56 protein-coding genes (2 of these 56 cut by a window edge) are annotated in these 54,860 nt (G+C 67.0%); 29 read left to right on the top strand and 27 right to left on the bottom strand.

Annotated elements, in window-relative coordinates; translation table 11 throughout:
• The 3 genes from dapA to ACSFB7_RS35110 all read left to right on the top strand — a co-directional run.
• A protein-coding gene (gene dapA / locus ACSFB7_RS35120) for a 4-hydroxy-tetrahydrodipicolinate synthase (RefSeq protein WP_435476950.1) crosses the window boundary here: on the top strand, nt 1–393 show its final stretch. It extends 498 nt beyond the left edge of the window; 393 of the gene's 891 nt are visible here — the last part of the coding sequence; the start codon falls outside the window, past its left edge; the stop codon is at nt 391–393.
• Nucleotides 394–535: 142 nt separating this feature from the next.
• Nucleotides 536–1,627 carry an outer membrane protein assembly factor BamC gene (gene bamC, locus ACSFB7_RS35115; protein WP_435476949.1) on the top strand — a complete coding sequence of 364 codons (1,092 nt, stop codon included), beginning with the start codon at nt 536–538 and terminating at the stop codon, nt 1,625–1,627.
• Nucleotides 1,628–1,632: 5 nt separating this feature from the next.
• A complete protein-coding gene (locus ACSFB7_RS35110; RefSeq protein WP_435476948.1) occupies nt 1,633–2,409 on the top strand; it encodes an MBL fold metallo-hydrolase in 777 nt (258 codons plus the stop codon).
• A 75-nt stretch (nt 2,410–2,484) separates the two neighbouring features.
• Here the strand turns inward: ACSFB7_RS35110 and ACSFB7_RS35105 are convergent, their stop codons facing one another.
• The 3 genes from ACSFB7_RS35105 to ACSFB7_RS35095 all read right to left on the bottom strand — a co-directional run bounded on the left by ACSFB7_RS35105 (nt 2,485) and on the right by ACSFB7_RS35095 (nt 4,469).
• On the bottom strand, nt 2,485–2,739 hold the full coding sequence (locus tag ACSFB7_RS35105; protein WP_435476947.1) for a hypothetical protein: 255 nt from the start codon (nt 2,737–2,739) through the stop codon (nt 2,485–2,487).
• A 94-nt stretch (nt 2,740–2,833) separates the two neighbouring features.
• On the bottom strand, nt 2,834–3,337 hold the full coding sequence (locus ACSFB7_RS35100; protein WP_435476946.1) for a hypothetical protein: 504 nt from the start codon (nt 3,335–3,337) through the stop codon (nt 2,834–2,836).
• Nucleotides 3,327–4,469, bottom strand: a complete 1,143-nt coding sequence (locus tag ACSFB7_RS35095) for a JmjC domain-containing protein (RefSeq protein ID WP_435476945.1) — start codon at nt 4,467–4,469, stop codon at nt 3,327–3,329. Before ACSFB7_RS35095 ends, ACSFB7_RS35100 begins: the two co-directional genes overlap by 11 nt.
• Before the next feature lie 14 nt (nt 4,470–4,483).
• Here ACSFB7_RS35095 and ACSFB7_RS35090 point away from each other — a divergent pair, with 14 nt between their 5' ends.
• Nucleotides 4,484–5,008, top strand: coding sequence for an FKBP-type peptidyl-prolyl cis-trans isomerase (locus ACSFB7_RS35090; protein WP_435476944.1), 525 nt, complete (start codon nt 4,484–4,486; stop codon nt 5,006–5,008).
• A 75-nt stretch (nt 5,009–5,083) separates the two neighbouring features.
• Here the strand turns inward: ACSFB7_RS35090 and ACSFB7_RS35085 are convergent, their stop codons facing one another.
• From ACSFB7_RS35085 to coaBC, 4 genes are all read right to left on the bottom strand, one after another.
• Nucleotides 5,084–5,584 carry an outer membrane lipoprotein gene (locus tag ACSFB7_RS35085; RefSeq protein WP_435476943.1) on the bottom strand — a complete coding sequence of 167 codons (501 nt, stop codon included), beginning with the start codon at nt 5,582–5,584 and terminating at the stop codon, nt 5,084–5,086.
• Between the two features lie 174 nt (nt 5,585–5,758).
• Complete coding sequence (dut, locus tag ACSFB7_RS35080) at nt 5,759–6,205, bottom strand: dUTP diphosphatase (protein ID WP_187109024.1); 447 nt, start codon at nt 6,203–6,205, stop codon at nt 5,759–5,761.
• Nucleotides 6,206–6,664, bottom strand: coding sequence for a hypothetical protein (locus ACSFB7_RS35075; RefSeq protein WP_435476942.1), 459 nt, complete (start codon nt 6,662–6,664; stop codon nt 6,206–6,208). It abuts the gene before it with no gap.
• The gene (gene coaBC / locus ACSFB7_RS35070) at nt 6,664–7,887 is read right to left on the bottom strand and encodes a bifunctional phosphopantothenoylcysteine decarboxylase/phosphopantothenate--cysteine ligase CoaBC (RefSeq protein ID WP_435476941.1); all 1,224 of its coding nucleotides are present in this window, start codon (nt 7,885–7,887) and stop codon (nt 6,664–6,666) included. Before coaBC ends, ACSFB7_RS35075 begins: the two co-directional genes overlap by 1 nt.
• A 123-nt stretch (nt 7,888–8,010) precedes the next feature.
• On the opposite strand from coaBC, the gene ACSFB7_RS35065 reads away from it, so the two are divergent.
• From ACSFB7_RS35065 to ACSFB7_RS35030, 8 genes are read left to right on the top strand one after another with little or no spacing between them, the layout of a single operon-like run.
• Nucleotides 8,011–9,690: a CTP synthase gene (locus ACSFB7_RS35065; RefSeq protein ID WP_435476940.1), complete on the top strand. Its 1,680-nt coding sequence runs from the start codon at nt 8,011–8,013 to the stop codon at nt 9,688–9,690.
• A complete protein-coding gene (kdsA, locus tag ACSFB7_RS35060; protein ID WP_435476939.1) occupies nt 9,687–10,544 on the top strand; it encodes a 3-deoxy-8-phosphooctulonate synthase in 858 nt (285 codons plus the stop codon). The genes ACSFB7_RS35065 and kdsA overlap by 4 nt, the downstream gene beginning before the upstream one ends.
• Nucleotides 10,541–10,831 (top strand): DUF1330 domain-containing protein, encoded by a 291-nt coding sequence (locus ACSFB7_RS35055; protein WP_093237059.1) that lies wholly within the window; start codon nt 10,541–10,543, stop codon nt 10,829–10,831. The genes kdsA and ACSFB7_RS35055 overlap by 4 nt, the downstream gene beginning before the upstream one ends.
• A gap of 52 nt (nt 10,832–10,883) precedes the next feature.
• Nucleotides 10,884–12,167 (top strand): phosphopyruvate hydratase, encoded by a 1,284-nt coding sequence (eno, locus tag ACSFB7_RS35050; protein WP_187109018.1) that lies wholly within the window; start codon nt 10,884–10,886, stop codon nt 12,165–12,167.
• Between the two features lie 15 nt (nt 12,168–12,182).
• A complete protein-coding gene (ftsB, locus tag ACSFB7_RS35045; protein WP_435476938.1) occupies nt 12,183–12,461 on the top strand; it encodes a cell division protein FtsB in 279 nt (92 codons plus the stop codon).
• Between the two features lie 22 nt (nt 12,462–12,483).
• Nucleotides 12,484–13,113 carry a nicotinamide riboside transporter PnuC gene (pnuC, locus tag ACSFB7_RS35040; RefSeq protein WP_435476937.1) on the top strand — a complete coding sequence of 210 codons (630 nt, stop codon included), beginning with the start codon at nt 12,484–12,486 and terminating at the stop codon, nt 13,111–13,113.
• Nucleotides 13,110–13,781, top strand: a complete 672-nt coding sequence (locus ACSFB7_RS35035; protein ID WP_435476936.1) for an AAA family ATPase — start codon at nt 13,110–13,112, stop codon at nt 13,779–13,781. Before pnuC ends, ACSFB7_RS35035 begins: the two co-directional genes overlap by 4 nt.
• A gap of 40 nt (nt 13,782–13,821) precedes the next feature.
• The gene (locus ACSFB7_RS35030; RefSeq protein WP_435476934.1) at nt 13,822–14,799 is read left to right on the top strand and encodes a hypothetical protein; all 978 of its coding nucleotides are present in this window, start codon (nt 13,822–13,824) and stop codon (nt 14,797–14,799) included.
• 33 nt (nt 14,800–14,832) lie between these two features.
• On the opposite strand, the gene hslO is transcribed toward ACSFB7_RS35030, so the two are convergent.
• The gene (gene hslO, locus ACSFB7_RS35025; protein ID WP_435476933.1) at nt 14,833–15,831 is read right to left on the bottom strand and encodes an Hsp33 family molecular chaperone HslO; all 999 of its coding nucleotides are present in this window, start codon (nt 15,829–15,831) and stop codon (nt 14,833–14,835) included.
• A gap of 37 nt (nt 15,832–15,868) precedes the next feature.
• On the bottom strand, nt 15,869–16,393 hold the full coding sequence (locus ACSFB7_RS35020) for a gamma carbonic anhydrase family protein (protein WP_187109013.1): 525 nt from the start codon (nt 16,391–16,393) through the stop codon (nt 15,869–15,871).
• A gap of 37 nt (nt 16,394–16,430) precedes the next feature.
• Here ACSFB7_RS35020 and ACSFB7_RS35015 point away from each other — a divergent pair, with 37 nt between their 5' ends.
• The gene (locus ACSFB7_RS35015) at nt 16,431–17,243 is read left to right on the top strand and encodes a ferritin-like domain-containing protein (RefSeq protein WP_435476932.1); all 813 of its coding nucleotides are present in this window, start codon (nt 16,431–16,433) and stop codon (nt 17,241–17,243) included.
• Entirely contained in the window at nt 17,240–17,926 is a 687-nt protein-coding gene (locus ACSFB7_RS35010; RefSeq protein WP_435476931.1) for a pentapeptide repeat-containing protein, read from the top strand. The genes ACSFB7_RS35015 and ACSFB7_RS35010 overlap by 4 nt, the downstream gene beginning before the upstream one ends.
• Before the next feature lie 2 nt (nt 17,927–17,928).
• On the opposite strand, the gene ACSFB7_RS35005 is transcribed toward ACSFB7_RS35010, so the two are convergent.
• From ACSFB7_RS35005 to ACSFB7_RS34975, 7 genes are all read right to left on the bottom strand, one after another.
• Nucleotides 17,929–18,414 carry a MaoC family dehydratase gene (locus tag ACSFB7_RS35005; RefSeq protein WP_435476930.1) on the bottom strand — a complete coding sequence of 162 codons (486 nt, stop codon included), beginning with the start codon at nt 18,412–18,414 and terminating at the stop codon, nt 17,929–17,931.
• A gap of 46 nt (nt 18,415–18,460) precedes the next feature.
• On the bottom strand, nt 18,461–19,594 hold the full coding sequence (locus ACSFB7_RS35000) for a thiolase family protein (protein ID WP_435476929.1): 1,134 nt from the start codon (nt 19,592–19,594) through the stop codon (nt 18,461–18,463).
• A 96-nt stretch (nt 19,595–19,690) separates the two neighbouring features.
• Complete coding sequence (locus ACSFB7_RS34995; RefSeq protein WP_435476928.1) at nt 19,691–20,269, bottom strand: TetR/AcrR family transcriptional regulator; 579 nt, start codon at nt 20,267–20,269, stop codon at nt 19,691–19,693.
• 55 nt (nt 20,270–20,324) lie between these two features.
• Nucleotides 20,325–21,323 (bottom strand): Bug family tripartite tricarboxylate transporter substrate binding protein, encoded by a 999-nt coding sequence (locus ACSFB7_RS34990; protein ID WP_435476927.1) that lies wholly within the window; start codon nt 21,321–21,323, stop codon nt 20,325–20,327.
• Nucleotides 21,324–21,346: 23 nt separating this feature from the next.
• Entirely contained in the window at nt 21,347–22,312 is a 966-nt protein-coding gene (locus ACSFB7_RS34985) for a Bug family tripartite tricarboxylate transporter substrate binding protein (RefSeq protein ID WP_435476926.1), read from the bottom strand.
• A gap of 57 nt (nt 22,313–22,369) precedes the next feature.
• Nucleotides 22,370–23,290 (bottom strand): site-specific tyrosine recombinase XerD, encoded by a 921-nt coding sequence (xerD, locus tag ACSFB7_RS34980; protein ID WP_435476974.1) that lies wholly within the window; start codon nt 23,288–23,290, stop codon nt 22,370–22,372.
• Nucleotides 23,291–23,357: 67 nt separating this feature from the next.
• Nucleotides 23,358–24,332 (bottom strand): tripartite tricarboxylate transporter substrate binding protein BugE, encoded by a 975-nt coding sequence (locus ACSFB7_RS34975; RefSeq protein WP_435476925.1) that lies wholly within the window; start codon nt 24,330–24,332, stop codon nt 23,358–23,360.
• 103 nt (nt 24,333–24,435) lie between these two features.
• Here ACSFB7_RS34975 and ACSFB7_RS34970 point away from each other — a divergent pair, with 103 nt between their 5' ends.
• Nucleotides 24,436–25,353: an AEC family transporter gene (locus ACSFB7_RS34970; RefSeq protein WP_435476973.1), complete on the top strand. Its 918-nt coding sequence runs from the start codon at nt 24,436–24,438 to the stop codon at nt 25,351–25,353.
• A gap of 6 nt (nt 25,354–25,359) precedes the next feature.
• Here ACSFB7_RS34970 and ACSFB7_RS34965 read toward each other — a convergent pair whose 3' ends face one another.
• The 3 genes from ACSFB7_RS34965 to ACSFB7_RS34955 all read right to left on the bottom strand — a co-directional run bounded on the left by ACSFB7_RS34965 (nt 25,360) and on the right by ACSFB7_RS34955 (nt 33,430).
• The gene (locus tag ACSFB7_RS34965; protein WP_435476924.1) at nt 25,360–31,284 is read right to left on the bottom strand and encodes a DUF3320 domain-containing protein; all 5,925 of its coding nucleotides are present in this window, start codon (nt 31,282–31,284) and stop codon (nt 25,360–25,362) included.
• Between the two features lie 102 nt (nt 31,285–31,386).
• Nucleotides 31,387–32,139 (bottom strand): sulfite exporter TauE/SafE family protein, encoded by a 753-nt coding sequence (locus ACSFB7_RS34960; protein ID WP_435476923.1) that lies wholly within the window; start codon nt 32,137–32,139, stop codon nt 31,387–31,389.
• 40 nt (nt 32,140–32,179) lie between these two features.
• Nucleotides 32,180–33,430, bottom strand: coding sequence for an MFS transporter (locus ACSFB7_RS34955; protein ID WP_435476922.1), 1,251 nt, complete (start codon nt 33,428–33,430; stop codon nt 32,180–32,182).
• 89 nt (nt 33,431–33,519) lie between these two features.
• Here ACSFB7_RS34955 and ACSFB7_RS34950 point away from each other — a divergent pair, with 89 nt between their 5' ends.
• From ACSFB7_RS34950 to ACSFB7_RS34935, 4 genes are all read left to right on the top strand, one after another.
• Nucleotides 33,520–34,410 carry an AraC family transcriptional regulator gene (locus ACSFB7_RS34950; RefSeq protein ID WP_435476921.1) on the top strand — a complete coding sequence of 297 codons (891 nt, stop codon included), beginning with the start codon at nt 33,520–33,522 and terminating at the stop codon, nt 34,408–34,410.
• Between the two features lie 79 nt (nt 34,411–34,489).
• Nucleotides 34,490–35,176, top strand: a complete 687-nt coding sequence (locus ACSFB7_RS34945) for a phosphatase PAP2 family protein (protein WP_435476920.1) — start codon at nt 34,490–34,492, stop codon at nt 35,174–35,176.
• A gap of 115 nt (nt 35,177–35,291) precedes the next feature.
• Nucleotides 35,292–35,546: an acyl carrier protein gene (locus tag ACSFB7_RS34940; protein WP_435476919.1), complete on the top strand. Its 255-nt coding sequence runs from the start codon at nt 35,292–35,294 to the stop codon at nt 35,544–35,546.
• Nucleotides 35,543–36,751: a beta-ketoacyl-[acyl-carrier-protein] synthase family protein gene (locus ACSFB7_RS34935; RefSeq protein WP_435476918.1), complete on the top strand. Its 1,209-nt coding sequence runs from the start codon at nt 35,543–35,545 to the stop codon at nt 36,749–36,751. Before ACSFB7_RS34940 ends, ACSFB7_RS34935 begins: the two co-directional genes overlap by 4 nt.
• 12 nt (nt 36,752–36,763) lie before the next feature.
• Here the strand turns inward: ACSFB7_RS34935 and ACSFB7_RS34930 are convergent, their stop codons facing one another.
• Nucleotides 36,764–37,666, bottom strand: a complete 903-nt coding sequence (locus ACSFB7_RS34930; RefSeq protein WP_435476972.1) for a LysR substrate-binding domain-containing protein — start codon at nt 37,664–37,666, stop codon at nt 36,764–36,766.
• A 155-nt stretch (nt 37,667–37,821) separates the two neighbouring features.
• Here ACSFB7_RS34930 and ACSFB7_RS34925 point away from each other — a divergent pair, with 155 nt between their 5' ends.
• From ACSFB7_RS34925 to ACSFB7_RS34910, 4 genes are all read left to right on the top strand, one after another.
• The gene (locus tag ACSFB7_RS34925) at nt 37,822–39,177 is read left to right on the top strand and encodes a M20/M25/M40 family metallo-hydrolase (protein ID WP_435476917.1); all 1,356 of its coding nucleotides are present in this window, start codon (nt 37,822–37,824) and stop codon (nt 39,175–39,177) included.
• 84 nt (nt 39,178–39,261) lie between these two features.
• Nucleotides 39,262–39,720 carry a DUF2501 domain-containing protein gene (locus ACSFB7_RS34920; RefSeq protein ID WP_435476916.1) on the top strand — a complete coding sequence of 153 codons (459 nt, stop codon included), beginning with the start codon at nt 39,262–39,264 and terminating at the stop codon, nt 39,718–39,720.
• 114 nt (nt 39,721–39,834) lie between these two features.
• Nucleotides 39,835–41,562 carry a SulP family inorganic anion transporter gene (locus tag ACSFB7_RS34915; RefSeq protein ID WP_435476915.1) on the top strand — a complete coding sequence of 576 codons (1,728 nt, stop codon included), beginning with the start codon at nt 39,835–39,837 and terminating at the stop codon, nt 41,560–41,562.
• Nucleotides 41,563–41,573: 11 nt separating this feature from the next.
• The gene (locus ACSFB7_RS34910; RefSeq protein WP_435476914.1) at nt 41,574–42,458 is read left to right on the top strand and encodes a LysR substrate-binding domain-containing protein; all 885 of its coding nucleotides are present in this window, start codon (nt 41,574–41,576) and stop codon (nt 42,456–42,458) included.
• A 32-nt stretch (nt 42,459–42,490) separates the two neighbouring features.
• On the opposite strand, the gene ACSFB7_RS34905 is transcribed toward ACSFB7_RS34910, so the two are convergent.
• The 5 genes from ACSFB7_RS34905 to ACSFB7_RS34885 are packed head-to-tail and all read right to left on the bottom strand — an operon-like array spanning nt 42,491 to nt 46,224.
• Nucleotides 42,491–43,066, bottom strand: coding sequence for a DUF3299 domain-containing protein (locus ACSFB7_RS34905; protein ID WP_435476913.1), 576 nt, complete (start codon nt 43,064–43,066; stop codon nt 42,491–42,493).
• A gap of 24 nt (nt 43,067–43,090) precedes the next feature.
• Nucleotides 43,091–43,498 carry an alternative ribosome rescue aminoacyl-tRNA hydrolase ArfB gene (gene arfB, locus ACSFB7_RS34900; protein WP_124462077.1) on the bottom strand — a complete coding sequence of 136 codons (408 nt, stop codon included), beginning with the start codon at nt 43,496–43,498 and terminating at the stop codon, nt 43,091–43,093.
• Between the two features lie 16 nt (nt 43,499–43,514).
• On the bottom strand, nt 43,515–44,699 hold the full coding sequence (locus tag ACSFB7_RS34895; protein WP_435476912.1) for an acetyl-CoA C-acyltransferase family protein: 1,185 nt from the start codon (nt 44,697–44,699) through the stop codon (nt 43,515–43,517).
• A gap of 32 nt (nt 44,700–44,731) precedes the next feature.
• Entirely contained in the window at nt 44,732–45,517 is a 786-nt protein-coding gene (locus tag ACSFB7_RS34890) for an enoyl-CoA hydratase/isomerase family protein (RefSeq protein WP_435476911.1), read from the bottom strand.
• Nucleotides 45,514–46,224 (bottom strand): TetR/AcrR family transcriptional regulator, encoded by a 711-nt coding sequence (locus tag ACSFB7_RS34885; RefSeq protein WP_435476910.1) that lies wholly within the window; start codon nt 46,222–46,224, stop codon nt 45,514–45,516. Before ACSFB7_RS34885 ends, ACSFB7_RS34890 begins: the two co-directional genes overlap by 4 nt.
• Nucleotides 46,225–46,364: 140 nt before the next feature.
• Between ACSFB7_RS34885 and ACSFB7_RS34880 the strand changes: the two genes are divergently transcribed.
• The 6 genes from ACSFB7_RS34880 (at nt 46,365) to ACSFB7_RS34855 (ending at nt 53,383) form a co-directional block, all read left to right on the top strand.
• Nucleotides 46,365–47,246 (top strand): ABC transporter ATP-binding protein, encoded by an 882-nt coding sequence (locus ACSFB7_RS34880; RefSeq protein ID WP_435476909.1) that lies wholly within the window; start codon nt 46,365–46,367, stop codon nt 47,244–47,246.
• Nucleotides 47,246–48,124 (top strand): branched-chain amino acid ABC transporter permease, encoded by an 879-nt coding sequence (locus ACSFB7_RS34875; RefSeq protein ID WP_435476908.1) that lies wholly within the window; start codon nt 47,246–47,248, stop codon nt 48,122–48,124. Before ACSFB7_RS34880 ends, ACSFB7_RS34875 begins: the two co-directional genes overlap by 1 nt.
• A gap of 339 nt (nt 48,125–48,463) precedes the next feature.
• A complete protein-coding gene (locus tag ACSFB7_RS34870; protein WP_435476907.1) occupies nt 48,464–49,501 on the top strand; it encodes a branched-chain amino acid ABC transporter permease in 1,038 nt (345 codons plus the stop codon).
• Between the two features lie 25 nt (nt 49,502–49,526).
• Nucleotides 49,527–50,711, top strand: coding sequence for an ABC transporter substrate-binding protein (locus tag ACSFB7_RS34865; protein WP_435476906.1), 1,185 nt, complete (start codon nt 49,527–49,529; stop codon nt 50,709–50,711).
• A gap of 3 nt (nt 50,712–50,714) precedes the next feature.
• On the top strand, nt 50,715–51,560 hold the full coding sequence (locus ACSFB7_RS34860) for an ABC transporter ATP-binding protein (protein ID WP_435476905.1): 846 nt from the start codon (nt 50,715–50,717) through the stop codon (nt 51,558–51,560).
• A complete protein-coding gene (locus ACSFB7_RS34855) occupies nt 51,557–53,383 on the top strand; it encodes an AMP-dependent synthetase/ligase (protein WP_435476904.1) in 1,827 nt (608 codons plus the stop codon). Before ACSFB7_RS34860 ends, ACSFB7_RS34855 begins: the two co-directional genes overlap by 4 nt.
• Nucleotides 53,384–53,403: 20 nt before the next feature.
• On the opposite strand, the gene ACSFB7_RS34850 is transcribed toward ACSFB7_RS34855, so the two are convergent.
• Complete coding sequence (locus ACSFB7_RS34850) at nt 53,404–53,733, bottom strand: hypothetical protein (protein ID WP_435476903.1); 330 nt, start codon at nt 53,731–53,733, stop codon at nt 53,404–53,406.
• Between the two features lie 6 nt (nt 53,734–53,739).
• A protein-coding gene (clpB, locus tag ACSFB7_RS34845) for an ATP-dependent chaperone ClpB (protein ID WP_435476902.1) crosses the window boundary here: on the bottom strand, nt 53,740–54,860 show its end. Its footprint extends 1,501 nt past the window's final position; only the last 1,121 of its 2,622 coding nucleotides appear in the window; its start codon lies off the right edge, out of view; its stop codon occupies nt 53,740–53,742.

The following is a 54,860-nucleotide window of genomic DNA, read 5'->3' as shown; positions in this document are numbered from 1 at the left end:
ACCGGCAACATCGAACGCGCCCAGTGGCTCATTCGCGACCTGCCCAAGCACTTTGCCGTCTATTCCGGCGACGACCCGACGGCGGTCGCGCTCATGCTCTGCGGCGGCCAGGGCAACATCAGCGTCACGGCCAACATCGCGCCGCGCAAGATGCACGAGCTGTGCGTCGCAGCGCTGGCGGGCGACGTCAAGCGCGCCATGCAGATCCAGTTCGAGCTGATGCCGCTGCACCGCAACCTGTTCGTCGAGCCCAACCCGATCCCGCTCAAGTGGGCCATGGCCAGGCTCGGTCTGTGCGGCGGCGCCCTGCGGCTGCCGCTCACCGAACTCGGCGAAGCGAGCCGTCCGGCGGTCGAAGGCGCCCTGCGCGCCACCGGCCTGCTCAAGAACTGAGCCCATCTACTCAATTCATCCCCAATCTGCCTTTACCCTGGCCGCAACAAGGTTAAGCAACCTTTTGCCGGAACCGTGCTCTGAGATGGCGGGCACTGCGGCCCCTAGATTGACCGAACCCATTCCAACAAGGAAGACGACGTTGAAGAACCTTTCGCAACTTTCGCGATATGCACTGCTGGCCACCCTCGTTGCCAGCCTCGCCGCCTGCTCCGTCCTAGAGAGCGACAAGATCGACTACAAGAGCGCGGGCAAGGCCCCCACCCTTGAAGTTCCGCCCGACCTTTCGCAACTCTCGCGCGACAACCGCTACGCAGTGCCCGGCGGTGCCGTGACCGCCAACGCCTACCAGGCCGGCATCGCCAACGCCCCTGGCCTTCCCACCGCGGTGAGCAACATCGGCGATGTGCGCATGGAGCGCGCCGGCACGCAGCGCTGGATCGTCGTCAACCGCACGCCCGACCAGCTCTGGGACCCGGTGAAAGACTTCTGGCAGGAAAGCGGCTTTCTGCTGACCACCGACCAGCGCAACCTCGGCATCATGGAAACCGACTGGGCCGAGAACCGCGCCAAGCTGCCGCAGGACATCATCCGCGGCACGCTGGGCAAGCTGGTCGACTCGGTCTACTCGACCGGCGAACTCGACCGCTTCCGCACCCGCCTGGAACGCACGCCCACCGGCACCGAGATCTTCATCAGCCATCGCGGCATGCAAGAGGTCTACAACAACTCGCGCCAGGACCAGACCGTCTGGCAGCCGCGTCCCAGCGACCCTGAACTCGAAACCGAATTCCTGCGCCGCCTGATGGTCAAGCTCGGCGTCTCGCAAGAGCAGTCGAAGATCCTGGCCGCAACCACGGCACCGACCAAGACCGCCACCATCGCCAATGTGGGCGGCCAGCCGGTCGTGCAGATCAGCGAAGGCTTCGACCGCGCATGGCGCCGTGTCGGCCTGGCGCTCGACCGCACCGGCTTCACCGTGGAAGACCGCGACCGCAGCGCCGGCGTGTACTACGTTCGCTACGTGACGCCGAACCCCGAGAAGAAGGAACCCGGCTTCTTCGGCAAGTTCTTCAGCAGCTCGAGCAAGGACGAAGCGCCGATCAAGTTCCGCATCTCGGTCAAGAGCCAGGGCGAAGCCAGCACGGTTGCAGTGCTGAGCGAAGCCGGCGTGCCCGAGACCTCGGCCAACGCACAGCGCATCGTCAAGGTCATTGCCGACGACCTGAAGTAACCCGCATGCTGCGCTTCCGAAGCCTCGGTAGCGGCAGCACGGGCAATGCCGCGCTGGTCGAAGCGACCAGCGGCGGCCGCACCTCCCGGATGTTGATCGACTGCGGCTTCGGCCTCAAGCAGCTCGATCTGCGGCTGGCCCAGGCGGGCCTTGCCGCTTCCGACATCGATGCGGTCTTCGTCACCCACGAGCACGGCGACCACATCGGTTGTGCCCACTCGCTGTCGCGGCGCAACCGCATTCCGGTCTGGATGAGCGAAGGCACGTGGCTCGCCACCGGCGGGCGTGATTTCGAGGGCCTGCTGAACCTGGCGCGCGACGACGCCGAGTTTTCTGTCGGCGACATCAGCGTGCAGCCCTTCACCGTTCCCCACGACGCGCGCGAGCCGCTGCAACTTCGCTGCACGGACGGCAATCGCAGCCTGGGCGTGCTGACCGACCTGGGACATGCCACGGCCCACGTGCTGGCCCGCCTGAGCGGCGTGCACGCGCTGCTGCTGGAGTTCAACCACGACAGCGACCTGCTGGCCAATTCGGCCTACCCGGCTTTCCTCAAGCTGCGGGTCGGCGGCAACTACGGGCATCTGTCGAACGCCGCCGCAGCGGAGATCGCGCGAACGGTCCTTCATGACGGACTGCGCCACGTGGTCGCGGCGCACCTGAGCGAGCAGAACAACCGGCCCGACATCGTGCGGCGCCTGATGGCCCAGGCCCTGGGCGGGCAGGAGGCGGAGATGCTCACCGCCACCGCCGCCGAAGGCTCGCCATGGCTGGACGTCTGACCGCAACCTGACTTCACAGCCCCAATGAAAAAGCCGCCTGATGGCGGCTTTTTGCATGGCGGACCGAAGCGCCGCTCAGGGCTTGGGCGCCTCGTTCTTCTTGGCGGCTTCCGTGGCTGCATTCGCTGCATCCAGTGCCGACGAAGCACCAGGCGCCGGGGTGGCAGCCGGATCGGCGGCAGGTGCGGGAGCTGCGGCCGGCGCTGGTTCGCTCACGGGTGCAGGAGGCGGTGTCACGACCGCTGGCGCGGCGTCCTCTTTCTTTCCGCAGGCAACGAGCGCGGCAGCGGCAATCAGCGAGGCAATCAGGACGGACGAGGACTTCTTCATGAGGACTCCTTTGGCAATGAAGGTCTGGAATCAAAAAATTCTAGACCTGCCTACTCGCCTGAATGTGTCTCGCGGCCGCATTCGCGGCATTGGCTTACAAGCCGAGTGTCGATGCAGGAAATGCAGGCCGCCCACGGCGCCAGCACTCGTCGATCGCTTCGCGCAACGCGCGGCGGGCAGCAGGGTCGCTGCCGCTCACGCCCCGGCTGCGCTCGGGGTCGATGCGATGCACGAACCACGAAGGCGTCCAGATCGCGCTGGGCACCTCGGCGCCCGCGGCCTTGCCGGTCGCGCGGCATTCGATGATGTGGTCCCACATGCGGCGCCAGGGCACGAAGCGCGCGTGGCCGCGCTCGAGGATGTCGAAGCGCTGCGCCAGCAGCATGAAGCGGCGGCCGCTGGCCGACCAGGCCTGCAGCGCCTCGATGCTGGCGCGTTCACCCAGCGGCCAGTCGGCGAAGTCGGGGTCGCTGAAGACGATCTCTTTCCAGCCTTGCTGCGCGGCAGCCGAGAGCGCACGCCGCAGGATTGCATCGAAGGCCTCCCGGCCATCGAAGCGGCCTTCGATCAGCGGCTGGATTGCGTCGTCATCCGGCATGCAGCCAACCTGCCCCGCACCATTCACCCAGCAGCGCCAGCGCGCCTTCGCTCGCACGGGCCAACTCGCGCGGGCCGAGTTCGCGCTTGTCGGCCAGGCGGCGCATCAGCGTCGCATCGGCGCCGCCCGCGCGAAAGCTCTCACCGTTGATGTAGACATGCCGGGTGTCGTAGAGCATGCGCGTGCGGCGGTCGAGCGCCACGTGTTGCATCGCGTCGGGCACCTCGCCGCCTTCATCGAACCAGATGTTGGCCTTGGGCTCGGTCAGCGATTCGCCCAGCGCGCGGTCGATGGCATCGGCGTCGCGCAGCGCGGCTTCGATGGCCTTGCGCGCAAAGCCCTGCAGCGCGGCCGGCATGGCGGCCGGTGCATCGACGGCGGGCTGCGCCGGGTCGCGGTAGCGCGCCAGCTCGGCGGGGCCGGCGTCTTCCAGGTCTTCCGAATAGGCCTGCGCCATGCGCGCCAGCAAGTCAGCACCGAGTTCGCCCAGGGCAGACGAACGCAGGCCGATGGAACAGGTCATGCAGTCGTCGCCCACGGCCACGCCGTCGTGGGCGTATTTCGGCGGCAGGTAGAGCATGTCGCCCGGCTCCAGCACGAAGGTCTGCTCGGGCTCGAAGTTCTCGAGGATCTTGAGCGGAACGCCGGGCTGCAGGCTCAGGTCGCTTTGCTTGCCGATCGACCAGCGGCGGCGGCCCTGCGCCTGCAGCAGGAACACGTCGTAGCTGTCGAAATGCGCGCCGACACCGCCGGTGTCGCTCGCGTAGCTGATCATCAGGTCGTCGAGCCGGGCATCGGGCAGAAAGCGGAACTGGCGCAGCAGCTCGTGCACGCCCTCGTGATGCAGGTCGACCCCCTGCACCAGCAAGGTCCAGGCCGGCTGCTTCAGCGGCGGCAAGGCGCGCCGGGGCAGCGGCCCGTGCTTCAGTGACCAACCGGTCTTGCCCTGGCGGATCAGGCGCGACTCGACCCCTTCACGTTCGGCCAGCGCAAACAACGCATTGCGATCGATCGGTGGCACCATGGCGGGAATGGCCTGGCGAACCAGCAAGGGCTTCTTCTGCCAGTACTGCCGCATGAACTGCGCGGCACTCAGGCCGCCGAGCAACGGCAGCGGTTGTGTAATCTCCATGGGAGAATTCTGCAATGGAAATCTCTGAACAATGCGTGGTCGGCTTGACCTGGACCATGAAAGACACGCTCGGCGACGTGCTGGACGTGCTCGATGAGCCGGTGGAATTCATGGTAGGCGGCGACGATCTCTTCGACGTGATCGAGGCCGTCCTGCAAGGCCATGAGCCCGGCGCCCGCGTGCAATTGCAGGTCGAACCCGAACAGGGCTTCGGCGACTTCAACGACCAGCTGCTCTTTCTGGAGCCGCGCTCGCTGTTTCCCGAAGGCACCGAAGAGGGCATGACCTTCGACGGCTCCGCCCTGCCCAAGGGCGTGAGCGACGCCATCCCCAAGGACGCGATCTACACCGTGGCCGAGGTCTACCCCGACCACCTGGTGCTCGACGGCAACCATCCGCTGGCGGGCATTGCGATCCGGCTCGACATCACGGTGCGCTCGGTGCGCGAGGCGACCGAAGAAGAAGTCGGCCGGGGCACGGCGGGCACGGCCTTCTTCAAGGTGCCGCCGATGGCGCCTGGCAACCAGATGCTGCACTGACGACGGCACACACCATTCACCAAAAAGAAAAAGCCGGGCACTGCCCGGCTTTTTCATGTCCCGCGTACGGGCGCTTTACATGCGCGAGAGCTGGCCGTTGTCGATACGCACGCGGTCGCCGATGCGCAGGTCGCCCGGGCTCTGGACGTCGAAGGCGCGGTAGCCGCCACGGTCGGTCTGCACCGACACGCGATAGCTTTCATAGGCACGCGGCCCGTTCTGCTGCGCCTCGATGTTGTTGCCCAGCAGGGCACCGCCCACGATGCCCAACGCGGTGGCCGCCGCACGGCCGCTTCCGCGCCCGAACTGGTTGCCCACCACGCCGCCGATGACGCCACCTGCGACAGCACCGCCGCCCGAGGTGCCGGTGCCGGCCGTTTCGCTGCGCATCACTTCGATGTTGGCCACCCGGCCGTACTCGACGTACTGCGCTTCGCGGTACTGGATGGCCTGTGGCGGCGCCTGGTAGGGATAGCGCGAGGTCTGGTAGACCGGTGCCGGTGCAACGCACGCCGTGAGCGTGACCAGGGCCAGCACGGAAGCGGTGATGGATACGAAGCGGATCGAGATCTTCATGTTGGGAGGCTCCTCAAATAGAACTGCGCACGGGAAATGCGCCTGCCTGTGCCTAACGCCGCAGCTTTCGCTGAGATGACGCAAAACACATGCTGAAACTTTCGAGCGCAGGGGCGCTTCGGCGGTTCCGTTCTTTACCCCTTGGTTACTCAGGCTCTCTTCAGCTTTCCCTGCTCAGTGCTTGCCTGTGGAGCCGTAGCCGCCCTCGCCGCGTTGCGAAGCTGCAAATTCGGTGACCACACGAAACTGCGCCTGTACCACCGGCACGATCACCAGTTGCGCGAGCCGCTCCATGGGCTCGAGCACGAAGGGCGTGTCGCTGCGGTTCCAGGCGCTGATCTTCAGCTCGCCCTGGTAGTCGCTGTCGATCAGGCCCACGAGGTTGCCCAGCACGATGCCGTGCTTGTGGCCCAGGCCCGAGCGCGGAAGGATCAGCGCCGCGAAGGCCGGGTCGGCCAAGTGGATCGAGATGCCGGTGCCCACCAGTTGCCAGCCATTGGGCGCCAGCGTGATCGGTGCATCGAGGCAGGCCCGCAGGTCGAGCCCCGCGCTTCCGGGGGTGGCATATGCGGGCAATTGATCCACCATGCGCGGATCGAGGATACGGACGTCGACTTTCACTTACTTGCTGCCTTGCTTGTGTTGCTGTTCTCTTTGCTTGCGGGCGGCCTCTTCGAGGACCTGCTGCCACTTGGCGACGCCAGGGGTGAGCTTGACGCCCTTCAATTTCTTGCCGAACCACAGGGCCACGCCCAGTAGCAGGACCAGTGCACTGATCGGCACGCCTGCCGCCCACAGCACCAGGAACACCACCGCGCCGACAACGCCGAGGACCTTGAGCAGCAGTGGGTCGAACGAGGCGCTCTGCGGCGGGGCCTCACCGTTCGATGCTGTTTCGCGCTGCCGCATGGCGGCCGATACCGGGCCCGAGCCCTGCTGGCCGGGCGCAGGCGCCATGCCGACGTCGAGCCCCGGCTCGCCAGGCTGTGTCGCGCGCTTGGGCAGCGCGGCACGGGCCGCGAGCTGCTCCACGTAGCGGGCAAAGTCGCCATTGGGCGGTGTGTTCGATTCGGTGTTCATCAGACCCTCCAGTCGGGAAGCCGTGCGGCGATCTCGGTCATCAACTCGCGCGCCAGCGTGAGCTTGGGCGCACGCGGCAATTCGCGCACGCCGTTGGCGTCCACCAGCAGCAAGGCGTTGTCGTCCTGCCCGAAGGTCAGCGGGCCGATGTTGCCGACCAGCAGCGGAATGCCCTTGCGCTCGCGCTTGGCCTTGGCGTGCGCGGCGAGGTTCTCGCTCTCGGCCGCGAAGCCGACGCAGAACAGTTTTTTGGCCTGGGCGCGTTCGCTCTTGGCGACCGTGAGGAGGATGTCTGCGTTCTCGACGAAGTGAAGCACCGGCGTCTTGCCGCTGCCGTCCTTCTTGATCTTCTGCTCGCTGTGCGTGGCCGGGCGCCAGTCGGCAACAGCGGCCGTCGCTACAAAAATGCTAGCACTCTGCGCAGCACGGACAGTCGCTTCGAGCATGTCTTGCGCCGAAAGCACGTCGACGCGCGTCACGCCACGCGGCGTGGTCAGGTGCACCGGGCCGGCCACCAGCGTGACCTCGGCACCCGCCTCGCGGGCCGCGCGGGCGATGGCAAAACCCATCTTGCCGGACGAATGGTTGGTGATGCCGCGGATCGGGTCGAGCGACTCGAAGGTCGGGCCCGCGGTGACCAGCACCTTCTGCCCCGCCAGCAGCTTGGGCTGGAAAAAGGCTGTGACGTCTTCGAGCAGTTGCGCCGGTTCGAGCATGCGCCCGTCGCCGGTTTCGCCGCAGGCCTGCCAGCCGCTGCCCACGCCCAGCACGGTCGCGCCATCGGCCGACACCTGCATCAGGTTGCGCTGGGTGGCGGGATGGGCCCACATCTCGCGGTTCATGGCCGGTGCGATCAGCAGCGGCACGCGGTCGGTCGGGCGGGCCAGGCACATCAGGCTCAACAGGTCGTCGGAGCGGCCCTGCACCAGCCGCGCGATGAAGTCGGCGCTGCAGGGCGCCAGCACGATCGCATCGGCCTCGCGGCTCAGGTTGATGTGCGGCATGTTGTTGGGCTCGCGGGTGTCCCACTGCGAGGTGTAGACGGTACGGCCCGAAAGCGCCTGCATGGTCACCGGTGTGATGAACTGCTCCGCCGCTTCCGTCATGACGACCTGGACCGTGGCACCGGCCTTCACGAACAGACGGCATAGCTCGGCCGACTTGTAGCAGGCAATGCCGCCTGTGAGACCGAGGACGATGTGTTTGCCGGCGAGATCTTGCATGGCCCGTATTGTTGCTCACATGCCATTCGGCGCATGGCAACAAGCCCTTAGCCAAAGGTGTCGCGAAGGGCACACCTATAATCGCAATTTCCCACTGCCCGGATTCACGTGTCCGGAACTGGCATGACCAAATTTGTCTTCGTCACCGGTGGTGTCGTATCTTCCCTTGGCAAGGGAATCGCCTCCGCCTCGCTCGCCGCGATCCTCGAATCGCGCGGCCTTCAAGTCACCCTCATCAAGCTCGATCCGTACATCAATGTCGACCCCGGCACGATGTCACCGTTCCAGCATGGCGAAGTGTTCGTCACCGATGACGGCGCCGAGACCGACCTCGACCTCGGCCACTACGAGCGCTTCATCAACACGCGGATGCGCAAGGCCAACAACTTCACGACCGGCCAGATCTACAAGACCGTGCTCGAAAAAGAGCGCCGCGGCGACTACCTCGGCAAGACGGTGCAGGTGATCCCGCACATCACCAACGAAATCCAGGAATACATCAAGCGCGGCGCCGGCATCGGCACCTCGCACGAAGTCGACGTGGCCATCGTCGAAATCGGCGGCACCGTGGGCGACATCGAGTCGCTGCCCTTCCTCGAAGCCGTGCGCCAGATGAGCCTGCGCAACGGCCCGAACAACTCGGCCTTCGTGCACCTGTCGTACGTGCCCTGGATCGCCGCCGCCGGCGAACTCAAGACCAAGCCGACCCAGCACACGGCCAAGGAACTGCGCGCCATCGGCATCCAGGCCGACGTGCTGCTGTGCCGCGCCGACCGCCCGATTCCCGACGACGAGCGCGCCAAGATCTCGCTGTTCTCGAACGTGCCCGAATGGGGCGTCATCTCGATGTGGGACGTGGACACCATCTACAAGGTGCCCCGCATGCTGCACGAACAGGGCCTGGACGGCCTGATCTGCGACAAGCTGCGCATCAACACCCCGCCCGCCAAGCTGCAGCGCTGGGACGACCTGGTCTACGAAGTCGAGCATCCGCAGCAGGAAGTGTCGATTGCCATGGTCGGCAAGTACGTCGACCTGTCGGACAGCTACAAGTCGCTGAACGAAGCCCTGCGCCACGCCGGCATGAAGAACCATGCCCGCGTGAAGATCGACTACATCGACTCCGAAACGATCACGGCGCAAGACGTGTCGCGCCTGGCCAAGTACGACGCGATCCTGGTGCCCGGCGGCTTCGGCCAGCGCGGTGTCGAAGGCAAGATCGCGGCCGCCCGCTTCGCCCGCGAAGGCAAGGTGCCCTACCTCGGCATCTGCCTGGGCATGCAGGTCGCCACCATCGAATACGCCCGCCACGTGGCCGGTCTGAAGAACGCCAACAGCACCGAATTCGACCCGGAAACCCCCACCCCCGTGATCGCGCTGATCACCGAGTGGAAGGACGCCGACGGCACCGTCAAGACGCGCGACGAGAAGTCCGACCTCGGCGGCACCATGCGCCTGGGCGCGCAAAGCTCCGACGTGGCAGCCGGCACGCTGGCCCACAGCATCTACGGCGACGTGGTCACCGAGCGCCACCGCCACCGCTACGAAGCCAACGTCAACTACCTGGACGAGCTGCGTGCAGCCGGCCTCGTGATCTCGGCGCTCACGCAGCGCGAGCACCTGACCGAAATCGTCGAGCTGCCGCAAAGCGTGCACCCCTGGTTCATGGGCGTGCAGTTCCACCCCGAGTTCAAGTCGACCCCGTGGGGCGGCCATCCGCTGTTCAACGCCTTCATCAAGGCCGCGCTCGAACACAAGGACAAGGGCGCGGGCAGCACCAAGACGCTGAAGGCCGTCGCATGAAGCTTTGCGGATTCGACATCGGGCTCGACCAGCCTTTTTTCCTGATCGCCGGCCCCTGCGTGATCGAATCCGAGCAGTTGCAGATGGACACCGCCGGCACGCTGAAGGAAATCACTTCGGCGCTCGGCATTCCGTTCATCTTCAAGAGCAGCTTCGACAAGGCCAACCGCTCGTCGGGCACCAGCTTTCGCGGCCCCGGCCGCGACAAGGGCCTTGAAATCCTCGCGAAGGTCAAGCGCGAACTCGGCCTGCCCGTGCTGACCGACGTGCACACCCTCGAGGACATCACCGAGGCCGCCAAGGTGGTCGACGTGCTGCAGACGCCCGCCTTCCTGTGCCGCCAGACCGACTTCATCCACGCCGCGGCGCAGTCGGGCAAGCCGGTCAACATCAAGAAGGGCCAGTTCCTCGCACCGCACGACATGAAGAACGTGATCGACAAGGCGCGCGCTGCCGCCAAGGAAGCGGGCCTGGACGAAGACAGCTTCATGGCCTGCGAACGCGGCGCCAGCTTCGGCTACAACAACCTCGTGTCGGACATGCGCTCGCTCGCGATCATGCGCGAGACCAAGGCGCCGGTGGTGTTCGATGCAACCCACTCGGTGCAGCTGCCGGGCGGCCAGGGCACGACCTCGGGCGGCCAGCGCGAAATGGTGCCGGTGCTCTCGCGCGCGGCCGTGGCGGTCGGCGTGGCGGGCCTGTTCATGGAAACCCACCCGGACCCCGCACACGCCATGAGCGACGGCCCCAACGCCGTGCCGCTCAAGCACATGAAGGCCCTGCTCGAAACGCTGCTGGCGCTCGACCGGGTCACCAAGAAAAATGCTTTTCTAGAGGACAGTTTTCAAGCATGAGCAGCGGATACGTCATTGCCCACGTCGAGGTCACGAACCCGACGCAGTACGAGGAATACAAGAAGTGGTCCAGCGTCGCGATGCAGGCGCATGGCGCCGAAGTCTGCGTGCGCGGCGGCCAGATCCAGCCGCTCGAAGGCGACTGGAAGCCGACCCGCGTGGTCGTGCTCAAATTCCCCAGCTTCGAGAAGGCCAAGGCCTTCTACGACACGCCCGAATACCTCAAGGCCCGCGAAGCGCGTGCCGGCGCCGCCATCATGAACATGATCGCGGTCGAAGGTCTTTGACCCCTTTTTTGCAAGCGAACTCCCCAAAGAGACCCAGAGAGAAAGACAAAAGATGAGTGCAATCGTTGACATCGTCGGCCGCGAAATTCTCGACAGCCGAGGCAACCCCACCGTCGAGTGCGACGTGCTGCTCGAATCGGGCACCATGGGCCGCGCGGCCGTGCCTTCGGGCGCATCGACCGGATCGCGCGAAGCCATCGAGCTGCGCGACGGCGACAAGAGCCGCTACCTCGGCAAGGGCGTGCTCAAGGCGGTGGAGAACATCAACACCGAGATCTCGGAAGCCGTGCTCGGCCTGGACGCCAGCGAACAGGCTTTTCTCGATCGCACCATGATCGACCTGGACGGCACCGACAACAAGGCCCGCCTGGGTGCCAACGCCACCCTCGCCGTGTCGATGGCCGTGGCACGCGCCGCGGCCGAAGAATCGGGCCTGCCGCTGTACCGCTACTTCGGCGGCATGGGCGGCATGCAATTGCCGGTGCCGATGATGAACGTCATCAACGGCGGCGCACACGCCAACAACAGCCTCGACCTGCAGGAGTTCATGATCATCCCCGTGGGCGCCAAGAGCTTCCGCGAGGCCGTGCGCTATGGCGCCGAAGTGTTCCATGCCCTGAAGAAGATCCTGGGCGACCGCGGCATCAGCACGGCGGTCGGCGACGAAGGCGGCTTCGCCCCCAGCGTCGAAAGCCATGAAGCGGCGATCCAGCTGATCCTCGAAGCCATCGACAAGGCCGGCTACGTGGCAGGCGAACAGATCGCGCTGGGCCTAGACTGCGCAGCCAGCGAGTTCTACAAGGACGGCAACTACGTGCTGTCCGGCGAGAACCTCACGCTGTCGGCCGGCAACTGGGTCGACATGCTGTCGACCTGGGTCGACAAGTACCCGATCATCAGCATCGAAGACGGCATGCACGAAGGCGACTGGGACGGCTGGAAGCTGCTCACCGACCGCCTGGGCAAGCGCGTGCAACTGGTGGGCGACGACCTGTTCGTCACCAACACCAAGATCCTGCAAGAGGGCATCGACAAGGGCATCGCCAACTCGATCCTGATCAAGATCAACCAGATCGGCACGCTGACCGAAACCTTCGCCGCCATCGAGATGGCCAAGCGCGCGGGCTACACGGCCGTCATTTCGCACCGTTCGGGCGAAACCGAGGACAGCACCATCGCCGACATCGCCGTGGGCACCAACGCCGGCCAGATCAAGACCGGCTCGCTGTCGCGCTCGGACCGCATCGCCAAGTACAACCAGCTGCTGCGCATCGAAGAAGACCTCGGCGACATCGCCAGCTACCCTGGCCGCGGCGCGTTCTACAACCTGAAGTAAGGCCCTGCCTGCGGCATGCGCGCGCGCTTCGTTCCACCGATCATCCTGCTGCTCCTGCTGGCCGTCCTGCAGTGGCAGCTGTGGAACGGGCGCGGCAGCCTGCGCGACGTGCAGCAGATGCAGACCCGGCTGACCGACCAGAAGGAAGCCAACGCCAAGGCTGCACTGAACAACGAGCGGCTCACGTCCGAGGTCAACGACCTCAAGGACGGGCTCGAAATGGTCGAGGAACGTGCGCGGGCGGAACTCGGCATGGTCAAACCGAACGAAGTGTTCGTACAGATCGCACACTGACCCTTCACCACCCCGTCCGCTGATGCCCGAGCTTCTCTCGGCCCCCGCCTTTGCGCTGTGGGGCTCCCCTGTCAGCTGGCTTGAACTCGTCGCTGCCGTCCTGGCGCTTGCCATGGTCGGCTGCAACATGCGCGAGATCCACTGGGGCTGGCCGCTGGCCATCATCAGCTCGCTGCTCTACGTGATGGTTTTCGCCAGGGCGCGCATCTATGGCGATGCGTCACTGCAGGTCTTCTTTGCCTTCGTGGCGCTGTGGGGCTGGTTGCAGTGGCTGCTCGGCCACCGGCTCGATGGCAGTGCGCTGCGGGTCAGCCGGCTCTCGCCGCGCGGCATCGCTTTCACGCTGGTCGCCTGTGCGCTGGCATGGCCGGCCGTCGCCCTCTTCCTTCGCCGCTTCACCGACACCGACGTGCCCTGGTGGGACGGCTTCGCCACCGGCCTGAGCCTTGTCGGGCAGTTCCTGCTGGGACGCAAGTTCATCGAGAACTGGCTGGTCTGGCTGGCCGTGAACGTGGTGAGCGTGGGCCTGTTCATCCACAAGGGCCTGTGGCTCACCGTCGGCCTCTATGCGGTGTTCGCCGTGCTCAGCGTGGCCGGCTACCTGGCATGGCGGCAACGCCTGCCTGCTGCTGTTTCGGCGGTGCGCGCATGACACCCACGCTGCCGACCGGCTGCATCATCGCGGTGCTCGGCGCCGAGAGCACGGGCAAGACCGCGCTGGCGACGGCGCTGGTGCAGCGCCTGCGGGACCGTGGCACCCCGGCGACGATGGTCGGCGAGTACCTGCGCGAATGGTGCGAGCGCGAAGGCCGCACGCCGCGCCCCGACGAGCAACAAGCCATCGCCGACGAGCAGACCCGCCGCATCGATGCCGCAGCCGTCACCGGCGTTGTGGTGGCCGACACCACCGCCGTCATGACCGCCGTCTACAGCGAGTTGCTGTTCGACGACCGCTCGCTCCATGCCGATGCGCTCGCAGCCCAGCGGCGCTGCGCCATCACCCTGCTCACCGCACTCGACATCCCCTGGGTGGCCGACGACATGCGCGACGGCCCGCACGCCCGCCAGCCGACCGACACGCTGGTGCGCGCCGCGCTCACGGGCGCCGGGCTGTCGTTCGCCGTGGTGCATGGCACCGGCGGTGAACGGCTGGCCAGCGCATGGAACGCCATCAACGCCATCGCCGGCAGCGAAGGCCGGGCGCGAGCACGTGGCCGGGCCGACGCGAAGCCCGCCTCGTGGTCATGGCCTTGCGAGAAATGCTCAGACCCGGAATGCGAACATCGGCTTTTCACCGACCTGATCGGGCGGCGCGAGTAAACATCGACGACGGCCGGCCGACACCTCTTCCGGAGACTTGATGCCCTTGCGCCCTGCGACGTTCTTCTTTCTGCCCGCCTTCATCGCCACGCTGCTGGCAACCCACGCGGCCATCGCGGCGCCCGTTGCAGCCACCGTCGAGAACGGCACCACTCCCACGGCCTGCGCCGAAGAAGACAACGTGTCGATGGTGCTGCGCGGCGACGGCATCCGCCGCATGCGCATCGAAGCGCTGCAGCCCGACTACCTCGACAAGATCGGCAACGACGTTACTGCGCCTGATTTCTCGGGCTGCAACTTCGACGGCGGCGCGCATCCCACCGACCCGGCCCATCGCTTCAAGAAGCGCACCGTGGTGCTGCTCGACAACGCCGAATTGCGCATCGTCGGCATGACGCTGCCGACCTTCTGGCGGCCGCAACGCGTGCCGGTGCAGGTCGGTGCGCGCAGCGATCGCGGCTTCCATCTGCTGCAGGTGTTCAAGAAGGAAAACGGCAAGGCGCTCGAAGCCATCGTGCTCTATCCGTCGGACGGCTATTGGCGGCTCAAGCCGCTGCCGGAAGCGCGCTTCGGTGACGGCGCTTATGGCTCGTCGTTCCTGCTCGGCCCGGTCGAGCAGGCGGGCCGGCCGGTGGTCAACATCGCGTCGATCCGCATCGTGCCGAAGCCGTTGGCGATCCACCTGCGCTTCACCAACGGCGGAACTGCGGTGGCGCGGGTCGATGAGATCAGCCGTGCCCGCACCGCGCTCGACGTAACGCTCTCCGCACCGACCGCGAGCGCACAGCCCTTCGCCGTGTTGCGCTCGATGTACGTCGCGGCGGACAACGCCGACATGAGCGAAGTGCGCTGGCAGGAATCGCCAAATGCAGCATCGCAAGCCAGACCGCTGCCGGAAGTGAAGGCGCTGCAGGCAACGCAGGTGCGCTTCGGACGGAGCCTGCCCTCGAAGCACAACACGAGCGCACCCGACATCGAGTTCAGCAGCTTCGACAACGAGGCGGGCCCGCGCAAGTGAAGCAGCAGGCCGGCTCGAACGCCGGCCGATACATTACTGAACGATCGGGCTGCCCGGAATCTGCTCGGTCGGCGGCCTGAAGATCTGCGCCGCGTCGATCGCGTCGAAGCGGTACTGCTTGCCGCAGAAGTCGCAGCCCACCTCGATGTCGCCGCGCTCGGCCAGGATCTCCTCGGCCTCTTCGGCGCCCAGCCCGCGGATCATCTGCGCCACGCGTTCGCGTCCGCAGGTGCAGGCAAAGTGCGGGCCGAGCGCGCCGGCCTGCGGCTCGAAGCGCAGCAGCTTTTCTTCCCAGAACAGGCGGTGAAGAATGGTCTCGATGTCGAGCGTGAGCAGTTCGTCGCGCGTCAGGCTCGACGCGAGGATCGAGATGCGGTTGTAGTCCTCGTTCAGGCCGATCTGGTCTTCGTTGCCCTGGTCGCGGTCCTTGTCGGACGTGCCTTCGAGATTGCCCTCGCCCTTCACAGGCAGGCGCTGGATCAGCAGGCCGGCCGCCACCTTGTCGTCGGCCGCCAGCACCAGCGTGGTGTCGAGCTGTTCGCTTTGCAGCATGTAGTGCTGCAGCACGTCGCTGAGCTTGCCGAGCTTGTCGCCGTTGTCGTCGAACAGCGGCACCACGCCCTGGTATGGAGTGGCGCCCGGCAGCTTGTCCTTGGGGTCGAGCGTGATCGCGCAACGGCCCTTGTTGTTCACGTTGACCATGTCGGGCAGGTGCGCATCGGCCGGCAGGTCACCGATGACCTTGGCGGTGGCGCGAATGCTCAGGTCGGGCTTGGCCTCGGCCACGGCCACCTTGACCGGACCGTCGCCGAAGATCTGCAGGATCAGCGCGCCGTTGAACTTGATGTTCGACTGCATCAGCGTGGCCGCGGCAGTCATCTCGCCGAGCAGTTCGGCCACCGGCGGCGGGTACGGGCCGGTGGAAGTGTTGGAGGCGCGCCGCGCAAGAATCTCCTGCCACGCATCTGTCAGGCGCACGATCATGCCGCGCACCGGCAGGCCATCGAACAGGAATTTGTGCAGCTCGCTCAAAACGTTTTCTTTCTCTGTGTGCCCAAGACCGAACCGGTCAGGCGATCTTCTTGAGGCCCTTCGCGAAGCGATGGGCGTTTTCTACATAGTGCTCTGCGCTCTGGCGCAGCCGGGCGGCCGCGGCGTCATCGAGGGTGCGCACCACCTTGGCGGGCGAGCCGATGATGAGGGAGTTGTCCGGAAATTCCTTGCCCTCGGTCACGACGCTGCCGGCGCCAACGATCGAGTTGCGGCCGATCTTCGCGTTATTCAAGATCACCGCCTGGATGCCGATCAGCGAGTTGTCGCCGACGGTGCAGCCATGCAGCATCACCTGGTGGCCCACGGTGACGTTGTCGCCAATGGTCAGCGGGCAGCCGATGTCGGCGTGCAGCACCGACAGGTCCTGGATGTTGCTGTTGCGCCCGATGGTCAGCGTCTCGGTGTCGCCCCGCAGCACGGCGCCGAACCACACGCTCGCGTTCTCGGCCAGCTTGACGTTGCCCATGACCTGCGCGCTGTCGGCCACCCATGCGCCGTTGCCGAGCGTCGGCGCAACGCCGTCCAATTCATAAATCGCCATCGTGGTTGTCTCCGGGGGCAAAACTAGAATTGTAGGGATGCACCCTCGATTGAGCGCGCTGGCCGCGCTGCGACTGACTGACCCTGAACAAAAGGTGGCTGCAACGCGCGCCGCTGCTGCGCTTGGCGCTACCGATTCAATAGCAACCGCCCCTGTTCGCACGGCGGGCGACGACATCGGCGTGCCGGGCCGCCCCGAGCGCCCGCTGCGCGTGTCCGCCACCGCCGTGCAGAAGCGCTCGCCCTTCACGCCCGACGGCCGCGCCGCGCTGATCCATTCGATCTGCCACATCGAGTTCAACGCGATCAACCTCGCGCTCGACGCCGTGTGGCGCTACGACGGCATGCCCGAGACCTACTACCGCGACTGGCTGCGCGTGGCCGACGAAGAGGCGCAGCACTTCTCGATGCTGCATGCACACCTGCAGGACATGGGCCACCGCTATGGCGACTTTCCGGGCCACGACGGCCTCTGGAACATGTGCGAGAAAACCAAGGACAACGTGCTCGCCCGCATGGCGCTGGTGCCGCGCACGCTGGAGGCGCGCGGGCTTGACGCCACGCCGCTGATCCAGGCCAAGCTCAAGCGCGTGAACACGCCCGATGCGCTGCGCGCTGTCGAGATCCTCGACATCATCCTGCGCGACGAAGTGGGCCATGTGGCCATCGGCAACCACTGGTACCGCTGGCTGTGCGAGCGCGCGGGCATCGACCCCGAAGCCTCTTACCCCGCATTGGTCGCGCGCTACGACGCGCCGCGCCACAAGCCGCCCTTCAACCTCGAAGCACGCAGCCGGGCGGGCTTCAGCCCCGAGGAACTGCGTGCGCTGACCGACTCCCGACCCGAATGAGCCCTGTGATTTCAGACCAGACCTGGTCGCGCCCCGACCTGCTGGTCTGCCTGCAAGACCGCAAGGGCGCCGAGCCCCTGCATTTCGAACGCTGCGATTTCGACGAGGCCGACCTGTCGCGGCTCGACCTGCGCGGCGCGCAGTTCACGCTGTGCAACTTCGCCGAGACCTCGTTCGACCGCACCCTGCTGTCGGACACCCGCTGGGCCGGATGCAAGGCGCGCCAGGCCGACTTCGGCCTGGCGGACCTGACGAACGCGCGCTTTCAGGACTGCGACCTGAACAACACGCAGTGGTCGCGCGCCAAGATGGCCTCGGCCTTCTTCACCGGCGTGAAGCTCACGGGCGCGCACTTCGGCGAAGTGTCTGCACTGGGCATCGGCTTCAAGGATTCGCTGCTGGTCGATGCGCATCTGCGCGGCATGTCGTTCCGCAAGCAGAAGCTCGAACAGCTCGACTTCTCCGAAGCCGACCTGTCGGGCTGCGATTTCCGCGAGGCGGTGTTCGAGGGCGGCAGCCTGCGCAACGCGCACCTGAAGCTCGCTCGCTTCGAAGGCGCCGACTTGCGCGAGGTCGATCTGGGCGGGCTGCGGCTCGCGAATGCGGCCCAGTTCAAGGGCGCCACCATCTCGCACCGGCAGGCCGCCTCGCTGGTCGAGGAGTTGGGCCTGCGCGTGGTCTGAACTCAGGCCGAGGCTGGTGCCGGCCTGCTGTGCACCACCAGCTTCGGCGTGAAGTACTGAAGCACTTCGCCGCGCTGGTTGCGCGTCTGGCAACGCATCGTGACCATTGCGCGGCCGGGCTTGGAGCGCGAAGGCGTGATGTCCACCACCTCGCTCACCACGTGCAGCACGTCGCCGGGGCGCGTGGGCTTGGGCCATTGCAGTTCGCCGCCCGAACCGATGATGCCGTCGGCCAGCGGAATGCCGCTGTCCACCAGCAGCTTCATCGTGAGGGCGGCCGTGTGCCAGCCGCTCGCCGCGAGGCCGCCGAAGAAGGTGTTCTTCGCGGCCTCTTCGTCGGTGTGAAAGGGCTGCGGATCGAACTGCAGCGCAAAGGCCTTGATCTGCGCCACGTCGAGCAGATGCTCACCGCTTTGGAAGCGGTCGCCGACCGACAGGTCTTCGAGGTACAGCGATCGCTTTGCGCCCGCTTCAGGGAGTGCAGCCATGGAGGTTCCTTGTTGTTCCTGCCGGCATTCTCGACCGAAGCAGGCCTCAGACGCGTTCGAGGATGGTCGCGATGCCCTGCCCGCCGCCGATGCATTGCGTGGCCAGCGCGTAGCGGCCCTTCTCGCGCGCCAGCAGCGACGCCGCCTTGCCCGTGATGCGCGCGCCGGTCGCGCCCAGCGGATGGCCGATGGACAGGCCGCCGCCGTCGAGGTTGATCTTCGACGGATCGAGGCCCAGGTCCCGGATGCAGGCCAGCGCCTGCGACGAGAAGGCTTCGTTGATCTCGATCACGTCAAGGTCCGATGCGCTCAGGCCCGCGCGTGCCAGCGCCTTGCGGGTCGCGGGAATCGGGCCGATGCCCATGATGGCCGGATCGACGCCCACGGTCGCGAACGAGCGGATGCGCGCCAGCGCCTGCAGGCCGTGCTTCGCGGCGAAGGCATCGCTGGTGACGAGCACCATGGCCGCGCCATCGGTCAGCGGCGACGAGGTGCCGGCCGTGACCACGCCGTCCGGTCGGAAGGCGGGCTTGAGGTTTGCCAATGCTTCGGCCGAGGTCGTGGGTCGGATGCAGCCGTCCGCATCGATCACGTCGCCCGACGCCAGGCGCACCGGCACGATCTCGCCAGCGAGACGGCCTTCGGCGCGTGCGGCGGCGGCCTTGCGGTGCGATTCCACCGCGAAGGCTTCCTGATCGGCACGGCTCACGTTCCAGCGCTGCGCGACGTTCTCGGCGGTCTCACCCATCGAGATGTAGGCGTCGGTGTTCGCCAGCAGCTCGGGGCTGGGCGAGAAGTTGAAGCCGCCCTGCGGCACCATCGTCATCGACTCCACGCCCACGCACAGAAAAGCGTCGCCCATGCCCGCCTCGATCTGCGCGGCGGCGATGTGCACGGCCTGCATCGACGAGCCGCAGAAGCGATTGACCGTCATGCCGCCCACTTCATGCGGCAGGCCGGCGAGCAGCCCGACGATGCGCGCGAGGTTGTTGCCCTGCGAGGCTTCGGGGTAGGCGCAACCCAGGATGATGTCTTCGAGCAGCGCGGGGTCGAGGTCGGTGCGCTTGAGCAGGCCACTGACCACGCCGGCGGCGAGCGTGTCGGGCCGGACTTCGGCGAGCGCGCCCTTCTTCGAGAAATGGAAGGGCGAGCGGGCATAGGCGGAAATGACGGCTTTCATGAGAACTCTCCTTGGTGCAAATACCTACCATCCAATCGGTAGGCTTCGAGGTCAAAAAATAGGCACGCCCCGCGTGCCTGCGATGCAGCCCGACCGTCAGCCGGGCAATGAACCCTTCAGTTGCGCGATGGCTTCGTCGAAGTCTTCGACACGGCCGGTCATGCGCGATGTGATCAGTGCGCCCTGGCAGACGGAAAACACATAGGCGGCCAGCGACGCCACGGGGAGGCTGCCCTTCCCGCGCGCCGGCGCCAGCGCGCCGAGCACGCCGGTGAGCCACATCACTTGCGTGTTGCGCAGCTCCTGCACCGCCTGGCGCAGGTCTTCGTTGATGCAATCCCAGCCCGGCGCCAGCGCCCCGGCTGGGCACACGCCAGAGCCGGCCCGCAGCGTGTTGCGGTACATGCGGAAATAGGATTCGAGCGCGTCTTTGGGCTCGCGCGCCCGTGCTGCGTCCCAGTCCTTGAAGAACTGGGTGGCCTGGCGGATCACGGCCACGCCCAGCGCTTCCTTGGTCGGGAAGTGGTGGTACAGGCTGGCCTTGCGGACACCGACCGCATCGGCCACGTCCTGGAAGCTGAAGCCCAGGTACGAACGTGTTTCGATGAGCTTGCGCGCCACACCGAGGATCTGGTCCCGGGTGCTGCCGCTGGCGAGGGCTGTGGCGCTGGTCATCTACCTACTATAAGGTAGGGAACATCCCACCACAAGCCAAGGTGTCATCCAGGCGTCAGTCGGCCTTGATGCTCGCGGCCTTCACGATGCGGCCATTGCTCTCGAACTCGCTGGCGATTTCCTTGGCAAAGGCCGCAGGGCTGCCGCCGGTAGGCACGTTGTCGGTGGCCGTGAGCTTGGCGCGCAGCTCGGGGCTGGCCAGCGCCTTGTTGATCTCGGCGTTGTACCGGGCGATCAGCGCGGGCGGCGTGGCTGCGGGCGCGAACACGCCGAACACCGAATTGATGTTCGCCGCCTTGTAGCCCAGCTCGCCCAGCGTGGGCACCTGCGGCAGGCTTTCGAGCCGCGCCGGCGCACCCACGGCCAGCGGGCGCAGCTTGCCCGACTGGATGTGCGAGGAAAGCGTCGGGCTCGCATTGGTCGACAAAATCTCGAACTGCCCGCCGATCGCATCGTTGAGCTGCTGACCGCCGCCCTTGTAGGGCACGTGCGTGATGTCCACGCCCGCCGCCGCATGCAACTGCTCCAGCACGATGTGCCCCAGCGACGCCGAGCCCGAGGTGGCCCAGCGCACCGCGCCCGGATGCGCCTTGGCATCGTCGATCAGCGCGCGGAAGTCCTTCGCCTTGCTGGCCGGCGTGGCGATCAGCAGCACCGGCGAATACATCACGCTCGCCACCGGTGCCACGTCCTTCAGCGGATCGAAGGGCAGCTTGCCCAGGTGCGGGCTCAGCACCAGCGGGCTGATGGCCGAAAAGCCCAGCGTCGCGCCATCGGGCGCGGCCTTGGCTACCGCGTCCATGCCGATGGCGCCGCTGGCACCCGCGCGGTTGTCGACGATCACCGTGGTGCCCATCTGCGCGGCGAGCCGGTCGCCCAATGCACGCGCGACCACGTCGCTGACACCGCCTGCCGGGTACGCGACGATGAGGCGCAAGGTCTTGGGAACGGCCGCCTGCTGCGCGTGCGCGCCGGAGGCCGCGCACAGCGCAGCAACGGCCAGGAGCCGCGTCGCCGTGCGGCGCGAATGCTTCGAGGAAGCGAGAAAGTTCATGGTGATGCCTGCGTGAGATGCCTTCAGTCCAGCTGCAGCTTGCGCTCCTTGATCAGCCTGGACCACTTCTCATTGTCCGCCTTGACGAAGGCCGCGAACTCGACCGGGCCAAGCGAATGCACCTCGGCACCGGCCGCAGTGAACTTCGCGCGGATGGCCGGTTGCGCCAGCGCCTTGGCCAGCTCGCCCGACAACCGATCGACCACCTCCTTCGGCATGCCGGCCGGCCCTACGAGCCCCTGGAAGCCGACCGCCTCCATGCCCGCCAGGCCGAGTTCTTTCACCGTCGGCACATCGGGCAGTTGCGGGTCGCGCGCGGGCCCGGTCACCGCCAGCGCCTTGAGCTTGCCGCCCTTGACCTGCGGCAGCAGCACGCTGCCCGCGTCGATGAGGATCTGCGTCTGCCCGCCGAGCAGGTCCTGCACCGCAGGCGCGCTGCCCTTGTAAGGCACGTGCGTCATGTCGAGCCCCGTCACCTGGTTCATCAGCTCGCCGTTCAGGTGCGTCGATGTGCCATTGCCGCCCGAGGCAAAGTTGACCTTGCCCGGCTGCCCCTTGGCCCACGCGACGAACTCCTTGAGGTTCTTCGCCGGATGGTCCGGCCGCGTCACCGCGATGTAGCTGCCCTGGCTGATCTGGCCGATGTAGGTGAACTGCTTGATCGGGTCGTACGGCGGCTTGCTCTGCAGATACGGCGCAATCGCGAACGGGCCCGTGTTGGCCAGCAGCAGCGTGTAGCCGTCGGCCGGCTGGCGCGTGAGTTCGGTGGCCGCGATCATGCCGCTCGCGCCGGGCCTGTAGTCGACCACCAGTTGCTGCTTGAGCGCCTCCTGCAGCGGCACCTGCACCGTGCGCGCCGCGAAGTCGATGCCGCCGCCCGGCGGGTAGCCGACGATCAGGCGGATGGGCTTGGCGGTGGGAAAGCCTTGCGCCATTGCGCCGGCACTGGCGGCCAGCAATGCCGCCGCGATCCAGATGTTCTTCCTCATGAACGGAGTCTCCTTATTGTTTATTTGAACGAACGAACGAAAGAAAACCGCGCGCCCTCATCCGCGCGGGTGGTGCTGCGCATGCAGCTGCTTGAGGCGCTCGCGCGCCACATGGGTGTAGATGGTGGTGGTCGAAATGTCCGCGTGGCCGAGCAGCAACTGCACCGCGCGCAGGTCCACGCCGTGGTTCAGCAGGTGCGTGGCGAAGGCGTGCCGCAGCGTGTGCGGCGACAGCGGCACATGAATGCCCGCAGCGGCCGCCTGCTTCTTCACGATGACCCAGAACATCACCCGCGTCATGCCCGAGCCGCGCGCGGTCACGAACAGGTCGGGCGTCTGCTGGCCGTCGAGGATGACGGGGCGCGACTCTTCGAGATAGCGTTCGATCCAGCGACGCGCCTCGCCGCCGAAGGGCACGAGGCGCTCCTTGTTGCCCTTGCCGAGCACGCGCAGCACGCCATCGTTCAGGCTCATGTCGATGGCCTTGAGCGCCACCAGCTCGCTCACGCGCAGGCCGCTCGCGTACATCAGCTCCAGCATCGCGCGGTCGCGCAGGCCGAGCGGCGATTCGACATCAGGCGCGGCCAGCAGGTCATCGACCTGCTTTTCCGACAGCGTCTTGATGGCGCGCGGCATCTGCCGCGCGGGCGCGAGCCGGATGCTCGGGTCGGCCGTGATGCGCCGCTCGCGCAGCGCCCAGCGAAAGTAGCGCTTGAACACGGTGAGCCGGCGGTTGGCCGACGTGGCCTTGCCCTTGGTGGACAGGCGCGCGCCCATGTAGGCCTGCAGATCGATCTCTTGCGCGGCGTTGAGTGCGGCGCCGCTGCGCTGCGCATGCAGCCATTGCGCGAACAGCGCCAGGTCGCGCCGGTAGGCGGCCAGCGTGTTCTTCGACAGGCCGTCCTCCAGCCAGAGGGCGTCGATGAAATCGTCGATGTCGGGCGTGGATGGAGCGGTGGGAGCAGCGGCCTCGGTCATGCGTTGCAAGATAACAAAAAGAAAAAGCCGCCCGTGGTGCGGGCGGCTTTCGTCAAAAGAAAACCAATCAGTCGAGCTTCAGGTTCTGCTTTTTCACGACCTGCTTGTAGACCTCGAACTCGGCCTTGATCTGCGCGGCGAACTGCTCGGGCGTGTTGGCCACGATCAGCGAGCCGGTGTCCTCGATGCGCTTGCGCACTGCAGGTTCTTCAACCGCCTTCTTCACGCCGGCGCTGATCTTGTCGACCACTTCCTTCGGCAGGCCCTTGGGGCCGAGGATGCCGTAGTAAGCCATGCGATTGACCGGCTCCAGGCCGACTTCCTTGAAGGTCGGCACATTGGGCAGCGCGGCCAGGCGCTGCGGCGCCGACACCACGATCGGGATCAGCCGGCCGCTGGTGATGAAGGGCATGGCCGAAGGGATGTTGTCGAACATGATCGGCACTTGCCCGGCCACCACGTCGTTCAGCGCCGGGCCCGCGCCGCGGTACGGGATGTGCGTGACGAAGGTGCCGGTGAGGTTCTTGTACAGCTCCATCAGCAGATGGCCGATGCCGCCCGTGCCCGACGAGGCGTACGAGTACTTGCCGGGGTTCTTCTTCAGCTCGGCCACGAACTCGGCGTAGTTCTTCGCCGGGAAGCTCGGGTTGACCGCAATGATGTTCGGCGTGGCCGCGATGTTGGTGATCGGCGTGAAGTCGTTGATCGGGTCGTACGGCGTCTTCGGGTTGATTGCCGGGTTGGCTGCCGTGCTCGATACGGTGGCCACGCCCAGCTTGTAGCCGTCGGGCGTGGCGCGCGCGGTTTCGGCTGCGCCGACGATGCCGCCGCCACCGGCGCGGTTGATCACCACCACCGGCTGGCCCAGGATCTTGCCCAGCGGATCGGAGATGACACGCGCCACGATGTCCGTCGTGCCACCGGGAGCGAACGGCACGCTCAGTTCGACCGGCTTGGTGGGATAGCCCTGCGCAAAACTCTGGCCTGCAACCGCGACCAGCGCGGCGGCCCCCACCAGGGTGCTCCATTGACGACGTTGCATCGATAACTCCTTGATTTGACTCATGTCGAAAAAACGAAAGCCCGGATGCTAGCGGCAAGGGGGCGGTTTCCGTGCTCTGGAATACCCACGGTCCGGCCGGTTTATCCTCGAAGCGGTGAACTACGCGCAGCTTCTCTTTCCCGACTTTTCCCTCATCGCCATCGGCTGGCTCCTGTGCCGCTACACCGCGCTCGACCGCCGCGTGTGGGACCAGGTCGAGAGCCTCGTCTACTACTTTCTTTTTCCGGTGCTGCTGTTCCACTCGATCGTGCGCAGCCCGCTCGATTTCGGTGCAACCTCGAACCTGCTGACCGCGGGCCTGTGCATCGGCGCCTGCGGCATCGCGCTGGCCTACGCCCTGCCCTTCGTGCCCGGCCTCGGCTCGCACATCGACCGCCGCGACCATGCGGCCAGCGCCCAGGTCGCGTTCCGCTTCAACTCGTTCATCTGTCTCGCGCTGGCCGAGCGGCTGGCGGGGTCCGAAGGCCTGCTGCTGATCGCGGTGCTGATCGGCGTGTGCGTGCCCATCTTCAACATCGCGGCCGTGTGGCCGATGACGCGGCATGCGCAGACTGGCTTCGTGCGGCAACTGGTGCGCAACCCGCTGATCGTCGCGACCGTGGCGGGGCTGCTGGCCAATGTGCTGGGGTTCACCGTGCCAAGCTGGGCCACGCCGACGCTCACACGCATCGGCGCCGCGTCGCTGGCGCTCGGGCTGCTGGCCGCTGGAGCGGGCATGAAGTTCTCGACGCTGGGCACGGGCAAGGTGCTGGCGGTGTCGATACTGGCCATCCGGCACCTGATCCTGCCGCTGGTCGCATGGGGGCTGGCGCTGGCGTTGCGGCTCGACGCGATGCAGGCCTCGGTGCTGATGGCTTTTTCCGCCGTGCCGACCGCGTCGAGCGCTTACGTGCTGGCGGCACGCATGGGCTACAACGGGCCGTATGTGGCGGGGCTGGTGACGCTGTCGACCTTGCTCGGGGTGTTGAGCCTGCCGTTTGCGCTGGCCCTGCCGAGGTAAGCCGCCTCAGGCCCCCTGGTAGAGGCGCAACGCACCCGACGCCTCGCTCACCCGTTTCGCCGCAACCAGTGCTTCCACCGCGTCCATGACGCGGCGCTCCGCATCCGCCGGCGTGCGCGACATGCCCAACAGGCGGCACACGGCCCTGGCGGTGTCCGAGCGCGCGGGCGTTCCCGCTTCACGCACGACGTGGAGCACCAGCGCGGCCACCTCCTCCATGCAGACCTCGGTGACATGCCGCTTGGAGCCGTCCGTGGCATCGGCGATGCGGAACGCATCCCAGGCGACCGGTTCGGCGTGGGCGGGCCAGTAGAAGGTTTCGTGGGCTTCGGTCGTACGCGGCAACGCGTGCGGCACCAGTGCCTTGAGCCGATCGACGATCCGGGGCTCGGTGCGCTCGAGCCCCCAGGCGCGCGCCACGCGCTTGAAGAGCGTCGACTCCGGCAACGGGCCCTCCGTGTCGATCACGAACTGAAGCTGCTCGGAGAGCCGTTGCGCCGACAAGGCACCATAGAAGGCGACCGGGTCGCCCGCCGCAACGATCGCGGGCGTGTAGATGCGACGGCCTGCGTCATGTTGTGCACCGGCGGCGGATTTGACGACCGATCCCATCGCCGCCGTGGGCTGCGCCTCCGGTTCCGGTTCCGGCTCCAGCGGCTCAGTACCGGACACGACGACCGGCTCGGCAGCATCGTCATCGCCACCGACTTCCTCTTCGACCAGCGCCTGAAGCAGCAGCGAGAGCTTCTGAACCTCCGCCTCGATGTTCATCCACCAGTCCGTCGACCAGATGCGGTGAATCCGCCAGCCGAGTCCTTCGAGCACCAGTTGCCTGAGCCGGTCGCGGTCGCGCGCGGTGGCGCCCGAGTGATAGGCCCTGCCATCGCATTCGATGCCGACCAGATAGCGGCCGGGCGCGCGCGGGTCCACCACGGCCATGTCGATGCGATAGCCCGAGCAGCCGACCTGGGGATGCACCGTCCAGCCCATGTCGCGCAGGGCCTTGATGACCGCGATCTCGAACGGGCTCTCCGGGTCCATGCCCGTCGGCACGCTCTGCTCGGCCAGCGCTCTCGCGCCGCGAATGGCGAACTCCAGGTAGTGCTTCAGATCGCGCACACCCGCGGCGCGCACCCGCGCCAGATCGATCTGCTCGGGCATCAGCGTGCTGTAGATGACCACGGCTTCCCGTGCACGGGAAATGGCGACGTTCAACCGGCGATGGCCACCTTCGCCGTTGAGCGGCCCGAAGTTCATCGTCGTCTTGCCGGCGGCGTCGGGCCCGTAGGTGATCGAGAAGAAGATGACGTCGCGTTCATCGCCCTGCACGTTCTCCAGGTTCTTGACGAACAGCTTCTCGCCCGTTTGCGCCGCGATGGCGCGGTCCAGGTCCGGATTGGCACGGCGGCGCGCATCCAGCAAGGTGTCGATGAGCGCCTGCTGGGTCTGGTTGAAGGTGACCACGCCCAGGGTCTGGTCGCGCTTCTTCGGATTCAGGAAATGCGCCTCGATGCCTTCGACGATGGCTTCGGCCTCGGCGCGGTTCGTCCTGCTGCCGCCGCGGTCATACACACCCGCAACGCGCTGGAACCGGACGGCGACGTCGTCGGTCACCGGCGAAGGGAAGGTGACGAGCGAGTCGTCGTAGTAGGTGTGGTTGCTGAAGGTGATGAGGCTTTCATGGCGGCTGCGGTAGTGCCACTTGAGGCTGAGCTTGTTCATGCCCGCGCCAAGGCATTCGTCCAGGATGCTTTCCAGGTCTTCGACGCGCTCGTCGTCACCCGTGGCCTCGTCGCTGTCGGATGACTTGTTGAAGAAGTTGGTGGGCGGCAGTTGCTTGGGGTCGCCGACCACCACGAGCTGCTTGCCGCGCGCGATCACGCCGATCGCATCCCACACGGGGATCTGGGACGCTTCGTCGAAGATGACCAGGTCGAACTGGGAGAAGCCGGCGTCCAGGTACTGCGACACCGACAGAGGCGACATCAGCAGGCACGGCTTCAGCCTGGGCAGCAGCGTGGGCATGGCCTGCACGAGCTGGCGCACGGGCATGTGCGCCCGCTGCTTCTGGCGCTCGCGCAGGAGGCGGCCCATTTCCGGACTGGCCTTGGCCTCGACGCCCGCTGCGGACGGGATTTTCCCGGCCAGGGTCGCGGCGAGGTAACGCTCCGTGAGCTTCTGGAAATTGGCATCCGCGACCCTGAACTCGCCGATCTTTCGTTCGTGATCGGCGCTGGCGAAGTTGCGAAGAATCGGGTCGACGTCGATGGCCTTCTTGGCCCACCAGTTTCGATAACTGAACTCGAAGTGCTGCGCCACATCGCCCAGCCCGACAAGGCCGCGTTCGAGGTCGGACACCAGGCCCTGCAACCCCAGCGCGATGGCTTGCTCGCGTGCATTGCGCCACAGGCACCACGGCTGCAGACGCTGCCTGGCCGATTGCCAGCCGGCCACGACGCCCTGGATGCGTTCGAGCGCGCCGTCTGCCTGACTGGGCCCGGCGATGGGCGCCACCGGCTTCGCGGTGTCGTTCAGCGTGTCGAGTTTCTGGCGCATGTCGCGCAGCGCGCTTCTGAAATCGAGCAGGGCTTGCCCGACCTTCGCGCCGGGCTCCAGCGCGGCGCGGTTCTCGGCGACGAGGGGCGACAGGGCGGCTCTCAGCGCTTGCGCGCGTTGCTCGTCCCCGGCCGCGACCCGGGACACCGCCTGCGCGAACTGTCCGGCCCATTCTTCATGGGACGCCAACGACTGCCAATCCGTATGGATGCCGTCGTAGGCGCCGTCGAGCAGCGCCTGCGCATCCGCATGCATCGACCGTAGCACCAGGTCTTCCTCGTTCAGCTCGACCAGTGGCTGCAGCATCGCGTCGACCTGCGCGGCCTGCGGCCGCTTCATGTCTTCACGGAAGGCCGCCAGCTTCGCGGTGACTGCGCGCTTGCCCAGCAGCGCCTTCAGCCACCAGGAGGCCTTCGCGGCAGACCAGCTCGCGAGCAGCTCGGCACCGTTGAGCTTGGCGAGTTGCGGCGTCCAGCCGGAACCGACGCCCGCCCAATGCCTGGCACGGGCCGCGCCGTGCTTCACCAGTGCCTGGACACGCGCACGCGCCGAAGGGTCGTGTGCTTGCCGGGCGAGGCTTGCGGGAACCTCGGGGGCCGCGAGCAAGGTGTCGGCCAGCGCATCCAGGTTGGCGTAACCATCCATGCTCAAGCCCGCGAGCCCCTGGCCCACGACCGATTCAAGCGCCTGGGCTTTGGCATGCAGCACCGTGGTCACGCGGGCCAGTTCCTGGCATGCGGCCAGCAGATCGTCGCCCCAGGTCGGGCGCCATTGCGTCATGCCGATGAGGCTGAGCGGATGTCCGTTCAGCCCGCCGATGGAACCGGCCAGCGCGGCCATGCTGCGTGAGCTTTCCCGCAGCCGGTCGAGTTCGTCGCGCTGGTGCGTGAGCGCATCGGCCCAGGGCATCGCCGAAGGCTCCTTGCCGGTGTGGCCCAGGCAGGCGCCGATCGCGTCGAAAACCGTCAGGCCGTTGGGGTAGCTGCGGTGCAGGGCATCGACGAGGCCATTGAGGTCCTGGCGCAATTGCGCAAGACGCTCCGCCTCCCGGGACCAGTCGTCGGTCGTGCGCTGGCCGGCCATGTCCAGCGCGCTTCCCAGTTGCTGCAGCACCTCGGCCTTTTTCGACTTCGAGGAATGCAGCTCCAGGCAGAACGGCCCCAGCCCGATGGCGGTGAGCCGCCGGTGAACGACCGACAGCGCGGCCATCTTCTCGGACACGAAGAGAACGGTTTTCCCTTTCCCGAGGCTGTGGGCAATGATGTTCGCGATGGTCTGGCTCTTGCCCGTGCCAGGTGGTCCTTCCAGCACGAGGTCGCGCCCGGTATCGACCGCGCAGATGGCCTTCAGCTGGGAGGAGTCCGAGAGCAGCGGCGCCAGGATGTCCTGCGGCTTGTAGAGCTGGTCCAGCCGCTCGAACTCACCCGCTTCGCCGTCGCGCACGAACGGCTGGCCCGGGTTGTCGATGAGATGCCTCACCACGCGATTGGCCCTGAGCTGGTCCGTGCGGTCCTGCAGGTCCTTCCACATCAGGTACTTGGTGAAGGAAAAGAGGCCCAGGTGCGCTTCTTCGCGGACCTCCCACTTCCTGATTTCGGCCACGGCAAGGCGGAAGGCCTGCAGCACGCGGTTGACGTCGATGCCCTTCTCGTCGACGGGCAGGGTGTCGAGCCCCGCAATCCGCAACTCGAAGTTCGACTTGAGGAACTGGAGCAGCGTCGGATTGACGATGGCTTCGTCGTCGTGCCGGGTCAGCCTGAAACCCGAGCGCACGGACTGGCGCTGCAAGGTGACGGGCACCAGCAGGATGGGCGCGACGTTCTTGCGCTCGGACTTCTCGTCCTCGGTCCATTGCAGCAGGCCGATGGCCAGGTAGAGGGTGTTGGCGCCGCCTTCTTCCAGGCCCGTTCGCGCCGCGGTATGGATGGCCAGGAGGCGGCCGTCCAGTTCTTCCTGAGCGACCTTCGCCAGCAGGTCGCGATTCGACAGCGCTTCGAGCGCCATGTCGTCCAGCGGCGTGCGGCCGTTGCGGTCGGCATGCACCTGCGCCATGCGCGGGTCCGCGCCTTCCATGATGGACGGCAGCGCCCGGACCTTGAAGTCCTTGCCTTCGGACAGGACGTCTTCCAGCCGCGCGAGGTCGGGGGCCACGAATTGCAGCGTCGTCTTCGTCGCCTTGAAATTCAGCAGCTTGTTTCGCAGCGTCAGGTCCAGCAGCCGCGACTTCCACTTCGACAGGCGGCCTTCGGGTGTGTCGGCGTGGCTCAGGTCCTGGGCCGCCAATGCGCCGACATCCAGCTCGGGCATGGGAGGCATCGACTCGATGCCGGCAGGCACTTCCTGCGGATCGCCATCCGCCAACTTTGGTGATGCAGCCTTCGAAGGCAGCGGCCGGATCTGCACTTCGCGGGCACGATGAATGTCGACCGCGTAGCGAAACGCTGCCTCTTCGAGAAGGAGCGCATTGCCCTGTTCCATCGCGATGCGAAGCGTCGGACGATGGCTCGCGTGCAGCGCCACGCCGGTGGTTTCGAACACGAGCAATTCGCCGCTGTCGACCCGCTTGCGTATGGCCTGCACGTCGTCGGTCAGCGGGTCCGGAAAACTCGCGGGATGAAGCCACACACCCACCCAGGCGTGGCCTTCCTTGAAGAGCACCACGGCACGCAAGCCGGCCTGCTCGAAACAGGAGGCAAAGAGCATCGCGAGGTCGAGGCAGGTCGCCACGCTCGTGTCGAGGATGCGGTCGGGCGTGCGGATCTTCTGGCCGTCGGTGCCGAAGGATGCGGGCGGCTCCGCGTAATGCAGGCCCGTGGCGCTGATGGTGCTGTAGATGGCGGATATCTGCTTCCAGACAACGTCACGGCTCCTGGACTGGTAGCCGTCCATCGAGAGTTCGTGGTGGGCGGCTCTGAGAAGGCCCGCGGCCTTGCCGACCAGCACGTCGACGGCCGGGTTGTTCGGCATGCAGAACGCGGCCAGGAGTTCGGGAAGAGCGCGGGTGCCGGCCCATTGGTCATAGGCGAGCACCTGCACCGGGTGATCTGCGCGCGCGACTTCCAGGTCGCCGGCGTGCGCGGTGATCGCGATCGATGCCGTCAGGGCCTCCTGGAGTTCGGCCAGGTACGCGTGGTCCGGCCGCAGGTCGAGCGGAGAAATGCGCCGTGATTCGCCGGGCCCCAGACGGTCGAAGCGCAGCTTGACGCCTTCCGCAAAGCGGGGATTGCACGCCACCAGAACCTCGATGTTTTCCAGTGCCTCGGCACCGGTGTTCGTCAGGCGCAGCGAGCGGATGACCGGCACGGCGTTCTGAATGGAGGCGTAGCCGAGCGTCGCATCGGCCTCGACTTCGATGCGCATGGGCTGGAGGGACATGGCGGGTTCCGGCGTTGCAGCCGTGTCCATCTCCGAAGACTCGGCGCTGTCCTGCGCATTCATAGGCGACTCCCTCGTTGTTGTTGAAGCAAGGCAATTTCTTCAGATGCGCTGCAGCATCGCCGGCACCGCCGACGCCAGCATGGCCACGCCCGAAGCGGTCAGCAGGCCCAGCACCAGCTTGCGAAATGCCGCCTCGCTGATGCCCACATAAAGCCGCGCGCCGAGCAGCACCGGCACTGCGACGGCCAATGCCACCACCGCCAGCAGCGGCACGGTCGAGCGCCCGATGCTGCCGCTCGCGAGATGGATCGCAAACGCCACCATCAGCATCGAGAGATTGAAGTTCTGGATCACCGCGCGCTGCGTGTCGCGCTGAAAGCCGCGCAGCGTGCACCAGAGCGTGGGAATGGTCCCCGAGAAGCCGCCGATGCCGGCCATCGCACCGCCGATGGCGCCGGCCACGCCGTCCGCCACGCGGCCACCGAAGGCGATCTTCGGCAGGTGCTGCGACATCAGCATCGCCGGGCACCACAGCACCAGCAGCACGCCGAGGCACAGCTTGAAGACCACGAGGTCGAGGTGCGGCAGCAGCCACACACCGAAAGGCACGCCGACCAATCCGCCGAGCACGAAGGGCCAGAGGATGCGTTTGTCGAAAGAGCGGCGCACGGTGATGGCGGCAATCACCTGACCGGTGAGCGCGCCGAACAGCGCCAGCAGCGCGGCCAGTTGCGGCTCCAGTGTCCAGGCCCAGACCGACATCGCGACCAACCCGAATGCAAAACCCGACAGGCCCTGCACAAAACCCGCCAGCACGGCGCCAGCGATCACAGACACATACAAGGCTTGCATGCGGCCGATGATATCGGCCGCCCCGCAACGGCGAGCGCTGTCAGGCCGAGGCTGGCACCAGCGCCGTGCGGCGCACGCGGCGCACGTTGAAGGCGCTGGCGATCAGCACGCCCTGCACCAGCGCCAGGCCGACGATCACGCTCGTGTATTGGCCCGCGTCCATCAGGCGGCCGAACACCAGCGGTGCCAGGGCCTGCCCGATGTCGAGCCCCGCATACACCACGCCGTACACGCGGCCGGTGGCATTGGGCGGTGTCGATTTCTTCACCAGCAAGTCACGCGACGGCCCGGCGATGCCCGAGACGAAACCCATCGCGCCGAACAGCACCGGCACCATGAGCGGCGGGAACTCGGCAAAGGCCAGGATCAACGCCAGCATGGCCGCGATGCCGAAGCCCGCGCCCACGATGCGCTCGCAGCGCGACGGGTCCGACGCGAGGAAGCCACCGACCACCATGCCCACGGCGCTCGCCACCATGTAGACCGTGAGGCACACCGCCACCAGCGCCACCGGCACCGCATGCAGATGGCCCGCGGCCGCAGGCGCGAAGGTCTGCACCACGCTGATCACCGCGGCATAGAAGAAGAAGAAACCGAAGCACATCCACACGGCCGGGATGCGCAGAAAGTCGAACTCGCCGCCGGCCGGCGCGTGCTCGCCCTGCCCCGTGGCCTTGTGCACGGCCGCTGCATCCAGCGACAGCACGCTGCGGTAGACCCACAGGATCAGCAGCACCACGATGGCCACCGCGCCCGCCGAGGCCAGCGCCACGCGCCACGAAAAGGCAATGGCGATCGGCACCACGAAGGCCGGCGCCAGCGCCCAGCCCAGGCTGCCGGTGATGCCGTGCACGCTGTAGGCATGGCCCAGCCGCGTGGGCGCGACCTTGCGGTTGAACAGCGTGTAGTCGACCGGGTGGAACACGCCGTTGCCGATGCCGCCGACCACCGCGCACAGCAGCAGCATCCAGTAGCTTTGCGCCATCGCATAGCCAAAGGCGGCCAGCCCCAGCGCGCCGAGCCCGACGAACAGCACCGGGCGCGGGCCCAGCTTGTCGACGATGAAGCCCGAGGCCGCCTGCACGATGCACGACACCACGAAGAACACCGTGAGCACCGCGCCCAGCTCGGTGTAGCTCACGTTGAATGCGTCCTTGAGCCACGGGAACAGCGGCGCCAGGATGAGCTGGCTGAAATGGCTGACCGCGTGGGCCAGGCCGACCAGCCCGATCAGCTTGGCGTCGGTGCGCAAGGTGGTGGCGGGAAGAGCGGTCGAGGAAGTGGAGGACATGGATTGCTACAAAAAACCGGGGCGGGCTCTGATGCTATGCGGCGCCGACGCGGCAGAATGGCGATACAGCGACAACATTTGTCGAAACCATGCCAAGCGCCGCCTTCCCCACGTCCCCGTACTCCGAGAACGCCGCACCCGCCAAGCCGCGTGGGGCGGCGAGCGCGCCCGCGAACAGCGTCGGCCCGCTCACGCCGCACCTGTACGCACCCGACGCGGTGCGGCCCTTGCGCGCCAAGGAACACTTCCTGAGCGCCGACACGCTGGTCGAGCTGCATGAGCATCCGTGGCCGCAGCTCACCTTCTCGACACGTGGCGTGATCCGGCTCAGCACGCAGGACGGCAGCTACATCGTGCCGCCCTCGCGTGCGCTCTGGGTGCCGGCCAACATGCCGCACAGCATCACGCTGATCGAAGACGCGGAACTGCGCACCGTGTACCTGCACGCCTGGCTCGCGCCCACCTGGGAAAAGTGCGAGGTGCTGGAGATCAGCCCGCTGCTGCGCGCGCTGATGCTGGCACTCGACACCACGCCCGACGGCCTGCCGCCGGCCGATCCGCAGGCGCCGCAGCGCGAACGCATGATCGCGCCGCTGCTGGTGGACGAAGTGGAGCGCGCCACGCAGATCCGCATCGACGTGCCGCTGCCCACCGACAAGCGCCTGCGCCAGCTCTGCGAAACCCTGCTGCGCAACCCCGCCGACCGCGCCACGCTGGCCGAGCGCGCCGCCACCATCGGCGCCAGCGAGCGCACGGTGGCGCGGCTGTTCCGCGACCAGCTCGGCATGAGCTGGCAGCAATGGCGCCAGCAGGCCGTGATGGCGCATGCGCTGCCGTTGCTGGCGCGCGGCATGGCGGTGAGCCAGGTGGCGGCCGCCAGCGGCTATGCCACCGACAGCGCCTTCTGCGCGATGTTCAAGGCCGCCACCGGCCGCTCGCCGACTTCGTTCCAGCACCGAAAGCGCCCCGCCGCCACATGAGGTCGCAAGGGCTGCCGTTCACGGCGCTCTGGCAAGATCGGCGACCGACGACACCATGCACTCACCGATCCCCCTGCACATGGCGCCTTCCCCTGGGCCGCGAACGTGGCCCGCCGACATCGGCCTGCGCATCCGCCGCCATTTCCTGCTGAAGGCGGTCGGCACCACGGTCTTTACCTGGCTGTTCTTCATCGGTTATTTCCACCTGCTGCGCAACCCGGCCTTTCCGGTCACGGTGATGCCGCTGACGGCGCTGGACCACCTGATTCCGTTCCAGCCCTACACGCTGGTCGCCTACCTGTCGCTCTGGGTGTACGTCGGCATCGCGCCGGGGCTGCTGCTCGGGTTTCGCGAGCTGGTGGTGTATGGGCTGTGGATCGGCGCGCTGTGCCTGACCGGCCTCGGCCTCTTTTACTTCTGGCCGACCCAGATACCCCCTTTGGCCATCGACGTCTCGGGCTTTCCCGGTTTCGCGATGCTGCAAGGGGTGGACGCGGCGGGCAATGCCTGCCCCTCGATGCATGTGGCCGTGGCGATCTTCACCGCCATCCGCCTGGGGCAGGTGCTGCGCGAAGCCCGCACGCCGGCCCTGCTGCGGATGCTGAACTGGGCCTGGTTTGCCGCCATCGCCTATTCGACGCTGGCGGTCAAGCAGCATGTGGTGCTGGACGTGCTGGCCGGCGCCCTGCTCGGTATGGCGTTCGCAATACCCTCGCTGCGGTGGCGGCCCCACAGGCGTTTTCGCGGGGATGCCCCTGCCAATTGAGCGGATATCATCGGTCATCACTGACCACAGGCCGAAGAGGAAGGGATCGATCCATGGCATACCCGGTATGGGTGGCAATCGACCGGCGGCAGCACATGACGACAGGCATCGCACGATGAGTTCGCTGAAGGAATTGCAGGACCTGATCCAAGAGAAGTACGGCATCGAACCGTCGAAGCTCGATCCCCACGCTTCGATGCGCGAAACCGGCGGGCTCGATTCGCTGGCCCTTGCCGAATTCCTCTTTGCCATCGAAGACCACTTCGGCATCACCATGCCCGACGAAGACGCGAACATCGACACGCTATCCGACCTTGCGGCGCTGGTCGACAAGGTCGTTGCCGCGAAGGCGGCAAAGAAAGCCGCGTGAACCACGAAGTTGCCGTCACCGGGCTGGGCGTCATGGCGCCGCACGGCGACGAGCCCGGCGCATTGTTCGAGGCCCTGTTGCAGGGCCGCTCGGCCATCCAGCCCGTCTTTCCCGAATTGCCCAAGCCGGCCGCCGCGGCCACGGTCGCATTCGATGAAACGCGCTGGTTCACCAAGCTGCAGCTCGCGGGCGTCGACCGCGTCAGCCAGCTCGCGGTGGCCGCCGCCGACCTGGCGATGCGCGACGCGGGCATCCAGACCGGTGATGCCGACCCCGAGCGCATCGGCGTCTTTGCCGGCTGCGGCATGGGCGGTGCCGCCGCGCTCGAAGCGGCCTATCGCGGCAACGGCCGTGTGTCGCCGCTCACCATTCCCGCCTTCATGCCGAACGCGCCTGCCGCCCATGTGGCGATGCGCCAGGGCGTGCAAGGCCCGGTGCTCACCTATTCCGTCGCCTGCGCCTCGTCGTCGGCCGCCATTGCCGAAGCGGCCAAGGCGGTGCAGCGCGGTGAAGTCGACATCGCCATCGCCGGCGGGAGCGAAGCGCTGATCGTGCCGGGCGTGGTGCTGGCGTGGCAGGCGATGCAGACGCTGGCCACCTTCCAGCCGGGCGAAGCGACCAGCGCGGTGCGCCCGTTTGCCACCGACCGCAGCGGCTTCGTGCTCGGCGAAGGCGCCGCCTTCCTGGTGCTCGAATCCGCCGAACGCGCACGCCGCCGCGGCGCCCGCAGCTACGCCACGCTGGCCGGCTGGGGACTGAGCAGCGACGCCACCCATCTGACCAAGCCCGACGCCCCGGGACAGGCACGCGCCCTGCGCACCGCCCTGCGCCAGGCCGGCCTGCAGCCGCGCGACGTGGGTTATTGCAACGCGCACGGCACGGCCACGCGCATCGGCGACGTGGTCGAGTGCAATGCGCTGGCGGATGTGTGGGGCAATGACCTCGACGCACTGCGCGTCAGCTCCACCAAGGCACTGCACGGCCACATGCTGGGCGCGGCGGGCGCGCTCGAAGCGCTCATCACCGTGCTCGCGCTGCACAACCGGCAACTGCCGCCCAATGCGAACTGCAACGAGATCGATCCGGCCTGCGGTCTGCACCTTGTGACGCAGGGCGACACGGCCGCGCCAGCACTCGAAGCCGCCATCAGCAATTCATTCGCCTTCGGCGGCACGAACTCGGTGCTGCTCTTTCGCCGCGCCTGACGCGCGCGCAGGCTACGCGGGCCTGGCCTGCGGCGCCGCTGCGCAGAGCCAGGTCACGAAAGCGCTGACCAGCGCGTCGTCCGTCCGGCTCGGCGCCACGAAGACGCTGTAGCCCCGGCTCGACGGCGCCCTGTGCGGGCAGGCCAGCACCAGCTCTCCCGAACGCAATTCGCGCTCGACGAAATACTCGGGCACCAGCCCCACGCCCAGATCCGCGCGCACGGCGGCGACCAGTGACGAGAACAGGTCGAAGCGATGCCCCGCCACCAGATTCCCGGGCGCGCGCGCATGCGCCACCTGGCCGAACCATTCCTCCCACGCGCCCATCCGCGTGCGAAGCTGCAACAACGGCGCGGCACTGAAATCGCCGAGCGCCATCGCGGCCCTACCCTTCGCATGCGGCGAACAGACCGCCACGCAGAACTCGCCCATCAAGGGCCGCGCATTGGCACCGGGCCACACTGCGTCGTCGTACTGCACGCCCACGTCGAAGGACATGTCTTCCATGTACAGGTGCGTCGGAAACACCTGCAGGTGCAGGCTGCAGCCCGGATGCAGCGCGATGAACTGCGGCAACCGCGGGGTGAGCCAGCCCTCGGCCAGCACGGGCACCGCGCCCACCAGCAGGCGCAGGCCGTCGGCGCGCTGGGCCATTGCTTCGAGCGTGTGGTTCTGCAGCCGCAGCAGGTCGCCGGACACCTGGCCGTGGTAGCGCCGGCCGGCCTCGGTCAGTTCGGTGCCGCGCGCGGTGCGCTGCACCAGCCGCACGCCGATCTGCGATTCGAGCAGCCGCAGCTGCTGGCTCACCGCGCTGTGCGTCAGGCACAGCTCTTCCGCCGCCTTGCCGACGCCGTGGTGGCGCGCCACCGCATCGAAGATCAACAATGCGCGGGTGCTTGGAATGTGGCGACGCATGCCGGCCATGGAGTGCTCGCTCGTTAGAAAAACTGACAACGCCGAAGATTAAACCAGAGCAGGCACCTAGCACAGCCGCAAGAATCGCTGACGACGCCGCGTCAGCGGCGCCTGCCTGCCCTCGTTCTTTTTTCTTTCAAGGACATCACCGCACCATGCCCCGCTCCGTGTCTTTCCGCCTCGCCCCGCTCGTCCTCGCCCTGGCGTCTGTCGCCGGCGGTGTCGCCCACGCCCAAAACGCCGCCGTGGCGGCCACGCCCGCGCAGGTTCGGCCCGAAATCGACAAGGCCTACACGCAACTGATGGCCTCGCCGGCCATCCAGAAGCTGCTCGACTCCGTCAAGGACGACCACGCGCGCTCGGTCGAAGACCTGAAGATGCTCACCGAGATCGAGGCACCGCCCTTCAAGGAGCAAAAGCGCGCCGAAGCCTTCCTCGCACGCATGAAGGCGCTGGGCCTGGCCGACGCGAAGATCGATTCCGAAGGCAATGTGGTCGGCCTGCGCAAGGGCACGGGCAACGGGCCCAAGCTGCTGATCTCGGCCCACCTCGACACCGTGTTCCCGGCAGGCACCGACGTGAAGGTCAAGGAGCGTGACGGCAAGCTCTATGCGCCCGGCATCTCGGACGACACGCGTGGGCTGTCGGTGCTGCTCTCGTGGATCAAGGTGCTCAACGACAACAAGATCCAGACCGTGGGCGACCTGCTGATCGTGGGCAACGTGGGCGAAGAAGAACTGGGCAACCTGCGCGGCATCAAGGCGGTCTTTCGGGACAACCTCGACATCGACGGCATGGTCGGGCTGGAGCCCGCGCCCGAAGGCACGGTGCTCATGCTGGGCACCGGCAGCCACCGCTACGAGGTGAACTTCAAGGGCCCGGGCGGCCACAGCTTCGGCGCCTTCGGCCAGGTGCCGAGCGCCATTCATGGCATGGGCCGCGCCATCGCCAAGATTGCGGAGATCCGCACACCGAGCTTCCCCAAGACCACCTTCACCGTCGGCACCGTGGGCGGCGGCACGTCGGTCAACACCATCGCGCCCGATGCGCGCATGGCCGTGGACATCCGCTCGGACGAAATGGCGCCGCTGCTGGAAACCGAAAAGAAGATCCTCGCGGCCATCGACGAAGCCGTGGTCGAGGAGAACAAGCGCTGGAACGTGAACACGCTGAGCGTGAGCACCAAGCTGATCGGCGACCGTCCGGGCGGTCGCACGCAGTCCGACACGGTGATCGTCGAGGCGGCCACGCGCTCGAACGCCGCCTTCGGCCACAAGACGCTGCTGACGGGCGCGAGCACCGACGCCAACGTGCCGATGTCGCTGGGCATCCCGGCCATCATCATCGGCGGCGGCGGCAAGACCGGCGGCTTTCATGCGCTGAGCGAGTGGATCGACGTGACCGACGGCTGGAAGGGTGCGCAGAACTCGCTGGTGACGGTGCTCGGTCTCGTCGGCGTGCAGGGCACGAGCACACCGCTGCTCGAAAAGCGCCCGCCCCGCACGAAGTAAGCGGGTACGACCGCAGGCGCGGCGCGGGGACTCTCCGGTATGCTGGTGGCCGCTTTCCACCATGCATACCGACAGGAGGCCACCATGCACGCTCGCTCCACCCTCATCGCCCTGGCACTGCTCGCAGCGGGCGCCTCGGCGCAAGCCAACAACCTGCTCGACCAGCTGAAGGAAAAAGCCGGCGAAGCAGCCAGCGCCAACACGCAAGGCGGCGGCGGTGCCGGTGGCTCGGCGCTCGGCAACCTGGGCAGCAACCTCGGCTTCAAGATGCCCGCCATCGGCTCCAGCACCATGGGCAACGCAGCCGGCGTGCTGCAGTACTGCGTGAAGAACAACTACCTGGGCGGCGACGCGGCCTCGGTCAAGGACAAGCTGCTCGCCAAGATCACCGGCCAGAAGCCGCAGGAGACCGGCTTTGCCAGCGGCGCCAAGGGCCTGCTCAAGGGCGGCGACGGCCAGACGCTCAACTTCAAGGTGCTGTCGTCGAAGCTCAAGACCAAGGCCTGCGACTACGTGCTCAAGAACGCGACTTCGCTGATCTAGCCCCGGCTTCGGCCACGCCCTTTTTTTCTTCAGACCTCCGTGCGCCCGGGCGTGGCGCACCGCGTGCACTAGACCTCGCCCCCGGTCTCGATATCGCGCACCAGCATTTCCTTCATGAATCCGGCTACCACCTCCCCTTCCCTGCGCCAGCGCCTCTCCCGCTGGGTTCCCTGCCTCGCCTGGCCCCGCCCGTCCGCCGCGCTGTTGCGCAACGAGGCGATGGCCGGCATCACGGTGGCGCTGATGGTCATCCCGCAGGGCGTGGCATACGCCGCGCTGGCCGGCATGCCGCTGGTGACGGGCGTGTACGCGGCGCTGTTCCCGGCGCTGATCGCGGTGATGTTCAGTTCGTCGCAGCGGCTGTCGGTGGGGCCCACGGCGCTCACCAGCCTGCTCGTCGGTGCCTCGCTTGCGCCGCTCGCGGTGGCGGGCAGCGCCGAGTGGGTGGCGATGGCGGTGTGGCTCACGCTGATGTCGGGAACGATCCAGATCGTGCTGGGCGCGGGGCGCTTCGGCTGGCTGCTGCGGCTGGTCAACTCGCCGGTGCTGATCGGCTTCACGCAGGGTGCGGCGGTGCTGATCGCCATTTCGCAACTGCCGGCGCTGCTGGGCTTCACGGGTCGCACCATTCCGCAGGTGCTGCAGGGCGGGCCGCTGCCCGACCTCGTGGCCATCGCCTTCGGGCTCGGCAGCATCGCGGTGCTGTTCCTGGGCAAGCGCATGGTGCCGCGCTTTCCAACCACGATGGCGCTGGTGGCCGGTGCTGCGGCGATCAGCTGGGTCATCGACTACGCGCTGCGCGGCGGTGCGGTGGTGGGCAGCCTGCCTTCGGGCCTGCCCGCGTTCTACTGGCCCGGCCTGCTGCCGCTGGGCACGCTCGGCGCGCTGGTGCTGCCCGCGCTGATGATCACGCTGGTGAGTTTTCTTGAAACCGCATCGAGCGCCAAGGTCGACAACGCGCGTGCCGGCACGCTGTGGAACGAAAACCAGGACCTGATCGGCCAGGGCCTGGCCAAGCTGGCCTCGGGCTTCTCGGGCGCGTTCCCGACCAGCTCGTCGTTCTCGCGCTCGGCGATCACGCTCTATGCGGGCGCGCAGACTGGCTGGGCCACGCTGTTCAGCGTGGTGGTGGTGGCCGGTGCGCTGCTGTGGCTGATGCCGCTGCTGTACCACGTGCCGCAGGCGGTGCTGGCGGCAGTGGTGGTCACGGCCATCCTGGGCCTTGTGAAGCCGGCGAGCTTCAGCGCGCTGTGGCGCATCTCGCGCATCGAGGCGGGCATTGCCTTCGGCACCTTCGTGCTGACCATCGCGACCGCGCCCAGCATCTACTGGGGCGTGCTCGGCGGGCTGCTCGCGAGCCTGGCGCACTACATGTACCGCCACCTGCATCCGCGCATCATCGAAGTGGGCCTGCACCCGGACGGCAGCCTGCGCGACCGCAACCTCTGGAAGCTGCCGCCGCTGGCGCCGCAGCTCTATGCGCTGCGCATGGATGCGGAACTGGACTTCGCCTCGGCCTCCACGCTGGAACGCTCGCTCACCGTCGCGCTGGCCGAGCGGCCCGGGCTGACCGACGTGTGCCTGTTCGCGCAGCCCATCAACCGCATCGACATCACCGGCGCCGAGGTGTTCGGCTCGATCCGGCGAATGATGGAATCCAAAGGCATCCGCCTGCACCTGAGCGGCATGAAGCTGCCCGCGATGCAGGTGCTGGAGCGCGCCGGCCTGCTGGCACCGGGGCCGATGCTCTTCAGCTACCGCACCGACGGCGAAGCGCTCGCGGCGCTCATGCCGCGCATCGACGTACCGGCCGATACGGCGCCCGCGCAAGCCGCAAGCTGAACCCTGCGGCCATGAAGACCACCATCGAAGAACTGGTCGCGTTCCGCACCGTGGTGGACACCGGCTCGATCACCGCCGCGGCCGAGCAGCTCGGGCAAACGGTCTCGGGCATCAGCCGCGCGCTGAGCCGGCTCGAACAGAAACTAGCCACCACCCTGCTTCGCCGCACCACGCGGCGGCTGGAACTCACCGAGGAAGGCGCCACCTTTTTGCAGCGCACGCGCGCCATCCTCGATGCGATCGACGATGCCGAAGAGCAACTGGCCGCGCGCCGCCAGCAGCCCGCCGGGCGCCTGCGGGTGAATGCGGCCTCGCCCTTCATGCTGCACGCCATCGTGCCGCTGATGCCGGAGTTTCGCCGGCTGTATCCGCAGATCAGCCTTGAACTCGACACCGACGACCTGCCCATCGACCTGCTGGAGCGGCGCACCGACATCGCCATCCGCATCGGCCCGCTGCGCGACTCCACGCTGCACGCGCGCCCGCTCGGCACGCACCGGCTGCGCGTGCTGGCCAGCCCCGCTTACCTCGAAGCGCACGGCAAGCCGCGCAAGGTGAGCGAGCTGGCCGACCACGCGCTGCTGGGCTTCACCCAGCCCGAATCGCTGAACCGCTGGCCCTTGCGCGGCGTGCATGGCGACGAATGGCAGATCACGCCGGCGGTGGCCGCATCGAGCGGCGAAACGCTGCGCCAACTGGCGCTGGCCGGTGTCGGCATCGCCTGCCTTGCGGACTTCATGACGAATGCCGACCGCGACAGCGGCGCGCTGGTGCAGATGCTGGCGAAAGACACGCTGGACGTGCGCCAGCCGGTCAATGCCGTGTACTACCGCAACACGCAACTGGCGGCGCGGATCACGTCCTTCCTGGACTTCCTGACGCAGCGCATGACCTGAATGAAGAACAGGGCGCGCGCGGGCGGTGTCAATCAATCGCCGGCCGCGACGAAGCGCTCGACCGAAGCGCCGGTGATCTCGTAGCCGCTCACGCCCATGTCCTCCGAGGCATAGCGCGCCGCCTTCAGCACACCGCTGACCTTGACCGTGTCCATCGCATGAAGGCCCTTGAAGGTCTCGCCCGCGACCACGTGCACGATCTGGTTGGCCGGCGGCGGCGGCGTGTGGATGCAGGCGCCGAAGTAAGGCACCAGCAAAAATTCGCGGATGCCGCCCTGCGTGTTGTCCAGCGGCACCACGAAGCCCGACAGCTTGGCCGCCGTGCCGTCGAGCGCCACGTTGATCGGCGCGTTGTCCCAGACGGCACGCATCTCGTCGAGCATCTGGATCGCGCGCGGGTCGTTGTCGCGCAGCGCTTCAAGGCTGATGTTGCGGTAGCGCTTGGTCGGGTCCCAGCCCTTGGGGATCAGCTCTTCCCACTTCAGCTCCGGGGCGGCGGCGAGGTTCGCGTTCGCCGAGGTCTGCGATGCCGGTCCGCAACCGCTCATGAAGGCGGCCGCCAGCGACAGAAGGAGCACGCCCAGGGCGCGCGGAAAGAAGCCTCTCATGAGGCCGATTGTGCGCGCCGGGTGTCAGTCCCGCACCGGCCCGCGCAGGTTCTTGATCTGCGAACGCTGGCTCTTGCCTTCCAGCCGTCGCTGCTTCGAGCCATAGGTGGGCTTGGTCGCGCGCCGCGCGCGCGGCGGCGTGGCCACGCTGTCGATCACCGCCTGCAGCCGCGCAAAGGCGTCGGCGCGGTTCATCTCCTGCGTGCGGTGCTGCTGGGCCTTGAGCACCAGCACGCCTTCCTGCGTGATGCGGCTGTCGCGCAGGGCAAGCAGCCGCTCCTTCACGTCATCGGGCAGCGAGCTGGCGGGGATGTCGTAGCGCAGGTGCACCGCGCTCGACACCTTGTTGACGTTCTGCCCGCCCGCCCCCTGCGCACGGATGGCGCTGATCTCGACTTCGTCGGGGTTGATCAGGAGAGGCGGTCGGAGCATGCAGGCGAGTGTGCCCTCAAACCCGCTCGAACACGGCGGCAATGCCTTGGCCGCCACCGATGCACATGGTGACCAGCGCATAGCGGCCACCGGTGCGGTGCAGCTCGGCAATCGCCTTCGTCGTGATGATCGCGCCGGTCGCGCCCACCGGGTGACCCAGCGAAATGCCAGAGCCGTTCGGGTTCACCTTGGCGGGGTCGAAACCCAGCTCCTTGATGACCGCGCAGGCCTGTGCCGCGAAGGCTTCGTTCGACTCGATCACGTCGAAGTCGCTCACCTTCAGGCCGGTGCGCTCCAGCACCTTGCGCGTGGCCGGCACCGGGCCGATGCCCATGTACGCGGGCTCGACACCGGCGTGTGCGTAGCCGACCAGGCGCGCCAGCGGCTTCAGGCCCAGCGCCTTCACCCGGCCGCCTTCGGCCAGCACCACGGCAGCGGCACCGTCGTTGATGCCCGATGCGTTGCCAGCGGTGACGAGCCCGTCCTTCTTGAACGCAGGCTTCATCTTCGACAGCGTCTCGACAGTGGTGTCGGCGCGCACATGCTCGTCGGTGTCGAACAGCACGACGCCCTTGCGCGTCTTCACCTCGACCGGAGCGATCTGCTCCTTGAAGCGCCCCGCAGCAATCGCCGCCGCAGCGCGCTGCTGGCTGGTAACAGCCAGCTCGTCCATCTGCTCGCGCGTGATGCCGTAGCGCGCCGCCACGTTCTCGGCAGTGATGCCCATGTGGATCTTCTCCCACGGGTCGTGCAGGATGCCCAGCATGTAGTCGAGCAGCACCGCGTCGCCCATGCGCGCGCCGTAGCGTGCCGAGGTGTCGAAGTACGGGCCGCGGCTCATCGATTCCGAACCACCGCCGATGGCGATGTCGCAATCGCCCAGCGCAATCGCCTGCGCCGCCGACACGATGGCCTGCAGGCCCGAGCCGCACAGGCGGTTGACGTTGAAGGCCGGCGTCTCGACCGGGCAGCCCGCGTCGATGGCCGCCACGCGGCTGAGGTACGCGTCCTTCACGTCGGTCGGGATCACGTTGCCCATGACCACATGGCCGATGGCATCGGCCGCCACGCCGCTGCGTTCGATGGCGGCCTTGACGACGGTGGTGGCCAGTTGCGTGTTGGGCACGTCCTTCAGCGCGCCGCCGAAGGTGCCGATGGCGGTGCGGGCGGTGCCGACCACGAAGATGTCGCGTTGGGTCATGGTGTGGATCTCCTGGATTGAAAAAACGGGATTCATCGGCCGGTGAAGGCGGCCGGTTTCTTGTCGAAGAAGGCGTCGATGCCGATGCGAAAGTCGTCGCTGGCCGCGCAGGTGCGAAAGGCCGCTGATTCGGCATCGAGCTGGCCGGCAAGGTCGCGATCGAGCGAGCCCCGCATCAGGCGGCGCAGGTTGCCCAGCGCCACGGTCGGCCCACGGGCCAGCCGCTGTGCCAGGGCCATGGCCTCGGCTTCGAGGTCGGCGGCGGGCACCACGCGGTTGATCAGCCCCATGCGCTCGGCGGCAGCCGTGTCGTAAGCGCCGCCGAACATCGCGATCTCCAGCGCGCGGCGCATGCCGACAAGGCGCGGCAGCGCCCACGAGGCGCCCACGTCGCAACTCGTGCCGATGTTCACGTAGGCGAGGTTGAAGCGCGTGCCTTCGGCGGCAAGCACGAAGTCGGCCTGCAGCATCAGGCTCAGGCCTGCACCGGCGGCCACGCCGTGCACCTGCGCAACCAGCGGTGCGTCCATGCCGTTGAACACGGTCAGTGCTTCATGCAGCGGCCCGATCAGGTCGGCCGCGCCCTGCAGCGGGTCGGCCCGCAGCACGGCCAGGTCGCCGCCCGCCATGAAGCCCTTGCCCGCGCCGCTCAGGAGCACGGCGCGCACGCTTTTGTCAGCCGCCAACTCGCGCGCGGCGGCGAGGAAGGCATTCGCCATCGGCACGTCGATGGCATTGAGCGCGGCCGGCCGGTTGAAGCGGATCGTGGCCACCGCACCATCGCGGCCCAGCAGCAGCGGAGCGTCATCTGTCGTCATGTCTTTCCTTTGGCTTTCACTTTGGCTGTGGGCACAGAGGGTTTGCGGCTCGTCGCAGCCGGACGCTGCAGCACGCCGTTCAGAAGCAGTTCGATGCCCTGGTCGGCAATCTGGTCGGGCGTGAGGTCGCCGTCGGGGCGATACCAGCGGCCGATCCAGCTCAGCGCGCCGGCCAGCATGAAGGCGGCCATCTTCGGATCGCAAGGCGCCAGCGAACCTTCGGCCACGCCGTCTTCGATGAGCCGGCGGAACTGCCCGTCGATGCCGGCCTTCAGGCGGCGCAGTTCCTTCTTGAGCGGATCGGGCAGCGGGTCTTCGCCGATGCGGATCACGCACATGCCGAAGTCCTGCGTGACCACGCCCGAGTAGATGCGCATGCAGGCCTTGAGCTGCTCGATGGCGCTGCCGCCCGCGGCGCGCACCTCGCCGATGCCGACCTTCATCAGGTCGAGCGCGATGCGCACGCACTCCAGCAGGATCTGGTCCTTGCTCTCGACGTAGTAGTACAGCGTGGGCTTGCTGACGTTGAGCCGCTCGGCAATGTCGTCGAGCGAGGTCGCATGGAAGCCGCGCTCGTTGAACAACTGGGCGGCGGTCTGCAGCACGGCATTGCGCTTGACTTCGCGCTGCTGCGCGCGCTTGTCGGCGGGCTCCCAGGGCGAGGTCGGGGTGGAGGGAACGGGCGAACGAGTGGCAGGACGGGGCATGGGGTTTGTGCTGGCGCGGGAAAGTCCGGATGCCGCGCAATGCAGCGACCTGTGACATTACCCGCCAGTAGGAATTTTACGTACCAGTAGCTTCTCTGCTCCTGGACACAAACCCTGACCTTACAACGACGCGCTGAGCCATGCCTGACGAGCCCCATAGGGACTCCCCCTCTTCCCCATCTTCCCCCGCCACACCCCCGGTGCTGCAGGTCGATGCCTTGACGCTCGCCTTCGGCGGCGTGAAGGCGTTGACGAACGTCGGCTTCAGCGTTGCGCCCGGCTCGATCACCGCGGTGATCGGCCCGAACGGCGCGGGCAAGACCTCGCTGTTCAACACCATCTCGGGCTTCTACAAGCCCTCTCAGGGCCGTGTGCTGTTCGAGGGCGAGGACATCACGCGCCTGCCCGCGCCGAAGCGCGCCGCGCTGGGCCTTGCGCGCAGCTTCCAGAACATCGCGTTGTTCCGTGGCATGACGGTGCTCGACAACATCAAGCTCGGCCGCCACGCCCACCTGAAGACCAACGTGTTCGAGGCCCTCTTCTACCTGGGCCGTGCGCGCCGCGAAGAAGCCGAGCTGCGCCGCGACGTGGAAGAACGGATCATCGATTTCCTGGAGATCGACCACATCCGACACGCCTCGGTCGCGGCCTTGCCCTACGGCCTGCAAAAGCGCGTGGAAATGGCCCGCGCCCTCGCCATGCAGCCCAAGGTGCTGATGCTCGACGAGCCCGTGGCCGGCATGAACCGCGAGGAGACGGAAGACATGGCGCGCTTCATCCTCGACGTGCGGCGCGAATGGGGCATCACGGTGCTGATGGTCGAACACGACATGGGCATGGTGATGGACCTGTCGGACCACGTGGTGGTGCTCAACTTCGGCCAGGTGATCGCGCAGGGCACGCCGACGCATGTGCAGGCCGACCCGGAAGTCATTCGCGCCTACCTCGGCGCGGGCGACGTGGGCGAGCTGCGGCGTCGGCTGCGCGGCGAAGTGTCTTCAACGGCCGCGGAGGTGGCCTGATGGATTGGGCCTACCTCTTCGAGATCGCGCTGACCGGCATTGCCGGCGGCGGCCTGTATGCGCTGGCCGCGCTGGCCTTCGTGCTGGTCTACAAGGCCACGCGCGTCGTCAACATCGCCATCGGCGAGATGCTGATGGTCGGCGCCTACCTGTTCTTCACCTTCGCCGCGAGCTTCTCGCTGCCGCTCTGGCTGGCGGTGTTGGGCTCGGTGATAGGCACCGGCCTGCTGGGCGCGGTGATCGAGCGCACCATGATCCGCCCGCTGCTGGGCGAGCCGCCGATCTCGGTGTTCATGGTCACGGTGGGTCTGGCGTCGGTGCTCGTGGGGCTGGTCGAGATCATCTGGACAGCAGACCAACGCCGCCTGCCCGAGTTCTTGCCGAACACGCCGGTGATGGTCGGCGAAGCGTTCCTCGCGCCAAAGATCGCCTACGGCGCCTTGATCGCCGTGGTGCTCATCGGGCTCGTGCTGCTGCTGTTCCGCTTCTGGCGCGGCGGCGTCGCGTTGCGGGCCACGGCATCGGACCAGGCGGCCGCCTACTCCATGGGCATCAACGTGCCGCGCGTGTTCTCCCTCGCCTGGGTGGCCTCGGCCATGATCGCGGCAGTGGCCGGCATCATCGTCGGCTCCATCGGCGGCATCTCTTCGTCGATGGGCGTGTTCGGTTTGTCGGTGCTGGTGGTGGTGATCGTCGGCGGGCTCGACAGCGTGCTGGGCGCGCTGGTCGGCGGCATCTTCATCGGACTGGTCGAGGCGTTGGCCGGCTCGTATCTGGGCGGCGAATACAAATTGCTCGCGACCTTCATCGTGCTGGTGCTCGTGCTGATGGTGCGGCCTTATGGGCTGTTTGGCACGCACGAGATCGAGAGGCTTTGAGATGAACGCCTGTCTTTCTTTTCATCGCGGCGTGCGTGATTCGGGGCGCCGTTGTTCAGGGCAACGCTCACGCCGACACGGTGCTCTTTTTCGCGAATGTCCCCCGCTTCGCTCCTCCTTTATTTCGCGAAAAAGAGCCCCGTATCGACGTGAGCGCTCAGAGCACTGGTTGATCGGCGATCACCAGCAGCGTGTCCTAGTGCGAATGACGCCGGGTGCTCCCCGCAGCGAAATAAAGGAGGAGCGAAGCGGGGGACATTCGCGGAGGGGAGCACCCGGTGTCATTCGCACCCGCCCCGGACAACAGCGCCACCAAGAACACAAGCGGCAGGCAAAACAATGCGCATAGGCACTTCCAAGCAAAGCTACACAGCCGACGCCGCGCTGTTCGACTCGCGCACGCAGAAGACGTGGCTCGCCATCGGCGCGGCGCTGCTCGTGCTGTTCCCATTCATGGCCAGCGACTACTGGCTCTACCTTGCGTGCCTGGTTGCCATCAACGTCGCGAGCGCCACGGGCCTCAACATCCTTACTGGCTACACAGGGCTAGTGAGCCTGGGGCAAGCGGCCTTCATGGGCCTGGGCGCATACACAGTCGCCATCATGCAGACGCGACTGGGCACGCCCTTCCTGCTGAACATCCTCGCAGGCGGCGTGGTCGCAATGCTCGGCGGGCTGATCGTCGGCATTCCCTCGCTGCGCGTGAAGGGGCTGTACCTTGCGATCGCGACCATCGCCGCCTCGTTCATCACGCACTTCCTGTTCGCCAACCTCAAGCTCACCGGCGGCACCACCGGCATCTCACTGCCACCGGCCCAGTTCTTCGGCCTGCCTCTCGACACATCGTTTCGCCTCTACTGGGTCATCGTGCCCGTGATGATCCTCATGGTGCTGGGCGCGGCCAACCTGTTTCGCACACGCGTGGGCCGGGCCTTCATCGCGATCCGCGACCGCGACATCTCGGCCGAGGTGCTGGGCATTCCGCTGCTGCGCTACAAGCTGCTGTCGTTCGGGCTCTCGTCGTTCTACGCGGGCGTGGCCGGCGGGCTGTGGGCCTACTTCTTCCGCGTGGTCACGCCAGAGAGCTTTCCGCTGCTCATGTCGATCTTCTTCCTCGCCGCAATCATCGTCGGCGGCATGGGCACCGTGCTCGGCGGCATCTTCGGCGCGGTGTTCATGACCATGGTGCCCGAGCTGCTGAAGCTGGTGGTCGACCTGCTGCCGGGCGGCGTCGAGATGACCGTTTTTCTCTCGCCCGTGCGCACCGTCGTGTTCGGGCTGCTGATCGTCGGATTTCTGGTGTTCGAGCCGCACGGGCTCGCAGAAGTGTGGCGGCGCATACGCCGCTTTTTCCATCTATGGCCGTTCCGCAACTGAGCCCATTCCAACAGGAGACAAAAGCATGCCCAAGACACCGAAGAAGCTTTCCCAACACCGCCGCGCCCTGCTGATCGCCGTCGGCCTTGCAGCAGCCGTGCCGTTCGCCAACGCACAAGGCACCGAAGACATCGTCATCGGCGGCTCGATCCCCATGACCGGCGTGTTCGCCTTCGCGGGCGTGGGCATCAACGCCGGCATTGCCGACTACGTGAAGATCGTCAACGACGCGGGCGGCATCAAGGGCCGCAAGCTGCGCTACGTGCCCGAAGACACGGGCTACAAGGTCGACGTGTCGGTGGCCGCCTTCAAGAAGATCACCAGCCAGAACAAGGTCAACCTGTACTACGGCGACTCGACCGGCTTCTCCAAAACCATCAACCCCGAGCTGGACCGTGGCGGCCAGATATTGATGGCGGGCGCCTCGTTTGCGACCGAACTCAACGACGCGGCCAAGTACCCGAACCAGTTCCTGGTCGGCCCCGACTACACCGAGCAGATCGGCATCCTGCTGCGCCACATCGCGAAGGAAAAGCCGGGCGCCAAGGTGGCCTTCGTGTATTCTGACTCCGAGTTCGGCCGCGACCCGATCGAGGCCAGCGAAGCCGCCGCGAAGAAGCTGGGCCTTTCGGTGCCAGTGAAGCTCATGACGCCGGCCGGCAGCGTGGACGTGTCCACCGAGGTCATCAAGCTGCGCCGCGCCGCGCCCGACTACACCATCTTCCACGGCTACATCCTCGCGCCCATTCCCGAGTTCATGCAGCAGGGCAAGCAGATGGGCATGACCAGCAAGTGGATGGGCACCTTCTGGACCATGGACAGCTCCACCGTGATGAAGATGGGCGAAGTCGGCGACGGCTTCATGGGCGTCATGCCCTACCGCTACTACTACGACACCACGGCCAAGGCGCCGATGCTCGACAAGATCCGCGCGCTGCGCACCGACTACCAGAGCACGGCCTACACGCAGGGCTTTCTCACGGCGATGCTGTTCACCGAGGCCGCAAAGCGCACGCTCGACGCCGGCAAGCCGCTGGACGGCAAGAACCTGAAGGCCGCGCTCAACACCATCAAGGACTTCGACACCGGTGGGCTGATCGGCATGCCCATCACCATCAAGGGCAACTCCATTCCCGTGGGCCGCGTCTACAAGGCCGACATGAAGGCGCAGAAGATGGTGGCGGCTTCGGACTGGATCGCATTGAACTGAGCGATGACGATGGACGCGCGCGCGGCACCGCCTGACCTCGTCCTGGAGGTCAACAACATCGAAGTGGTCTACAACAAGGTCGTGCAGGTCTTGCGTGGCCTGTCGCTGGCCGTGCCGCGCGGGCAGATCGTGGCGCTGCTGGGCAGCAACGGCGCGGGCAAGTCGACCACGCTGAAGGCGGTGTCGGGCCTGCTCGCGCTGGAAGACGGCGAGGTGGAGGCCGGACGCATCGCGTTCGACGGCGCGTCGACCGCGCAGCTCGCGCCGCAGCAACTGGTGCGGCGCGGCCTGAGCCATGTGATGGAAGGCCGCCGCGTGTTCGAGGACCTGACGGTCGAAGAAAACCTGGTGGCCGCCACCTATGCGCTGACGGGGCGCGACGGCCCCGCGCCCTCGCACAAGCCTCGTAACTTCGACGACGTGTATGCGTATTTCCCGCGCCTGCACGAGCGCCGCAAGGGCCTGGCGGGCTATCTCTCGGGCGGCGAGCAGCAGATGCTGGCCATCGGCCGCGCGCTGGTGGCGCAGCCCAAGCTCATCCTGCTGGACGAGCCCTCGCTGGGTCTTTCGCCCAAGCTGGTGGAAGACATCTTCACGATCATCGCGCGCATCAACGCCGAGCGCGGCACCTCGATGCTGCTGGTGGAGCAGAACGCGAGCGTGGCGCTGGCGATTGCGCACACGGGCTACATCATGGAAAGCGGCAAGGTCGTGATCGACGGCAGCGCCGAGCGGCTGGCGGCCGACCCCGACGTGCGCGAGTTCTATCTGGGCGTGGGCGGCAGCGGCGAATCGCGCAGCTTCCGCGAGCTCAAGCATTACAAGCGCCGCAAGCGCTGGCTCTCATGACCGACGCTCCCTCTCTTCCCTCGTTGACGCTGCCGCAGATGCTGCGCGAGCAGGCGCGCCGGCAGCCGCATCGCATCGCGATCCGCCAGAAGGACTTCGGCATCTGGCATCCGCTGGACTGGGCCGGCTACCTGCAACGCGCCAGCCACTTCGGGCTGGGCCTGCATGCGATGGGCCTGGCACCGGGCGGGCACCTGGGCGTGATCTCCGAGAACCGCGTCGAATGGCTGCTCGCGCAAATGGGCGCGGGACTGATCGGCGCCGTGACGGTCGGCGTGTACCCCACCAGCCCGAGCAACGAGGTGGCCTATGTGGTCGGGCATGCGGACATCGAAGTGATCGTCTGCGAAGACCAGGAGCAGACGGACAAGGTGCTGGACGCCATCGACCAGTTGCCGCGCCTGCGCAAGATCGTCGTCATCGAGACCAAGGGGCTGGCGAGCTATCCGCCCGAGGTGCGCGGACTCATCGCGACCTTCGCGGAAGTCGAACAGGCCGGCGCACAGGCGCAGGCACGCGAGGGCAACGCGCTGATCGACGCCGCGCTGCAGCGCCAGACGCTGGGCGACACCGGCCTGATGATCTACACCTCGGGCTCCACCGGCAAGCCCAAGGGCGCAATGATTTCGTACCGCAACATCCGCGGCGTGGTGCCCGGCATCGTCGACCGGCTCGGGCTCGACGGCGACACCACGCACCTGTCGTACCTGCCGCTGTGCCACGTGGCCGAACAGATGCTCACGGCCTTCGTGCCGGTGTACCTGGGCTCGCAGGTGAACTTCGGCGAATCGATCCGCACCGTGCAGGAAGACCTGCGCGAAGTGGCACCCACGATGTTCCTCGGCGTGCCGCGCATCTGGGAGAAGCTGCATGCGGGCATCAGCATCAAGATGCAGGAGACGGGCCGGCTGCAGCGCGCGCTGTTTCACAAAGCCATTGCGGCCTGCGCGCCGCTGGCCGAAAAGCCGCGCAGCGAATGGACACTGGCCGAACGCGGTCGCCATGCCCTGGCCTACTGGACGGTGCTGCGTGCGCTGCAGAACTTCATCGGCCTGCGGCGCGCGCGCATCGCGCTCACCGGCGCGGCGCCGATCCCGGCCGACGTGGTGCGCTTCTTTCGCACGCTGGGCGTGCCGCTGGTGGAGGTGTATGGCCTGACCGAATCGACCGGCATGATCGCGGGCCACCGCAGCGATGCGGTGAAGATCGGCACCGTGGGGCCGCCCACGCTGGGCACCGAGCATCGCGTCGGCGAAGCGGGCGAGTTGCTGGTGCGCGGCGACATGGTGTTCGAGGGCTACTACAAGAACCCCGAGGCCACGGCCACGTCGATCCGCGAGGGATGGCTCTATACCGGCGACGTGGTGCGCGAGGAGGACGGCCAGCTGCGCATCGTCGACCGCCTGAAGGACATCATGATCACCGCCGGCGGCAAGAACCTCACGCCCTCGGAGATCGAGAACACCATGAAGGGCAGCCCCTTCATCAAGGAATGCATCGTGGTGGCGGACGGCCGCAAGTTCGTCGGCGCGCTGCTGCAGATCGACTACGAGACGGTGGGCAAATGGGCGGAGGCGCAGCGCATTTCATTCACGCATTTCCGCTCGCTGGTGGAAGAGCCCCAGGTGCGTGCGCTGATCGACACGGAGATTTCGCGCGGCAATGAAAAACTGGCGCAGGTCTCGCAGATCCGGCGCTTTCATCTGCTGACCAAGGAGCTGGACCATGACGACGGTGAAGTCACCGCGACCATGAAGGTGCGGCGCTCCAGCATCTACAAGACCTACGCCAGCGAGATCGAGGCGCTGTACAGCAGCGCCTGATCGAAGCTGGGAGGCTTGGCTTACTCGCCGCGCACGGGGCGGGCCCGCACGTCGGTCACATCGTCGGCGGGGCCGATGGCGATGGGGCTGCGCACCGACTCGCCGCGCGCGCGGGCGCTGACCACATCGGCGGCGGTGGGCTCGGCCGGCGCGGCAGGATGGCGAAAACGGTCGAAGCCCGAGCGCGGGTTGAAGCGCATCACCCAGGGCGTCACGGGCCTGCCCGTGAGACGCCCCCAGGCGTAGCGCACACCCCACACCGCGGCCAGCAGCATGACCGCCACCGCCAGGCTGGCCGCGAAGACCAGCCCCAGAAGCAGAAGAATGACGCGAAGAATAAAGTTCATCATCCGACTTTAGGCCGAAGTGGCCCCCGTTGGTTCCCCGCTCTTGGTGAACGAGAACTGGCCCGGCGACTGGATCGGGTCGGTATTGACCTCGATCGTGTCCTTCGGCCCGAAGCTGCCGTCCAGCAAAAGCTTGGACAGCGGGTTCTCCAGGCGCTGCTGGATCGCACGCTTGAGCGGGCGTGCACCGAACACCGGGTCGAAGCCGACCTTGGCAATCTCGGCCAGCGCCGCGGGCGACACCTCCAGGCCCAGGTCCATCTTCGCCAGGCGCGCCTTGAGCACCTTGAGCTGGATCGCGGCGATCGATTCGATGTTCTTCGCGTCGAGCGCATGGAACACGACCGTCTCGTCGATGCGGTTCAGGAACTCGGGGCGGAAGTAGTTCTTCAGCTCGTCCCACACCGCTTCCTTGATCTCTTCGGAAGGCTTGCCCACCATGGCCTGGATGATCGGCGAGCCGATGTTGCTCGTCATCACGATCACGGTGTTCTTGAAGTCCACGGTACGGCCCTGGCCGTCCGTGAGGCGGCCATCGTCGAGCACCTGCAGCAGCACGTTGAACACGTCGGGGTGGGCCTTCTCGACTTCGTCGAGCAGCACCACGCTGTAGGGCTTGCGGCGCACGGCTTCGGTGAGATAGCCGCCCTCTTCATAGCCCACGTAGCCCGGCGGCGCGCCGATGAGGCGCGCGACCGAATGCTTTTCCATGAACTCGCTCATGTCGATGCGGATCAGGTGGTCTTCGCTGTCGAACAGGAAGCCCGCGAGCGCCTTGCACAGCTCGGTCTTGCCCACGCCCGTGGGGCCGAGGAACAAGAAGGAACCCGTGGGGCGGTTCGGATCGGACAGGCCCGAGCGCGAGCGGCGGATCGCATTGGCGACCGCGCCGATGGCCTCGTCCTGGCCGACCACGCGCTCGTGCAGCTTGTCTTCCATCACGAGCAGCTTGTCGCGCTCGCCCTGCATCAGCTTGGCGACCGGGATGCCGGTGGCGCGCGCCACGACTTCGGCGATTTCTTCGGCGCCGACCTGCGTGCGCAGCAGCGTGGGGGCGCTGGACTTGCCCTTGTTCGCCTCGCTGGCCTCGGCTTCCTTCAGGCGCTTTTCGAGCGCCGGCAGTTGGCCGT

Origin of the sequence: Variovorax raffinosi, from assembly GCF_051216615.1 — a bacterium.
Lineage (GTDB): Bacteria > Pseudomonadota > Gammaproteobacteria > Burkholderiales > Burkholderiaceae_C > Variovorax.
The sequence above is the reverse complement of the archived record's forward strand: the minus strand, read 5'-3'. Positions and strand labels throughout refer to the sequence as shown.

Bases quoted from the DNA above. Each gene is read 5' to 3' on its own strand.
- ACSFB7_RS35110 (WP_435476948.1), top strand. From the start codon at position 1,633: ATGCTGCGCTTCCGAAGCCTCGGTAGCGGCAGCACGGGCAATGCCGCG.
- ACSFB7_RS35105 (WP_435476947.1), bottom strand. From the start codon at position 2,739: ATGAAGAAGTCCTCGTCCGTCCTGATTGCCTCGCTGATTGCCGCTGCC.
- ACSFB7_RS35100 (WP_435476946.1), bottom strand. From the start codon at position 3,337: ATGCCGGATGACGACGCAATCCAGCCGCTGATCGAAGGCCGCTTCGAT.
- ACSFB7_RS35095 (WP_435476945.1), bottom strand. From the start codon at position 4,469: ATGGAGATTACACAACCGCTGCCGTTGCTCGGCGGCCTGAGTGCCGCG.
- ACSFB7_RS35090 (WP_435476944.1), top strand. From the start codon at position 4,484: ATGGAAATCTCTGAACAATGCGTGGTCGGCTTGACCTGGACCATGAAA.
- ACSFB7_RS35085 (WP_435476943.1), bottom strand. From the start codon at position 5,584: ATGAAGATCTCGATCCGCTTCGTATCCATCACCGCTTCCGTGCTGGCC.
- ACSFB7_RS35075 (WP_435476942.1), bottom strand. From the start codon at position 6,664: ATGAACACCGAATCGAACACACCGCCCAATGGCGACTTTGCCCGCTAC.
- coaBC (WP_435476941.1), bottom strand. From the start codon at position 7,887: ATGCAAGATCTCGCCGGCAAACACATCGTCCTCGGTCTCACAGGCGGC.
- ACSFB7_RS35065 (WP_435476940.1), top strand. From the start codon at position 8,011: ATGACCAAATTTGTCTTCGTCACCGGTGGTGTCGTATCTTCCCTTGGC.
- kdsA (WP_435476939.1), top strand. From the start codon at position 9,687: ATGAAGCTTTGCGGATTCGACATCGGGCTCGACCAGCCTTTTTTCCTG.
- ACSFB7_RS35055 (WP_093237059.1), top strand. From the start codon at position 10,541: ATGAGCAGCGGATACGTCATTGCCCACGTCGAGGTCACGAACCCGACG.
- eno (WP_187109018.1), top strand. From the start codon at position 10,884: ATGAGTGCAATCGTTGACATCGTCGGCCGCGAAATTCTCGACAGCCGA.
- ftsB (WP_435476938.1), top strand. From the start codon at position 12,183: ATGCGCGCGCGCTTCGTTCCACCGATCATCCTGCTGCTCCTGCTGGCC.
- pnuC (WP_435476937.1), top strand. From the start codon at position 12,484: ATGCCCGAGCTTCTCTCGGCCCCCGCCTTTGCGCTGTGGGGCTCCCCT.
- ACSFB7_RS35035 (WP_435476936.1), top strand. From the start codon at position 13,110: ATGACACCCACGCTGCCGACCGGCTGCATCATCGCGGTGCTCGGCGCC.
- ACSFB7_RS35030 (WP_435476934.1), top strand. From the start codon at position 13,822: ATGCCCTTGCGCCCTGCGACGTTCTTCTTTCTGCCCGCCTTCATCGCC.
- ACSFB7_RS35020 (WP_187109013.1), bottom strand. From the start codon at position 16,393: ATGGCGATTTATGAATTGGACGGCGTTGCGCCGACGCTCGGCAACGGC.
- ACSFB7_RS35015 (WP_435476932.1), top strand. From the start codon at position 16,431: ATGCACCCTCGATTGAGCGCGCTGGCCGCGCTGCGACTGACTGACCCT.
- ACSFB7_RS35010 (WP_435476931.1), top strand. From the start codon at position 17,240: ATGAGCCCTGTGATTTCAGACCAGACCTGGTCGCGCCCCGACCTGCTG.
- ACSFB7_RS35005 (WP_435476930.1), bottom strand. From the start codon at position 18,414: ATGGCTGCACTCCCTGAAGCGGGCGCAAAGCGATCGCTGTACCTCGAA.
- ACSFB7_RS35000 (WP_435476929.1), bottom strand. From the start codon at position 19,594: ATGAAAGCCGTCATTTCCGCCTATGCCCGCTCGCCCTTCCATTTCTCG.
- ACSFB7_RS34995 (WP_435476928.1), bottom strand. From the start codon at position 20,269: ATGACCAGCGCCACAGCCCTCGCCAGCGGCAGCACCCGGGACCAGATC.
- ACSFB7_RS34990 (WP_435476927.1), bottom strand. From the start codon at position 21,323: ATGAACTTTCTCGCTTCCTCGAAGCATTCGCGCCGCACGGCGACGCGG.
- ACSFB7_RS34985 (WP_435476926.1), bottom strand. From the start codon at position 22,312: ATGAGGAAGAACATCTGGATCGCGGCGGCATTGCTGGCCGCCAGTGCC.
- xerD (WP_435476974.1), bottom strand. From the start codon at position 23,290: ATGACCGAGGCCGCTGCTCCCACCGCTCCATCCACGCCCGACATCGAC.
- ACSFB7_RS34975 (WP_435476925.1), bottom strand. From the start codon at position 24,332: ATGCAACGTCGTCAATGGAGCACCCTGGTGGGGGCCGCCGCGCTGGTC.
- ACSFB7_RS34965 (WP_435476924.1), bottom strand. From the start codon at position 31,284: ATGTCCCTCCAGCCCATGCGCATCGAAGTCGAGGCCGATGCGACGCTC.
- ACSFB7_RS34960 (WP_435476923.1), bottom strand. From the start codon at position 32,139: ATGCAAGCCTTGTATGTGTCTGTGATCGCTGGCGCCGTGCTGGCGGGT.
- ACSFB7_RS34955 (WP_435476922.1), bottom strand. From the start codon at position 33,430: ATGTCCTCCACTTCCTCGACCGCTCTTCCCGCCACCACCTTGCGCACC.
- ACSFB7_RS34950 (WP_435476921.1), top strand. From the start codon at position 33,520: ATGCCAAGCGCCGCCTTCCCCACGTCCCCGTACTCCGAGAACGCCGCA.
- ACSFB7_RS34945 (WP_435476920.1), top strand. From the start codon at position 34,490: ATGGCGCCTTCCCCTGGGCCGCGAACGTGGCCCGCCGACATCGGCCTG.
- ACSFB7_RS34940 (WP_435476919.1), top strand. From the start codon at position 35,292: ATGAGTTCGCTGAAGGAATTGCAGGACCTGATCCAAGAGAAGTACGGC.
- ACSFB7_RS34930 (WP_435476972.1), bottom strand. From the start codon at position 37,666: ATGCGTCGCCACATTCCAAGCACCCGCGCATTGTTGATCTTCGATGCG.
- ACSFB7_RS34925 (WP_435476917.1), top strand. From the start codon at position 37,822: ATGCCCCGCTCCGTGTCTTTCCGCCTCGCCCCGCTCGTCCTCGCCCTG.
- ACSFB7_RS34920 (WP_435476916.1), top strand. From the start codon at position 39,262: ATGCACGCTCGCTCCACCCTCATCGCCCTGGCACTGCTCGCAGCGGGC.
- ACSFB7_RS34915 (WP_435476915.1), top strand. From the start codon at position 39,835: ATGAATCCGGCTACCACCTCCCCTTCCCTGCGCCAGCGCCTCTCCCGC.
- ACSFB7_RS34910 (WP_435476914.1), top strand. From the start codon at position 41,574: ATGAAGACCACCATCGAAGAACTGGTCGCGTTCCGCACCGTGGTGGAC.
- ACSFB7_RS34905 (WP_435476913.1), bottom strand. From the start codon at position 43,066: ATGAGAGGCTTCTTTCCGCGCGCCCTGGGCGTGCTCCTTCTGTCGCTG.
- arfB (WP_124462077.1), bottom strand. From the start codon at position 43,498: ATGCTCCGACCGCCTCTCCTGATCAACCCCGACGAAGTCGAGATCAGC.
- ACSFB7_RS34895 (WP_435476912.1), bottom strand. From the start codon at position 44,699: ATGACCCAACGCGACATCTTCGTGGTCGGCACCGCCCGCACCGCCATC.
- ACSFB7_RS34890 (WP_435476911.1), bottom strand. From the start codon at position 45,517: ATGACGACAGATGACGCTCCGCTGCTGCTGGGCCGCGATGGTGCGGTG.
- ACSFB7_RS34885 (WP_435476910.1), bottom strand. From the start codon at position 46,224: ATGCCCCGTCCTGCCACTCGTTCGCCCGTTCCCTCCACCCCGACCTCG.
- ACSFB7_RS34880 (WP_435476909.1), top strand. From the start codon at position 46,365: ATGCCTGACGAGCCCCATAGGGACTCCCCCTCTTCCCCATCTTCCCCC.
- ACSFB7_RS34875 (WP_435476908.1), top strand. From the start codon at position 47,246: ATGGATTGGGCCTACCTCTTCGAGATCGCGCTGACCGGCATTGCCGGC.
- ACSFB7_RS34870 (WP_435476907.1), top strand. From the start codon at position 48,464: ATGCGCATAGGCACTTCCAAGCAAAGCTACACAGCCGACGCCGCGCTG.
- ACSFB7_RS34865 (WP_435476906.1), top strand. From the start codon at position 49,527: ATGCCCAAGACACCGAAGAAGCTTTCCCAACACCGCCGCGCCCTGCTG.
- ACSFB7_RS34860 (WP_435476905.1), top strand. From the start codon at position 50,715: ATGACGATGGACGCGCGCGCGGCACCGCCTGACCTCGTCCTGGAGGTC.
- ACSFB7_RS34855 (WP_435476904.1), top strand. From the start codon at position 51,557: ATGACCGACGCTCCCTCTCTTCCCTCGTTGACGCTGCCGCAGATGCTG.
- ACSFB7_RS34850 (WP_435476903.1), bottom strand. From the start codon at position 53,733: ATGATGAACTTTATTCTTCGCGTCATTCTTCTGCTTCTGGGGCTGGTC.